Raw genomic sequence first — 57,671 nt, 5'->3', positions numbered from 1 at the left:
TTCCACTGATCCTGTGGCGGATTGGCGTACAACCCGACCGGCGGAGCTGGCATTTCAATCAAATCACGGCCTTCATCATTGCTGATTAAGAAACCACCTGGTGGCGGGCTGTTGAGGCTGTCAGCCGCACGACGGGTTTCCTGCATGAAGAACGACGACGTGGCGTTATTCACCAGCTCGCTCAGCGACTGCGCACTGACCGGTCGCAACAGCACGTTAATACCCTGCAATGAGCCCGCTTTCGCCCGTTTAACCAGTGAATTCCAGTTACTTGAGTTCCCCAGATTCACCAGCGCGTTTTTCAGCCGCACACAATCATTGCTGTTTCCGCATAACGCTTCTGTTTTCAGTACGATATCTGCAAAGTCATCCAGCAGGATCATGCCGGACTTCTCAATCGCGGTAGCCAGTTGCGGGTTGATGTTTTGCTCGGGGCTTTCGCCGGGATGCATCTGATTATTGACGGTAGTCTGCAACGCCGTCGCGGCTTCAATGATTTCTGACTGCGGGACAGGCAGCGGCGTCGCATTATTCCAGTAGATGGCAGAACAATCGAAAGGCATGTAACCGGAGGCGGTACGGGTAGCTGACGGTGGCACATAACACATGCCTGTCCCCTGAACTTTCAGGGTATCGCCAACGCGCAGCGTAGTTTTTTCCAGATCCTGAACGCTGTTAACCTGCGTACTTTGCGCGCCCTGTAGCCAGGCAATGCTGAGCTTCAGTGGCAGGCCAAGAGGGACATAAACCAGTAATGCCAGCAGCAGAAGAAATGCGCTGGTAGCCAGTACAAGATTTTTTCCCCAAAGCTGGAGCGGGAATTTTTTGACCTCATCATGCAATGACAAAATGCTGCCCTGACGGACAACCTGACTGTTCATATACACTTCGACATCCGTCGGCTGACCCAGGTCGCGGCCAATATAAGGTTGCCAGTGTGGCGGATATATCAGGTCGATAGCACCGAGTGAAATATTGCTGATATCACCTTGCTTGGACTCACCAAATAATCCCCAGCGTTTAGGTAAACCCCGCAGGCAGTGGATTTCTTTACGGTTTTTACCGAAGCGTTCAGACACCACCCGCCAGATAACCCAGCCCGCCAGCGCTGCGGCAACCATCAGGATCCAGGGGAGAAAGATCACCGGGCTTTGCAACGTGATGAACAGCAGCAGGAGAATGCCCGAAACGGCCAGCGCTTCTTTGACGCCGTTCGAACGGGTCAGGGCGCGTTCCTCGCGGGTTTCGCTGCGCACTTTCACCAGTTCAATATGTTCACTTTCTTCATGGCGGATTGATGCGTTCTGCGGCTGAGAAGGGATTACCGCTGAAACCGGCACCGGACCTTCGTAGACATGATCCGCCAGAGTGTGGCCGTTGAGTGAAATCACCAGCGGCAGGGTCTGCGTTTTGATCAGCTCGACTTCGTTTTCCTGAGCGATGTACTGCTCCCAGAAAGGCGGCAGGTGAATTTCAGTCGCATCCAGGAAATAACGCCATTTGTTGGGATCTTCGCTCGCCACGCCATAACGGGTGATTGCACGCTTAAGGCTGTAAACATTTTCGCTTTTAGTGGTCAGCGTCAGTTTATCTTGCAGGATAATCAGATTATTACGGTGGGTGATCGGCGTCTGTCCGAGGCCTTCATACTGGCGAAGATAACGCTCTACGGCATCGCGTTCTTTTTGTGAAAGTTTGCGCTGGCTTGGTGCGGAAAAACGCACGACAGATTCGTCGCGTTGGCGGCGGCGCAATACAAGCCAAAAATAAGACGCTGTGGCAATGATTGCGATACACAACAACACCAATGTCACGACTACTGTGCTCATCCGATCCCCGTTCAGACGTGGGTGACTTACGTCAACTCTGTGAAAGTATTATACATAAATGGAATGCACATTCTGCGCGCGAGTGCCTTTTAGGTAGGAATTTTATTATTCTTTGGGTGAATATTATGCACAAAAATACCACGTTAGAGGATACCTGCATTTAAGAACTGTCTGGTATCGGTATAATCCTATTTTGATGTCTCAATGTTTTTGTTACAGCAAAAATGTGACCAGCGTGAGTGTTCGGATGCTTTTTACGCTTTTTTTGCTGATTTTTTAGGGGCTTTCTGTGCAAAAAATGAGTGCGTTCTGAACCGGTTTGCAGTAAAGATTGCGATTCTGGCTCTCAATAACGCACAATGCTCATTGATAGCGGTCTTTAAACAGAAAAACGAACCCATTAGAACACCTCTGGTCAGGTGAATAATAAGTTGGGGATGAAATGACACAACACCTGCAAAAACCGAAAATCACTAAGGTGGAAACCGTAGCCCGTTCGCGTCTGTTCACCATTGAATCCGTTGATCTGACGTTCAGCAATGGCGCAGAGCGTGTTTACGAACGTATGCGGCCCTCAGATCGCGAAGCGGTGATGATTATTCCTGTCATTGATAATGAGCTGGTGTTAATCCACGAATATGCTGTCGGCATTGAAAGCTATGAACTGGGTTTTCCTAAAGGGCTGATTGATCCCGGCGAGAGTATTCTGGAAGCAGCTAACCGCGAACTCATGGAAGAAGTCGGCTTTGGTGCCCGGCATTTTGATGTGCTGGCCAAACTGACCATGGCACCTTCGTATTTTTCCAGCCGCATGAATATCGTCATTGCCAAAGATCTTTACCTGAAAAGTCTGGAAGGCGATGAGCCGGAACCGTTGCCGCAAACCCGCTGGCCGGTTTCACGGATGATGGAATTGCTGCAACACCCTGATTTTTGCGAAGCCCGTAACGTCAGCGCTCTGTTCCTTGCGCATGATTTTCTGACGCGCAACGCCCGCTGAATTCCCCGATAAAATCCCATTAAAAAAGCCGGTCATGCTTGATGCAGACCGGCTTTTTGCTTTACAGCTTACGCATCAGAACAGTTCATGTTCCTGACCGTTATCCATGATGGTGGTCCCGACTTCATGCACGGCATGTTCTGTCGGCTGAGTCCCGTCGATGAAGTATTCCGGACGACTGTTACCGCCGCCATCAGACAACTTACCGGAACTCTTATCGATAGTGACCGTCACCACACCTGGTGGTGGTGTTTGTGGCTGTTCCGGCACGCCGTCCAGCACGGCTTTCATGTAATCATCCCAGGCTGGCTGAGCACTCTTCGCGCCGCCTTCTGCACCGGAAATCTGATCAGGGATCACGCCTGAAGCCGTTGAACGACCCAGATCACGACGGTGATCGTCAAAACCAATCCAGACCGAGGTGACAACATTCGGGCCATAACCTGAGAACCACGCATCTTTCGAGCTGTTGGTTGTACCGGTTTTACCGCCAATGTCGTGGCGCTTAAGGTCACGCCCTGCACGCCAGCCAGTTCCCATCCAGCCTGGTTCACCGAAAATGTTGGAGTTCAGTGCATCGCTTATCAGGAATGAAAGCGGTGTGCTGATCACGTGCGGCGCGTATTGCTGCGCGGCGTCAACCTGCGGTGAGTTAGGCGGGACCTGCTCCAGTTGCGGAGTTGGTACGCTGGTATTATTGCCGGTGGTCGATGTTGCCACGTTTTCTACGTTGTCATCGGAAAGCACCGCAGATTTCTGCGTATCGCCATAAATCACCGGAATATTACAGGTGCGGCAGGCAATTTTGGGTTTCGCTTCAAACTGAACCTGACCGGATTCATCCACGATTTTGGTGATGAAATACGGGTCAACCAGATAGCCGCCGTTGGTCAGGGTGGCGTAACCGCGCACAACTTGTAACGGGGTGAAAGAAGCCGAGCCCAGCGCCAGCGATTCGGAATGCACAATGTTAGAAGCCGGGAAGCCGAAACGTTGCAGGTATTCTGCTGCGTAATCCACACCCATCGCACGCATCGCACGCACCATCACCACGTTTTTAGACTCACCCAGACCCCGGCGTAAGCGGATCGGACCGTAATACGTTGGCGGTGAATTCTTCGGACGCCAGTCTGTACCGGCACCGGCATCCCAGCGGGTAATCGGCATGTCATTCAGTATGGTCGCCAGCGTCAGGCCTTTGTCCATTGCTGCGGTATACAGGAACGGTTTGATGTTTGAACCGAGCTGACGCACCGCCTGATTGGCACGGTTGAATTTACTCTGGTTAAAGTCAAAGCCGCCGACCAGTGCTTCAATCGCGCCGTCGTTTGGATTGAGCGAAACGATAGCCGAGTTCACGTCAGGAACTTGCGCCAGCCACCAGACATCGCCCACTTTACGAACCCAAATTTGCTGGCCAGGGCGAACCACATCAGACACTTTTTTCGGCGTCGGCCCCTGAGCATTATCGTTACGGTAAGGACGCGCCCAGCGCATACCGCTAAACGGCAGACTGATTACCGCGCGGTTCGACATGGTCGCCGTCGCCTGTGCGTCATCCGTTGCGGTAATAACCGCAGGGAACAGCGGGCCATACACTGGCAGCGTTTTCAGTGACTGAACAATTTTGTCCTGATCCCACGCCGGTTCGCCGACTTTCCACAATTCATTAGACGGACCGCGATAACCGTGACGCATATCGTAGTTGAGAACGTTGGTACGCAAGGCTTCCTGCGCGGCAAGCTGCGTTTTCCTGGTAATCGTGGTGTAAACCATGTAGCCATCGTTATAAGCGTTATCGCCATAACGTTTCACCATCTCCTGACGCACCATTTCTGTCAGGTACGGCGCAGAGAACTCAATGTGCGGGGCATGATAATTCGCCACCAGCGGCTCAGCGCGAGCCTGATCGTACTGCGCCTGCGTGATGTATTTCTCATCCAGCATACGGGCCAGTACGGTGTTACGACGCGCCAGAGAACGGTCATGGGAATACAACGGGTTAAAGGTTGACGGTGCTTTAGGCAGACCGGCGATCACTGCCATTTCACTCAGTGTCAGCTGGCTGACATCTTTACCGAAATAAACCTGGGCAGCGGCACCCACGCCATAGGCACGGTAACCGAGATAAATCTTGTTGAGATACAGCTCGAGGATTTCATCTTTGGACATCATCTGCTCAATGCGGATGGCCAAAAACGCTTCCTTAATTTTACGGGTCAGCGTGCGTTCAGGACTTAAGAAGAAGTTACGCGCCAGCTGCTGAGTAATGGTACTCGCGCCCTGTGAGGCATGGCCGGACACCAGCGCAACGGAAGCCGCACGGAAAATACCGATAGGATCCACGCCGTGGTGTTCATAGAAACGACTGTCTTCGGTCGCGATAAACGCATGCACCATTTCCGGTGGGATTTGGTCGAGTTTCAGCGGGATACGACGTTTTTCGCCGTATTGGGCGATCAAATCGCCATCAGCACTGAAAACCTGCATGGGTGTTTGCAGGCGCACGTCTTTGAGCGTGGCGACATCGGGTAACTGAGGCTCGATATATTTATACAATCCGAAGATCGAGGCGGCTCCCAGCAAAATGCAACACACTGCAAGAATCAATAAATACTTTACGAACTTCACCTGAGATTTCCCATTAAGTGTCAATTGGGCAGTTTATAAACAACCGCGCGGTAGTATAAAGGCAAGCCAGCAACATGGATACGTTCTTTTATTTACCTGACAATATGGAGATTGGGCGAAAATGAGACTACAAGCATGGCAGGTAGGTCTGGATATTCAAGCCGGTTTTGCCCGTGCGATCGCCGTTCAGCGGCGGCGGAATGGCTGGCAATTACGTCACTGGTGGCAGCATCCGCTGCCTTCCTTCACATTGCGGGAGGGGATATTACATGAGACCGCGCCGCTGATCGCCATTTTATCGTGCTGGCGAAAAACCCTCCCGACGACATTTTCTCTGCGAATTACCCTTCCGGCACAACGGATTATGCAACAACGCATGGCGGCGCCGGATCCCCGTTTGCGCGATCCGGCCCGCAGTGCGTTTATCTTTGCGCATGCAGCGAAACAGTTTCCGCTGGGCATGGAACATCTGGTGATGGATTACCGCGCTGATCCGCACGGCGACAATCAGGTGGTGGTCACCGCAGCCAGACAACAGGAAATTCAGCAATGGATGGAATGTCTGTCGCAGGCGCAGCTTTATCCGGATGCCATCGAACTGACCCCCTGCGCACTTCAGGTGGCGGCGTTGGCTGCCGGCCTTCCCGGTGACGCATTGCTGGTTCATCGGCTTGATGACGGATTCCTCTGGGCCTCGCCCCACAGTTTGCCATTTCAGTTTGGTTTGTCTGATGACGCACCTGAAGATCTGCCGCTGTCAGAACGCATCCGCCAGCAATACCGCGCGGCGGCGTTGTGCCACAGCGAATGCTTTTTCAGCGGAGCGTCTCCACTTCCGGCAATGCAATGCTGGTCGCCCCTCAGTGCTATTGCGCAGTTATCCGCGCCGTTGCCCGTCAATCCGGGGGATTTTGCACCCGCAGTTGGGCTGGCATTGCGGCAGGGCGATCACTGATGCTGCAGGTAAATTTATTGCCCTGGCGGAAACTTCGCCTGCAGCGCCGGAGCCGTTACTGGCTGAAAATGTTTATCAGTTTTCCGGCGATTATCACGATGACTTTTCTGACACTGACCACCTTTCTCGTTCAGGAGCGGGCACTGCGGCAACTGCATTTATCTGCGCTGAATACCTCTGTTCAGGTGTTATCGCGCCAGCTGCTGGAGGTGAACGCGGCAACGGAACGGATAAAAACGCTGAATGCGCAGCGTCTGGCTGCTCTTCAGCAACTGAAGCGAAGTCAGGATTATCTTCAGTTACTGGAATTAGTGGCTGCGCAGATCCCGCAAGACGTGAGCCTGACTGAAATGACGGAGCATCAGCAAGCTCTGACGCTGAAGGGAGAGGGCCACTTTTATCACGATATTTTGTCTTTCCGGGACGTGCTGGCGGCCAGCGGGTTGTTTGGCAACGTCAGCCTTTCTGATGTTCAGCAACAACCTGACCGGATACTGAGCTTCGTGATAAAGACACAATTCCGTTCCGCCAGTCCCGCGCCTGAACAAGGAAAAGCGCCATGATGAGGCTTTTTTCAGAACGCCTCGAGCCGCTGATGGAAAAACCGGCCTGGCAGAGAGGCCTGACTCTGACCGCTGGCGTGCTGGTTCTGATGCTGTTGCTTTACGTCTTCGCATTTCGCGGATTGTGGCAGCAACAGGATGCACTGACACGGGATATTGCGGTCGCACAGCGCACCGTTTTTCAGTTTCAGAGGGATTTGTTGCGTTTACCTCCGCTGAGCACCCTGAAGCAGGAAATCCAAAATAACGCCGCTCTTGTGCAAGAGAGTTTGCCGCTAGCGCAACAATTTGCTCAGCCGCTGAAAGACGCCGGAGCAGAGTTGCTTCACTGGTCGCCAGCCCTGCAGCCGAAAGCAGAAGAACAGGGGACGCTGGATTTGCAGCTGACTTTTTCCGGCCTGACACATTTTCTTCATGCCTTGCTGCAACGTCCGGAACATCCCGCGTTCAGTGAGCCGGATATCAGGATGACTGCCTCCGGTTTAAAAGCATCGATTCTGCTAACGCAAACGACCGGTACCGGCGGTTTGGCTTTCAACTCACCCGGTGCTGTGGCCGCGCGCGACCCTTTTTCACGTCTGGCTTCCTCAACATGTCCGGACGATTCTGCGATATCGGGTTGGATCCTGAGCGGCATTTCACAGGCGGATGGCCGGAAATCGGGCTGGCTGTTATCGCCAGATGGCCGCTGGACAAAAGTCGAGGCCGGTAATCAGGTGGGAACGCCCGCATGGACGGTTGAAAAACTTAACGCCTCGCAGGCAGAGCTCAGTCTCAACGAGCCACGGTGCGGTTTGCTGCGCCTGACTCTGCGTTTGGGTAAGAACTCTGCGTTTAAGTAAGAAAAACGATTCTCCACGGAAAGGAAAATAATGAAATACATCAATCATAAACTGGCTCTTATTCTGCTTTGCCTGTGCCTCAGTCCGGTGAAAGCTGCCCCGGCGCTTATTTCTCTGGAGTTTCCGTCATCGCCTGTCGGCCTGGTCTTGCAGGCACTGGCGGATTCGCGACAACTTAACCTGGTCACTGCACCGGGTGTGGACGGCGAAATCAGCGTGAAGCTCAAAGAGGTGCCGTGGCAGCAGGCGCTCGACATCATCCTGAAAATGAGCCATCTCACCAGCGAGTTGCAGGGTAATGTTTTACTGGTGTCTCCGGTGGTTGACCCGCTGATTCAGCGACAGCAGCAGGAAGATGCCGCCGGGCAACGGGCGCTCAACAGCCCGATAATCAGCATGACCGTGCCGCTGCGGTATGCGGATGCCAAAGATACTGCGCAGAGTCTGAATACTCAAAAAGGGTCGTTGCTTTCGGTGAAAGGCAATGCGTCGGCCGATACCCGAACCAATACGCTTTTATTACGGGATACGCAGGAGGCGCTGGACGTTGTTGCGCCGTGGATAAAAGAAATGGATTTCCCGCTACAGCAGGTACAACTGGCGGCACATATCGTGACGATGAACAGTGAGAGCTTGCGGGAGTTAGGCGTGCAATGGGGTTTTACCGGTGATGAGCCGATCACGAAAGCCGTGCGTATGAACAATTTCAGTATGGGAATGCCGGTTGAGAATCCGATATTTACGGCGGGCTTCAATCTGGCGCACATCAGCGGGCGGATCCTGGAACTGGAACTGACCGCCCTTGAGCAGGAAGATAAGGTGGATATTATTGCCAGTCCGCGCCTGATGACGGCGCATATGCAAACCGCCAGTATCAAGCAGGGGACCGAAATTCCTTATCAGGTTTCGAGCGGTGCCAGTGGCAGCACATCCATTGAATTTAAAGAAGCCGTGCTCGGGATGGAAGTGACGCCGAAGATCTTACGCGACGGGCGCATTCAGATGGCCTTACAGATAAGCCAGAACATGCCGGGAAGAAGTATAAAACAGTCAGAAGGCGAGGCACTGGCTATCGACAAGCAGGAAATTAAAACTCAGGTGACGGTGAAGGATGGGGAAACCATTGTGCTTGGCGGGATATTTCAGCGTAAAAATCAGAAAACAGACACAAAAGTGCCGTTGCTGGGCGACATGCCGGTGGTCGGTTCCTTGTTTAAACATCAGTACACAAGTGAACAGCGGCGTGAGTTGGTGATTTTTATCACTCCGACCCTAATCCACACGCGATAAACGGGTATTCTGACTTAACGTAAATTGCACAATAACGTTGAGCACATGCAACTTTTTGTGTCGCAAGAGGCTTCTGCGTTTGACGCTGCCGTCGATTTAGCTTACAAGGGTTACCGAATTGAGCACCGTGATCTTTTTATTACGACAGACACGCCGATAAAAACGTACGGTTTCCCTCCTGCGGCGTGCAAAGTGATTTATTCGGTTGCCAAACTACCAAGAGTGTTGAGATAATTTTTTTCTGATCTCGCACTATATATCGCTCATGAGGTTTCAGTTTAGGTCCCGCCGCTAATTTGATTGGCGGGGCGGGTTATCATCAACGAATTGTCTTAGTAATACCGAAAAACATGGCAGAGAAACGCAATATCTTTCTGGTTGGGCCTATGGGTGCCGGCAAAAGCACTATTGGTCGACAGTTAGCTCAGCAACTCAATATGGAGTTTTTCGACTCCGATCACGAAATTGAGCGACGTACCGGAGCTGATGTGGGCTGGGTATTTGATTTAGAAGGCGAAGACGGATTCCGCGACCGCGAAGAAAAAGTGATCAACGAACTGACCGAAAAACAAGGCATTGTTCTGGCGACAGGTGGCGGTTCCGTGAAATCACGTGAAACCCGTAACCGTTTGTCAGCGCGTGGCGTTGTCGTCTATCTTGAAACTACCATCGAAAAACAACTGGCGCGTACACAACGCGACAAAAAACGTCCATTATTACAAGTGAGTGCTCCGCCACGTGAAGTGCTTGAAGCACTGGCGAGAGAGCGCAATCCTTTGTATGAAGAGATTGCCGACGTCACTATTCGTACCGATGATCAAAGTGCCAAAGTCGTTGCTAACCAGATTATTAACATGCTGGAAAGTAACTGATTATTGGTTTCCATCATTGCCTGAGGGTGTCAGTTAAAGAAGGTCACAGAGCACGACATGGAGAGGATTACCGTAACGTTAGGGGAGCGTAGCTACCCCATTACGATTGCTGCCGGATTGTTCCACGATCCGGCTTCTTTTATGCCGGTAAAGGCAGGCGATCAGGTCATGATAGTGACCAATGAAACCCTCGCCCCTCTCTATCTGGACGCAATCCGTTCAGTGCTGGAGCAGGCAGGCGTTCGTGTTGATCAGGTGATTTTGCCTGATGGTGAACAATACAAATCCCTGGCTGTTCTAAATGACGTGTTTTCCGCGCTGCTTGAAAAGCCGCACGGACGTGATACCACGCTTGTCGCCCTTGGCGGCGGCGTTGTCGGTGATTTAACCGGCTTCGCCGCAGCCAGTTATCAACGCGGTGTACGCTTTGTTCAGGTGCCAACCACGCTGCTATCTCAGGTCGATTCCTCTGTTGGCGGTAAAACAGCGGTAAACCATCCCCTCGGAAAAAACATGATCGGCGCGTTTTATCAGCCTGCGTCGGTGGTGGTTGATCTTGACTGTCTGAGAACTCTGCCTGCCCGTGAAATGTCATCGGGTCTCGCGGAAGTCATCAAATACGGCATTATTTTGGATGCCGACTTCTTTACCTGGCTTGAAGACAACATGGACGCTCTGCTGGCGCTGGATATGAACGCGCTGGCTTACTGCATCCGTCGTTGCTGCGAGCTGAAAGCCGAGGTGGTGGCAGCCGATGAACGTGAAAACGGACTGCGCGCCTTGCTGAATCTGGGCCATACTTACGGCCATGCTATTGAAGCAGAAATGGGTTATGGCAACTGGTTGCACGGCGAGGCTGTGGCGGCCGGGATGGTGATGGCCTGTTATACGGCTCATCGTCTTGGGCAATTCAGTCTGGGTGATATTGCCCGGGTGAAAGCGTTGCTGACTCGTGCGGGTTTACCGGTAACCGGTCCCGAAGTGATGGACGCCCCGTCTTATCTGCCGCACATGATGCGTGATAAGAAAGTGCTGGCTGGCGAGTTGCGTCTGGTTTTACCAAAAGCCATTGGTCAGTCTGAAGTACGCTCCGGCGTATCACATGAAATGGTGCTGGCTTCGATTGAAGATTGCCGTTAAGAATGTGGCCATAAATTTGGCCAGATAACGACCGATTTCACCCATGCCAGCAAAGCTTTATTTTTTAGTCAGGATAGTTGCTCCGCGTAAAGCCAGTTTAGGCTTTTAGCCGGGTTGGAGGTTTTAGATGGATGATTTAACACCGGAAGACGATCTCAAACCAGACACCAGCGATCGCCGCCCGCCGCGCGCCCGCAAACCGTCTCCTTCCATTCCCAAAGTTGCTGTTTCCCGTCAGTACGTGATGATCGGCATCGGTATTGTGGTGCTGGTATTGCTGATTGTCGGCATCGGCTCCGCCATGAAGTCGCCAACATCCAATCAGCCAGCCCAGCAGAACAACGGACCGAAAGACATTAGTCTTGCCGGTAACGATGCAGCAGCGCCTGCTCAGCCTTCTGCCCAGGCTCAGGCCAATACGGCGCAAGCCGTTAACGGTCAGCAACCTGCTGATGGCCAGCAACCGAAGAGTATCGGCTTACCGCCGGTTTCCTCCACACCAACGGAAGCCCAGCCCGTTCCGGATAATGGTCAGGCGAAAGAGCGGGTCGATTTGCCTGGCGATATGAGTGATGCGTTATCTTCTCAGCAAAATCAAGTGGATAATGCCGCGCAGGGTGGAATGAATCCTGCTGCACAGTCACTGACCTCTTTGCCAACCGCCCCGGCGACCGTGAACGGTTCTGCCCGCACTCAGGCAGCGGCCGGTGCTCAACCATCCGCCTCGCATATCCGCCCGGCTCCGGTTGTTCGTAATCCACAGACTTCACACACGGCGAAACCGGCAGAGCACAAACCTGCTGCGACCAGCCAGACTGCACATGCAGCGAAACCGCAGGCTTCCAAATCATCGGCAACAGCGGCTCCGTCAGCGTCATCTTCTGTCGCGTCGTCAGGTAGTTCAGCGGCCATCAAGTCAGCGCCGGGTACGCACTTTACCCTGCAATTAAGCGGTGCTTCTCAATCGAACTCGCTGAACGCCTTTGCTAAACAGCAAGGTCTGAAAAATTATCTGGTATATCAGACAGCCCGCGACGGGAAGCCGTGGTTTGTGCTGGTCAGTGGTAACTATGCTTCTTCTGCAGAAGCCAAACGTGCCATTTCCAGCTTGCCTGCGGAAGTTCAGGCGAAAAAACCGTGGGTCAAACCTGTACATCAGGTACAGCAAGACCTGAAAAAATGAAACTGATCTCAACGCGATTTGCTGTCTAAAAACAGGATACAATCCGCGGCTGTGAATTGTATAAGTAGCTAACTGACGGCATGAAGAAGAACCGCGCGTTTTTGAAGTGGGCTGGCGGCAAATACCCGCTGATTGATGACATCAAACGTCATCTTCCGGCGGGAGATTGTCTGATTGAGCCTTTTGTTGGCGCGGGCTCGGTATTTTTAAATACCGAGTATGACGCTTATATTCTGGCGGACATCAACAACGACCTGATCAACCTCTACAACATTGTGAAGACACGCACTGATGAATTTGTGCGTGATGCCCGTGTGCTTTTCACGCCAGAGTTTAATGAGTCAGAGCGTTTTTACGTCCTGAGGGCTGAGTTTAATGCCAGCAGCGACCCTTATCGTCGTTCAGTGCTTTTCCTCTATCTCAACCGCCATTGTTACAACGGTCTGTGCCGTTACAATCTCAGTGGGGCATTTAACGTGCCTTTCGGCCGTTATAAAAAGCCGTATTTCCCGGAAGAAGAACTCTACTGGTTTGCTGAAAAAGCAAAAAATGCAGTATTTGTGTGTGAGCATTATCAGGACACTTTGCTGAAAGCACAGGTTGGTTCGGTGGTGTATTGCGATCCTCCGTATGCCCCGCTTTCTGCGACTGCAAATTTTACGGCTTACCACACCAACAGTTTTAGTATGGATGATCAGCGTAATCTGGCGCGGCTGGCGTATCAGCTTTCCCATGAGAATGATGTGCCGGTGCTGATTTCCAACCACGAAACACCACAAACGCTGGAATGGTACGCACAGGCGGTTCTGCACCGTGTTTCGGCACGGCGTACCATCAGCAGTAAAGTTGCAAAACGCAACCTGGTGAATGAGCTTTTAGCGCTCTACCGGTGATTGCCGTTCAGCGGTAATCGACGGATAACCCTATCGTTTGGAGAAGCGGATGAAACAGTTTTTGATTGCACCGTCCATTCTGTCGGCTGACTTTGCCCGTCTGGGTGAAGACACTGCCAAAGCACTGGAAGCTGGCGGAGATGTTGTCCATTTTGATGTCATGGATAACCACTACGTACCTAATCTGACGATGGGGCCGGCGGTTTTGAAAGCGCTGCGCAACTACGGCATTACGGCGCCGATCGATGTTCACCTGATGGTTAAACCGGTTGATCGTATCATCCCGGATTTTGCCGAGGCTGGTGCGACTTACATCACCTTCCATCCGGAAGCCTCAGAACACGTTGACCGTTCGCTGCAACTGATTAAAAGCCATGGCTGTAAAGCGGGTCTGGTATTTAACCCTGCGACTTCGCTGAGTTATCTCGAATACGTGATGGATAAACTCGATGTGATCCTGCTGATGTCGGTGAACCCGGGCTTTGGCGGTCAGTCGTTTATTCCGGGCACGCTCGATAAACTGCGTCAGGTACGTAAAATCATTGATGCCAGCGGTTATGATATTCGTCTGGAAGTTGACGGCGGTGTGAAAGCTGAAAATATCGGTGAAATCGCTGCGGCGGGTGCGGATATGTTCGTGGCCGGTTCAGCCATCTTTAATCAGCCGGATTACCGAAGCGTTATCGACCACATGCGCAGCGAGCTGGCTAAGGCTACCCATGACTGAGCCACTGAAAGCCCTCGGTTTAGGTTTTGATCTCGACGGCACGCTGGTTGACAGCGCGCCCGGTCTTTCTGAAGCGCTGGACAGGGCGCTGCAAGATTTTAATTTGCCTGCCGCAGGCGTTGAACGCCTGAGCACCTGGATTGGTAACGGTGCGGATATCATGGTTGAGCGCGCCGTGCGCTGGGCCGAAGGCGATTTATCACCGCAGTTTCTGCAGAAAGTGCGCGATAAATTCGATCACTATTATGCCGATACCGCCGCGGGCGGCAGCCGTTTGTACCCCCAAGTCAAAGAGACGCTGGCCGCTCTGGCCGCAGCCGGAATTCCGATGGGGCTGGTGACTAACAAACCGACGCCTTTCATCGCGCCATTACTGCAATCTCTGGGTATCGACAGCTATTTCACCGTGGTGATTGGCGGTGACGATGTCGTGGCGAAAAAACCGCATCCGGCACCCGTCTACATGACGTTAGCCTTGCTCGGATTGCGCGCCAGTGAAATGGTATTCGTGGGCGATTCCCGCAATGATATCCATGCTGCACAGGCCGCAGGCTGCCCGTGTGTCGGCATGACTTATGGCTATAACTACGGTGAAACCATCGCGCTGACCAAACCCGATCGTGTGCTGGATAATTTTGCCGACCTTTTGCCCACATTAGGGCTGTCATCTTTAAAAGATCAGGAAGCATAAAATGAGTAAACCCATCGTATTTAGTGGCGCACAGCCCTCCGGCGAATTGACCATTGGCAACTACATGGGTGCGCTGCGTCAATGGGTCAAAATGCAGGACGATTACGAATGCATTTACTGCATCGTCGATTTGCACGCGATCACCGTGCGTCAGGATCCGGAAAAACTGCGCAAAGCGACACTCGACACGCTGGCGCTGTATCTGGCGGTCGGCATTGATCCGAAGAAAAGTACCATCTTCGTGCAGTCTCACGTTCCTGAACACAGTCAGCTGAGCTGGGCGCTGAACTGCTACACCTATTTCGGTGAGCTGGGCCGTATGACGCAGTTTAAAGACAAGTCTGCGCGCTACGAGACTTCTAACAGCGAAAGCATTACTGCCGGTCTGTTCGACTATCCGGTGCTGATGGCCGCCGATATTCTGCTGTACCAGACCAATCAGGTGCCGGTGGGTGAAGACCAGAAACAACATCTGGAACTGAGCCGCGATATCGCCGCCCGTTTCAACGCGCTGTATGGCGATGTGTTTACTGTGCCTGAGCCATTTATTCCGAAGTCTGGTGCCCGCGTGATGTCCCTGCAGGAACCGACCAAGAAGATGTCTAAGTCTGATGACAACCGTAAAAACGTTATCGGCCTGCTGGAAGATCCGAAAGCGGTGACCAAGAAAATCAAAAGCGCGATGACCGACTCTGAAGAGCCGCCAGTCATCCGTTACGACATTAAGAACAAGCCGGGCGTTTCTAACCTGCTGGATATTCTTTCCGGTGTCACCGGCAAAGCGATCCCTGAACTGGAAGCAGAATTCGAAGGCCAGATGTATGGTCATCTGAAAGGCGCAGTGGCCGAAGCTGTTTCAGGCATGCTGACCGAGGTGCAGGAGCGCTTTAACCGTTTCCGCAGCGACGAAGCTTATCTGCAACAGGTGATGAAAGAGGGCGCTGAAAAAGCCCGCGCCCGTGCCAGCGTGACGCTGAAAAAAGCTTACGAAGCCATTGGCTTTGTCAGCTACGAATAATTCTGGTCTGGCATCAAAGCAAAAAACCACGTCCCCGGACGTGGTTTTTTATTTTCAGCGCATCATGAACCGGAACTGAAGTTATAGGTAAATGTCGCGTTATAACGCCAGTCGCGGGATGTGCTGTCGAGCGGCGTGTCGCCAATCGGGCGGGCGGCTTCCACGGATAACGTGTAATGACGGTTATCGCCAAACATCACACCGATGGCGTAAGACGACAGATTTTGCTTCGGTAACCCCTGCTGATTGAAACCCGTATGCGCCGCATCCACCACGGCGTAAGGCTGAATGGTTTTCAGCCACACTCCCTGTTCCAGGCTATGGATATAGCGCATTTCCACCTGTCCGCCGACGCCATAATCCCCCTGCGCATCGCTGTCCGGATAGCCACGCCCGTAATGCAGGGCACCAAAATTCACCCGCTCAGGCTCCGGCAAATCATTGTCCGACCAGTCACCTTCAACCGACGCGCTGAGCCGCCACTTTTTATCAAACAGATACGCCGAGTCACCGTTAAATTTCCAGCGGGTAAAGGTCAGATCGGCGTTGGGTGTCGAATTGGTTGCGCCGAGTCCGTCAATTCCCTGACGAACGTTAAACGTCGTGTTCCAGTAAGCCTGATCGTATTCACGATATCCGGTCAGGGAAAGCTCGGCTGCCGGATAGCGTATCCGCTGGCTTACCTGCGGTAATTGCAATTTTTGATTGCCGAGTCTTGCCAGTAAATCGTACTCATATTTCTTGTCGAGATAATCCAGACCGCCGCTGACTGTCCACTGTTTTTTCCGCGTCAGTTGTAACGGGTAACTGAATACCACGCCACCGTTGTATTGCGTTTGCTTATCCTGTGAGTCCACAGTGATGCCGTTAGGCAGGAACAGGATGGTGTTGTAATCCTTGTCTTTCTGCTGGTAATAGCTGCCTTTAAGTTGCATCAGCAATCCATCATCACCGAGATATTGCTGATAGTTCAGACCGGCATAGGTTTTGCGGGTATCACTTTCCAGCGGGATGAGTGTCGCAATACCCAGTTGTTCGCCGTAGGTGCTCAGGCCGCTCAGCGTGGCGTTCACCACCGCAGAACTGTCACCTTTGCGGGTATCCACGGCGGTGGCGATATTCCAGTTTCGCTGCCGCACCGCATCTACATTCAGCGTGGTAGCACCGTAAATGTTGTTCGGATTATTGGCCGTCGCGCTGACTTTAGTGTCCGGTGTGCGTTGCATCAGAATCGTGTAGCGCTCGAAGGTGTCCTGCGTCAGCGGTTTCTCCGCCATGATGTGCTGCGATAATTTGCTCAGCCAGCGGCCAACCTGCTGACTGTCGCTGTGGATTTGGGTTCCGGAAATATATCCTTCAACCAGCCCGACGTTGAGGGTGCCGTCTTTAAAGTTATCGGCCGGAATATAGGCGTAAGAGAGAATAAAACCGTCGCGGTGATAGCGTTGCGTGATGGAATCAGTGGCGGACAGTAATGCCGACAGCGGCACCTTTTTGCCCACAAAGGACGCGAAGGGCGCAACCAGAGAATCCAGCGGATATCGAGTGCCGCCGATAAACTGAATGTGTTTTATCTCAATCAGTGTCTGAGGTGTCAGCTTGGGGGCGGAATCTTTTGCCGGTAAGGAGTGTGAAGGTAAGGCGATTTTTTGCGTTTTGGCCGGAGGCTGGGAAATGGGCTCAGCCAGTTTGGCCGGGTTATTCGGGTCGATCAAAGTGGGAAACATATCTGCCGAACTGTAACCAATGGCAGAACCCAATAAAGCCACCATGCAGGATTTTATTCTCATAAATATTCCTTTGAACGCACAGGCAAATGTTGGAACCCGGTGAATCAAGCCCGCTCTGCGCAGAAAACCAGAGAGCGGGCTTTTTTACAGCTGAAGATAACAACGACAGATTTACAGCTAAAGATTTACAACGACAGACTTATGGGGTTGTTTTGACTTTCAGACCCAGTCCTCCTGTGAGGCCGCCGACGGTGGTGCCCACGCCAGCAAGTAATCCTCCTGATTGTGAAGCCGATGCTCCTGCTCCGGCTGAGATGCTGCCGGAATTACTGGCCGTTGTCGTGGTGGTGGTGCTTGCCGGAACCAGGATCGTGCCGGTTTTAGAAACGGCCTGTCCGGTATCCGTCACCGTTGTCCCCAGACCGGCCAGTGCTGGCGTGCTGGTGGAAAGTTGTGTACCTGCGCCACTCACGGTGGTGCCGACCTGATTCAGCAAGCCGTTAACCGGTGCGCCCAGTCCGGTGGCGCCGCCCACGGTCTGGGTAGTGCCCTGAACCTTGGCGACAACGGGGGTGACGATGCCGGTGGCGGCAGTGGTTACATTGGAAAGTGAGCCGGTCTGCACATTCGCGGCTAATCCGTTGCCCGTGGTGGTGACCACTTTCCCGACATTATCTACCAGCCCGCCTGCGGCTGATGTCACGCCACTGGCAGGTGTTCCGGTGGTGTTTGCTGCCAGAGAAGTACCCAGTCCGGAAACGCCGGTGCCTAAATCAGCCACGGCAACAGGTACACCGGCGACAGTGGTGCCTATTGCATTCGGATTGGTGCCGAGTTGTCCGACACCGTTTTGCACGCCGCTGCCGACGGCAGTTACGGCTTTACCGGTGCTGTCGATGATGGTCACGACGCCGGTACCGGCGACAGGAATATTACTGACTGGCGTCTGAGTTGCGATGCTGCTGACTTGCGTCCCTACACCGCTCACCGCACCGCCCGCACTGCTCAGGATGGTGCCCGTCGCGAGGGTTGTTGATGGCGTTGTTCCGGTCCCTGTTCCGGTGCCAGTACCCGTTCCTGTGCCTGTTCCGGTACCCGTTCCGCTTCCATTCCCCGCAGTAGTGGTGCCATCACCTGTAGTGGTGGTTCCTGTCCCTGTACTGGTGCCGGTTCCTGCGGTAGTGGTTCCGTCACTGCCTGAAGTCGTTCCATCGCCGGTTGTTGCCGATCCGGTCGTGGATGTTTTTGCCGTATGAGAAGAACCGCCGCCGCCACTGCCGCTACAGGCAGCCAGTGACAGGGCGACTAAGATTGCCAGGGCAACCTTGTTAACATGACCAACATGAATGGTATGGCGCATGATTTGACCCTCCACGGGAGATTACGCCACAGTCGGCGTAATTAAAGTTTAAGGTGAAGATTCTGAATATTCCATTTGAGTGGGGTGATTATTTTGAATTTTGATCGTGAAGGGTGAGAGAACAGGAGTTATATTCTGTTATAAGATTTATCTTATAAGTGGGGGGCGAGAAGTGAATCTGAATTCACTTCTCTGAATTGATTAATAAAATAAATGGAGATTTTTTGAGCAGAAGGGCGTTACAGACGGGTTTCGCTGGCAAACCAGTTCAGTTTCTGACGCAAACTCACTACGGTACCTACAATGATCAAACTCGGGCTCTGTACCTGTGTCGCCAGATTACCGAGTTCAGTGAGAATGCCGGTGACCACGCGCTGCGTCTGGCTGGTGCCGTTTTCGACCAGTGCCACAGGCGTTTCTGCTGGCAACCCGTTTTCCAGCAGACGGCGCTGGATCTCAGAGGCCTGGGTCAGCCCCATATAAAACACCAGCGTTTGCTGACCCTGAGCCAGACAGGCCCAGTCTAAAACGCCATCCTGCTTTGCATGACCGGTGATGAGCCGCACGCTTTGCGCGTGATCGCGATGGGTCAGCGGAATGCCGCTATAGGCAGAGCACCCGGATGCCGCCGTGATACCCGGTACCACGGAAAAAGCGATACCCGCGGCTTTCAGTGCTTCCAGTTCTTCGCCGCCACGGCCAAAGATAAAGGGATCGCCGCCTTTTAGCCGGACAACGCGTTTGCCCATTTGCGCCTGTTCCAGCAGGATTTCGTTGATACGTTCCTGCGGCACACAATGATGTCCGGCGCGTTTGCCGACAAAAATACGCTCGGCGTCACGACGTATCAGATTCATCACACCGTCGGAAACCAGCCGGTCGTAAACCACCACATCGGCCAGTTGCATCTGCTGCAAACCTTTCAGTGTCAGCAATCCTGCATCGCCCGGCCCGGCGCCGACCAGAATGACTTCGCCGTGTTTATCGACCGGTTCGCTGAACAGTTCTTCGAGATATTGCCCGCTTTGCGCCTCGTCATTATTCGCCAGCGACTGCGCCAGACGATGATGATTGAACAGCTTTTCCCACCAGCGGCGGCGCTCAGAGGCATCGGTAAAGTGCGTTTTCACGCGAGCCCGCAATCCGCCCGCCACCTGTGCCAGTTTGCCCAGATGTTGCGGCAAAATGGATTCCAGGCGTTCACGCAGCAAACGCGCCAGCACCGGGGCATTGCCGCCGGAAGACACCGCGATCATCAGCGGTGAACGGTCGATGATCGACGGCATGATTACGCTGGCGCTTTCAGGGGCATCGACCACATTACAGAATACGCGGCGATGTTCAGCGGCCTCGCTGACTTCCTGATTCACTAAGTCTGAATCGGTGGCGGCGATCACCAGCCATTTTTCATCGACCAGCAACGGGGAAAATTCGCCTTTCAGCAGCCGGACTTTGCCTTTCTCAGCCCAGATCTGAAACTGCGACGTGAAGGTGAGGGCGTTAACCGTCAGTTTTGCACCGGCATCCAGCAGCAGGCGCGCTTTACGTTCAGCCACGTCACCGGCACCGACCAGCAAACAGGCTCTGTTTTTTAACTGACAAAAAAGGGGCAGGTAATCCATAGATAATCTTCTCTGAGATGGCGCGTTTTGATACGGCGTTCTTTTACCGACATTCTTTTAAATATGAACAACGCCGCCCGGAGGCGGCGTGGAAAGCGCGGAGTTTAGCTGGTTTGCGCCTGAAGACTGGCGGTATTCAGTTCAACATTGCCATCGCGGACACGCACGTCGTAGGCGGAAATTGAATACGCTTCATCTTCCATACAAAGGCCATCTATCAGGCGAAAATGTTGTTTTTTCAGCGGACTGGCGACCCAGAGTTCGCCCTGATGTTCGGCGATAATCCCGTGTGACAGCACGCTGGCCTGCGCGAACGGGTCGATATTCGACAGCGCAAAAATCTGCTCGTCGGCATACGGACGGAACAGCGCGATTTGCTGATCGTCCGCCAGTGCGCAAACGCCGCAACCTGGCAGGATCTGATCGACAGAACAAAGCGTTAACCACTGGCTCATAATACTTCCTCCCCGTCAGCGATTTGTGTCACCGGAATACGCTCGTCCGGACGCGCCGGACGATGCTGCTGACGTTCACCGACGAACTGCACATTCGGATCGCGCTGGCTGCTGTTGATAAAGTGGGTAAAGCGGGTTTGCGCCGCCGGGTCATTCAGCGTTTCCTGCCACTCGCAAACGGCGGATCCCCGCAGGCGCGACAGTTCGGCTTCCAGCTGATCGTTAAGCCCCAGTTTGTTATCGATGATGACTTTACGCAGGTAGTCGATGCCGCCTTCGAGGTTATCCATCCAGACTGACGTACGTTGCAACTTATCGGCGGTGCGGATGTAGAACATCATGAAGCGGTCGAGGTAACGCAACAGGGTATCGTTATCCAGATCGGCGGCCAGTAAATCGCCATGACGAGGTTTCATGCCGCCGTTACCGCAGACGTACAGGTTCCAGCCATTTTCCGTCGCGATAATACCGACATCCTTGCCCTGCGCTTCAGAACATTCGCGGGTACAGCCGGACACGCCGAACTTCATTTTGTGCGGCGTACGGATGCCTTTGTAGCGGTTTTCCAGGCTGATGCCGAAACCGAGGCTGTCGCCCACGCCGTAACGGCACCAGGTGCTGCCGACGCAGGTTTTCGCCATACGCAACGCTTTGGCGTAGGCCTGACCGGTTTCAAATCCTGCATTAATCAGTTTCTGCCAGATGGCCGGTAAATCATCTTTCTGCGCGCCGAACATGCCGATGCGCTGCGAGCCGGTGATCTTGGTGTAAAGATTATATTCAGCTGCGATTTCGCCAATCGCCTGCAACCCTTGCGGCGTGATTTCACCGCCCGGCGAGCGTGGGATCACGGAATAGGTGCCGTCTTTTTGCATGTTGGCGAGGAACACATCATTGGTGTCCTGCAACGGCGTGTGCTGTGGCTTGAGCACGTAATCGTTCCAGCACGACGCCAGCAGCGAGCCGACGGTCGGTTTACACACTTCGCAGCCGTAGCCTTTGCCGTACTTATTCAGCAAATCATCGTACGAACGGATGCCCTCAACGCGGATCAGGTGATAAAGCTCCTGACGTGAATAGGCGAAGTGCTCGCACAGATGATGATTAACTTCGATACCCTGCTTGCTCAGTTCGGCATTCAGCACCTGTGTCACCAGCGGAATACAGCCGCCGCAGCCGGTACCGGCTTTGGTCGCTGATTTCAGTGCCGCCACGGTATGACAACCGCCCTGAACGGCTTTGATGATGTCGCCTTTAGTGACGTCAAAGCAGGAGCAAATTTGCGCGCTTTCCGGCAAGGCATCGGTACCAATAACCGCGCCGCCGCCGCTGCCTGCGTGAGCAGGTAAGATCAGCGCGTCCGGGTTTTCCGGCAAAGGAATGCTGTTCAGCACCAGTTGCAGCAGATTGCCGTAATCGCTGGTATCGCCCACCAGCACCGCGCCGAGCAGTGTTTTATTGTCTTCGCTGACCACCAGACGTTTATAGAGCGCCTTGCTTTCATCGAGGTAAACGTAGCTGCGCGCGCCCGGTGTGCGTGCGTGCGCATCACCGATACCGGCCACATCTACGCCTAAGAGTTTCAGTTTGGCGCTCATGTCTGCGCCGGTGAAGGCGTTCTCGCGACCGAGTAAATGGTCGGCGGTGACCTGCGCCATTTTATAGCCCGGCGCCACCAGACCGAAGGTTCGCTGATTCCACGACGCACATTCGCCGATAGCGTACACGTCCGGATCGCTGGTCTGGCACTGATCGTTAATCACGATGCCGCCGCGCGGAGCGATCTCTAAATCACACTGGCGCGCCAGTTTATCCTGCGGGCGGATACCGGTAGAGAACACGATGAAATCGACTTCGAGGAAAGTGCCGTCGGCGAATTCCATCGTCTTACGGGCAGACGTGCCGCCCTGAACAATCTGTTTGGTGTTTTTGGCGGTATGAACCTGCACACCCATGCTTTCGATTTTCTGACGCAGCTGGCTGCCGCCCATGACATCGAGCTGTTCGGCCATCAGACCGGGTGCAAATTCAACTACATGCGTTTCAACGCCGAGGTTTTTCAACGCGCCGGCGGCTTCGAGGCCAAGCAAACCACCGCCGACCACTGCCCCGCGTTTACTGCGACGGGCGCAGGATTCAATCGCGTGTAAATCTTCAATGGTGCGGTAAACAAAGCAATCCTGACCGTCAGAGCCGGTGATCGGCGGAACCCACGGGTAGGAACCGGTCGCGATAATCAGTTTATCGTAATACACCGTCCGGCCGCTGCTGGAATGAATGACTTTTTCCTGGCGGTTGAGGGTAATGGCGCGTTCGCCAATCAGCACATTCACGTTGTGCTTTTCGTAAAACCCTTCACGAACCAGTGACAGTTCTTCGGCGGTATGATGTGAAAAATAGGAGGAAAGATGGACGCGGTCATAGGCCACGCGCGGCTCTTCACATAATACCGTGATGTCGAACTGACCCGGTTCTGCTTTATCCAGTAAGTCTTCGATAAAGCGATGGCCGACCATGCCGTTGCCAATAATCGCGAGTCTGACTTTGCTCATAATTGCCTCAATTTTGATTTTCTGAGGCTAAACATAACGCGCGCGTAACAGGGGGTATTGATGCAAATCAAGCCGCTCCCAATATACTCCTTAGGGGGTATTTGACTGATTTCATTGAGTTTTTATGTAACCTTTCGATTTATAAACACTTTCAGGCTATTGTTCTAAGATTAGCTTTAACATCACTGATGATGACGTCTTTCTAAAACGATGAGGTAACGCGTGACCAAAACTCCTTTGCGTACCATTAAAAATGTACGCCTGCCGGACCGGGAAGGGTTGTGGCAGATAGATATCGATGACGGTGTCATTCGCCATATCACTTCGCAGCTGGATAATGCCGATTACGGCGAACATATCCTGGACGCGGAAGGCGGGCTGGCAATACCTCCTTTTATCGAGCCGCATATTCATCTCGATACTACGCAGACCGCCGGTCAGCCAGCGTGGAATCAGTCCGGTACATTATTTGAAGGCATTGAACGCTGGGCGGAACGCAAGGCGTTGTTGTCGCATGAGGACGTCAAACAGCGCGCATGGCAGACGCTGAAATGGCAAATCGCCAACGGCATTCAGCATGTGCGTACACATGTTGATGTTTCCGACCCGACGCTCACCGCGCTGAAAGCCATGCTCGAAGTGAAAGCCGAAGTTGCGCCGTGGGTGACGCTGCAAATTGTGGCGTTCCCGCAGGAAGGCATTATGTCTTACCCGAACGGCGAAGCTTTGCTGGAAGAGGCGCTGAAGCTGGGTGCGGACGTGGTCGGCGCTATCCCGCATTTTGAATTCACCCGCGAATACGGCGTGGAATCTCTGCACAAAACTTTCGCGCTGGCGAAAAAATACCATACGCTTATCGACGTGCATTGCGATGAAATTGACGATGAACAATCGCGTTTTGTCGAAACCGTCGCGGCACTCGCGCTGCGGGAAAACATGGGCGCACGCGTCACCGCCAGCCACACGACGGCGATGCATTCCTACAACGGCGCTTACACCTCGCGCTTGTTCCGCCTGCTGAAGATGTCGGGTATTAACTTTGTCGCTAATCCGCTGGTGAATATTCATCTGCAGGGACGGTTTGATACCTATCCGAAACGCCGCGGCATTACGCGCGTCAAAGAGATGCTGGATGCCGGTATAAACGTCTGTTTTGGTCATGACGATGTGTTTGACCCGTGGTATCCGCTGGGCACTGCCAGTATGTTGCAGGTGCTGCATATGGGGCTGCATGTTTGCCAGCTGATGGGTTATCAGCAAATTGATGACGGGCTGAAGCTGATTACGACTTACAGTGCGCGCACCATGAATCTGGACGGTTATGGCCTGGAAAGTGGCAACGCCGCAAGTCTGGTGATCCTGCCAGCAGAAAGCGGATTTGATGCGCTACGCAGACAAGTCCCTGTGCGCTATTCCATCCGGCAGGGCTCGGTGATAGCCGAAACTCAGCCTGCGAAAACGACGATCCATCTTGATAAAGATTATCCCGTTAATTTCAACAGCTAACCGCTGAGAAAACGATAGTAACAATTTGAAATATCTGAAAAAGTTGCTATAAAGCGTAAATAACCGTAAAGGTCTGGCGCTGAGCGTAAAGGCTCTTTAGAATCAGTGGGATCTGTTGTTTGTACTTTCAAGAAAGGAATTGTCATGTTTAAACGTACTTTGGTGGCCTTAACTGCGCTGCTTTCCCTGACTGCAATAACGCCGGCTTTTGCTGCTGGTCAAACCCACGTCATGCTGACCACTTCAGCAGGGAATATCGAACTGGAACTCGACAGTGCTAAAGCACCGGTTTCTGTGAAGAATTTCGTTGATTACGCCCAGAGCGGATATTACAACAACACCATTTTCCACCGCGTGATCCCGGGCTTTATGGTTCAGGGCGGGGGTTTTACAGCTGATATGCAGCAGAAAGCGACGAAAGAGCCGATCAAGAACGAAGCCGACAACGGCCTGCGTAACCTGCGTGGTACTGTCGCGATGGCGCGTACTGCTGACAAAGACAGCGCAACCAGCCAGTTCTTCATCAACGTAGCGGATAACGCCTTCCTGGATCACGGTCAGCGTGATTTCGGCTATGCCGTATTCGGTAAAGTCATCAAAGGCATGGACGTGGTAGATAAAATGTCACAGGTGAAAACGGATAACGTCGGGCCTTACCAGAACGTGCCGACCACGCCGATTGTGATTTTGTCTGCGAAAGTGCTGCCTTAATTTCTCAGCCTTTCCGTTCCTTTCTGTAGTACAAGATCAAGCCTCCGCCAGCCGGGGGCTTTTTCTTGCCCATTTGACGCTCCCTTAAATTCTGGATTGCTCATGGGGTAAAGATCTTCACACCCCACTTCATATTCCCTCGGTCATCTTCAGATTTAACTTCCTCCATCGATTCTTGCATTATGCTTAGGCACTCTAGCGCGGGAGCACCAGCTCTTATCAATGACTCAGACGCTAATTTGTAATACAACAGCGTGGAGTTTCGCGTGTAATTCATATCGACTGGAAGAGCACACGCCGCACCAGTCCCAAAGCGCTGGACGAGTAAATCATCGTCCTTATCCATTGCGTCCGTAGCCCTTAGAGTGGGGACAGGATTTTTAAGCAAAGCAAACCCTATTGCCTCAATCAATTCGGCTGATTGCTCGTCATTTAGAGCGCTGGTGATGCGTTTTATTGTGGTTGGCAACTGCTGCAACGTTTGAGCATTTCCATTCTGGATATCAGCTATCAGCGCTTTACTCACGGCGTGAGCGCAGATTGGTAATGTTGCCAATGGAAGTAATAGCGCCAATAGCCGAAGTTTGTTCACTCTACAACCTCCAAATTGCTGTCGCCCGAATTCAATATCCGGTTGCGCGTGGATGGTCCCAAAATAATGCATCCTTCAGACGCGAATCCAGGCGTTGACGGTGGTCGTTTTTCACCGTGTATTCTGAAAAGAGAACGACCAAACGACTCGCCAGATCTTTGCTCAAGATTGATCGTCATCGGTCCCTTAGAGTTCGTATAGCCCGTTATCTGATATGTACCGCGGGGCAACGGCCCCATCCCTTTTACTTGCTGACGGGATGGGTTGTTTTTGTTTGTCAGTGACCCAGAATATCCTGTGTCGACGTGGACTCCATTATGGAAAATCTCACCTGTACTTTGATGATAGACCCAAGTCATTGTGTTTCCTTACGCGCTTTGGCGGACGTTCCAGCTATCTGAGTGAATGATGTTCCCATCAAGATACTTCCAGGTGATTTTTTCGTAATGCAACTGAACGCACTCAAGATGATTTCTGGCCTTGCCGTATACAGATTTGACGTCGTACATAATCGGGATCATAGCCGTAACTCTTGCCCCCTCAAGAAGTACGTTCATGTACTCCTCTTCTTGGCCGGCATCATTGATTCGGTAATATCTAAACTCAGCAGATTTGAATTTTTGACCGGTTGTGATCGCCTTGTAGAGGTATGGAGTCGAAGAATCAATTTCTTTATTGATTAGGAAGGGCTGGTGGATTCTGGTGCCTGTAATTTTTCCGGTGAGATTGTCGGTCGGCATTGATACATCGTGCAATAGAGAAACAACTTCGATGCTGCCTTCGCGATCTATCACATCAACAGACCCCCGGATATCTGAACCTCCGTCATCCTTGAGCCACAAGTAAATGGGTATTGCCATTTTCATACATTCCTTTTTAAAAGAGAGCCAACACGTTATGCCTGCATTGTTTGATAAACAATTAGCTGGGTTTGGAAAATGGAATTTTCAGAGGTTTAGTATTGATGATTGGGGGACTGTAAAAAGTAACTTTTCTGCTAACACGTTTAAGCTGAAACGGATCAGCTTTTGTGCGTTTAGTCCTGTCTGAGTTCTCATTTTCATCTGCAATTTTTTCCTTAACGCATGGCTTTTTGCGGAGTCCGGCACGTTACTGCTTGCGGTTCAGTATTAAAACCGCTCAACTTGAAGGCTGTCACGTTTTTAGCCTGCCCGGGTTTGTAGGCTGAATTGCTTTTGGGCTAAATCAATTCAGCAAAAAGGAGTCATTGTGAAAAAATTACTCGTTACCGGGATCGTCATGGGGCTTTTTTCGTGGCAAGCTGCGGCACAAACCATTGTGCTGACGGATGCTGAAGCCGGTACTGAACTGGGAAACTGGAAGACAGACAGTAAAAAGCTGAATATCGCAGGTCCGGATTTCAGCATCGAACAGAAAGTGTTGCACGGGGGTAAACAGGAAGGGTCAAAAGTCATCACCATTACCAGCAAGGGGCTGACAATTGCGCTCAGCCCGACGCGGGGGATGGATTTGCTGCACGTCACCGGCGATAACATCCGTTTGGGCTGGGATTCACCGGTTCAGGAAGTAGTGAATCCGGCCTACATCAACCTTGAAAGTCGTAACGGTGTGGGCTGGCTGGAAGGTTTCAATGAAATGATGGTGCGCTGCGGCTTCGAGTGGACCGGACATCCGGTGACCGCCGACGGCATGATTTATACGCTGCACGGACGGGCGGGCAATACGCCCGCCTCGAAAGTGGAGGTTGATATTGCCGACAAAGCCCCTTATGAAATCACCGTAAGAGGCTTACTGAAAGAAGACACCTTTAAGAAAGCCAGGCTGGAAACCTGGACCGAGCTGCGTTACGTGCCCGGCAGCCATTCCTGGACCATTCATGACACCCTGACAAACCTGTCGGATTATCCGCACGACTACCAGATTATTTATCACAGTAACTTCGGTCAGCCGATCCTCGAAGCGGGCGCCCGTTTCATCGCGCCTCTGAAATCAATTTCACCGTTCAATGATTACGCCAAAAAAGGGTTAGCTGACTGGCAGACTTACGCCGGACCGACCAAAGGATTTGATGAGATGGTCTTTAATATGGTGCCGCTGGCAGATGCGCAGGGCAAAACCATTGCCGGTGTGGTGAATAAAGCGGGGAACAAAGGGGCATCGATTGAATTCGACACGCATCAGTTGCCGTTACTGACGCTGTGGAAAAACACCGACACCCTGAAACAAGGTTACGTGACAGGCATCGAACCGGGCACCAACTATGCGTATCCGGTCACCATCGAGCGTAAACAGGGGCGCGTAAAACAGTTGCAGCCTGGCCAGAGCACGGTGTTTGAGCTGAAATATTCACTTCTGCCCGATGCGCAGGCAGTGAAGCAACTTGAGGAACGGGTGAAAACGCTGCAGGACACGCATAAAATCGATGTGAACGAGACGCCGATCGCTGTTGAATAATCCGAGTTTAGGGCGCTAAGGCTGGCGCCCTTTTTTCTCTGTCTATACTTAATCCCACAAGGTATGCGCCCGAATGGCGGTAACCAGGGAGGAAATATGGCGAAGAAACTGACACTCAGACAGCAGGAAAAACTCTTTCGCGAACGTCAGCGGCAGAATTTTCAGGCCAGCAGCGCGCTGGATGGCCTGGAGGTCGAAGTCGTGTCTCTGGATAACGAGAAAATCGCACAACGTCTGGCCGAACTGAGGGGGCACTATGAACGATAAACTCGTGGACGGTGCGGATCCTTATTATTATCCCGGCATCAATGTCCTGAAAAACTCTCTCGATATCCGTGAAGCTCACCGGCTGCAACAGGCTGAACTGGCCTTTACGGCGTTACGGGCGGCGGCTATGCCACTCGGCCCGGCGGTTATGGGCTTGCCACATCTGTGTGCCATTCACCTGTCGCTCTTTCAGGATATTTATCCGTGGGCAGGGGAGTTTCGTGAGATCGACATCTACAAGGACGATACCCAGTTCTGCCATTTCGGCTATATCGAAAATGAAGGCAACGCCCTGATGCAGGAGCTTGAGGAAGAGGAGTTTCTGGTCGGTTTACCGCTTGATAAGCTTGCCGAGCGGCTGGCTCACTATTATACCGGCCTGAATTTGTTGCATCCTTTTCGCGAGGGCAACGGGCGGGTGCTGAGGATTTTTGTCGAGCAGCTGGTTATCCACGCCGGGTATGACATCGACTGGTCCAGCATCAGCCGTGAACGCTGGCTGTCCGCCAATAAAACGGCGGTGTTTGGTGATGAAACCGATCTGGTCGTGATCTTCAATGAAGTGATCAGTGAAATCGATGACGAACATTGATGCGCAAGATCAGAGCGACAAAATACTGAAGCCTGTGCTGAAAAATGCGTAGAATTGCCCGGTAAATTTTCGACTTTTACCGGGAACGCTATGCTGCTGCTGATCGACAACTACGACTCCTTCACCTACAACCTTTATCAATATTTTTGCGAGCTGGGCGCTGAGGTGAAAGTGCTGCGTAACGATCAGCTGACGCTGACCGATATAGAGCAACTTGCTCCGTCGCATCTGGTGATTTCTCCCGGCCCTTGCACACCGGATCAGGCGGGTATTTCCCTGCAAGCCATCACGCATTTCTCCACCCGTTTGCCGATCCTTGGCGTATGCCTCGGGCATCAGGCCATGGCGCAGGCGTTCGGCGCGAAAATCGTGCGGGCGCGTCAGGCGATCCACGGTAAAACATCGCCGGTGCGACATACCGGTCAGAGCGTATTTACCGGGCTGAATAATCCGCTGACTGTCACCCGCTACCATTCGCTGGTGGTTGCGCCCGATACGCTGCCGGACTGTTTTGACATCACCGCCTGGACAGAGCGCGACGGCGAGCGCGACGAAATCATGGGCATCATGCACAAAACCTTGCCGCTGCACGGGGTGCAGTTTCACCCGGAAAGCATTCTGAGCGAGCAGGGGCATCAGCTTCTGGATAATTTCCTTAAAATCTAACCGTTTAATTCCTCGTTAACATCGCTGCAAAAATTACTTACCCATCAGGTGTGATTTCTGTTTGCCTGTGTCTGATTTTTTATGCATATTTTATGATTATATTTTCACATCACTATCAGTAAGGGCGAAGGGTTATGGCAGAAAAATCAGCGGTAGATCGGGGTACGTTCGACAAAGTGATTTTGCCGGTTTATTCACCTGCGAAATTTATTCCTGTTAAAGGTAAAGGCAGTCGTGTCTGGGATCAGCAGGGCACCGAATACGTTGATTTCGCCGGTGGTATCGCGGTGACGGCGCTCGGGCATTGCCATCCGGCACTGGTAAAAGCGTTACACGAACAGGGCGAAACCCTGTGGCATGTCAGCAACGTGTTTACCAACGAACCTGCACTGCGCCTGGCTCAGAAGCTGATCGACGCGACCTTTGCAGACCGCGTATTTTTTGCCAACTCCGGCGCTGAAGCCAATGAAGCTGCTTTTAAACTGGCGCGTTATTACGCTTCCCATCGCCACAGCCCGTACAAAAGTAAGATCATTGCTTTCCATAACGCTTTCCATGGCCGCACATTGTTTACCGTTTCTGTCGGCGGTCAGCCAAAATATTCCGACGGCTTCGGCCCGAAACCGGCCGACATTGTCCACGTGCCGTTTAACGATCTGGACGCGGTAAAAGCGGTCATCGACGATCACACCTGTGCGATCGTTGTCGAACCCGTTCAGGGTGAAGGTGGAGTCACACCGGCTACTAAAGAGTTCCTGCAAGGGCTGCGCGAGCTTTGCGATAAACATAATGCGCTGCTGGTGCTGGACGAAGTACAAAGCGGCATGGGGCGCAGCGGTAAGTTGTTCAGCTATATGCATTACGGCGTGACGCCGGATATCCTGACCACCGCCAAAGCGCTGGGCGGTGGCTTCCCGGTTTCCGCCATGCTGGCAACCGAAGAAGTGGCCTCGGTGATGGAACCGGGCAAACACGGCACCACTTACGGCGGTAACCCGCTGGCCTGCGCCGTCGCTGAAGCCGCACTGGATATCATCAATACGCCAGACGTGCTGGCCGGTATCAACGAGCGTCGCGAGAAATTTATCAGCGCGCTGGAGGCCATCAATCAGAAATATCACATCTTCAGCGAGTTCCGCGGTCAGGGTTTGTTGATTGGCGCTGAGCTTTCCGACGCCTTTAAAAATCGTGCAGGCGAATTCCATGCCGCCGCCGCCGAATTCGGCCTGATGATGCTGGTCGCCGGACCGAACGTCATGCGGTTTGCGCCCTCGCTTGTTATCGACTTCGCGGATATTGAAGAGGGGATGGAAAGGTTTGAGAAAGCGGTGGCAAAGGTCGCAGGCTGAATGCTTCCCTCCCCGCCGGTTAAAACCTAAACCGACTGAGTAAATTTCGGTTTCTCAGTAACGGTTATCACAAGGCCTTTTGCGCCGAAACCGAGCAGAGGGGAAAGGCTTTTCCCCTCTGCACTCCCCTCGCTTTTTTACTGCGCGCTGCCGCAGGCATGACGGACATGTTCTGACGCATCAGTGTGTGGCGCAAAATGTCATCGCTCCGCGATTCCCGAATTTCAGGATTCGAGCCTCAAGTCTCGAACCATTCATTCGGTGCCATTTTTGAGCACGCCAATCAACTTATCTAAAAGATAAAAACGGTCAGCCGTTGAATTTAAGATCTCACGGGCGAATCAGAAATCTTGCTGAACGGAGCGGCCTGAAGACCCAGGGCTTCAGGACCGAGAGAGGGAACCGCGCAGCGGCAAGATTTCCAGCCTGGCACCGCGGTTGCTGAAACATAGCCAGCGAGCGGAGCGCGTGTTGAAAAAGCGAGGAGGAATCCAAAGGAGGAAAAGCACTTTCCTCCTTTGGGCGGTTTCGGCGCAGCGCGTTACGTGATCCCCGTACTTGAGAAACCGAAATATTCGCAATTTCAAAAGCAGTCTGGCTATAAGCCAGTAAAAAGGGGATTTAAAAGGGGCAATCCCCTTCACGTTCACGCCTTCCGCGTCAGCCAGATCCCATGATGTGGTCTCTGCTTCCACGCCAGTGATGAAATAGTATGCATCACGCTGAGATGTGAAATTACACGCCGCAGATGGCGTTCCATCTCGGTCAGTGGCATATCAGGATGCAGTTCCGGTGCATTGATCAGCGTGTTCTCATTGCCCGGTCCGTCATAAAGCAGTCGCTGCTGACAACTCTGCAACGCAATTTCACAGGTCTGTAAATACTCCGTCGCCAGTTTCTCCGGCAGCATGTAATGCTCGCGGGCGAGGATGGTCATCGCGTTGATGTGCTCGACAATGAACTGGCTGTGCGTCACCCACAAGCGCATATCCGCCAGATAATGCGAGTTAAAGCCGGGCTCCTGCATGGCCTGATTCAGTGACGTGAAAAGCTTGTTGTGCGCCTGATTGACCTGCATGCGGGTGTAAGCAAGCTTCGACGTATCCGGGTTTTCTTCAAGCAGTAAGCGGATAGCATCCTGATAGGTTTCCAGCGCCTGGTGGGCGTTCTGGCGCAGTAATCCGCTTTGCCATTGCGGCCACAGCCAGATGGTGCCGCCGAACGCCAGCGCGCAGCCGATCAGTGTATCCACCAGCCGCGGTACCAGAAAATGCACGCCGTTCATCGCCAGCAGTTGCAGGGTATATACCGCCGTCACGGTCATGCCGACCATCGCCAGCCCGTAGTTTTTACGCAGCACCGTATACGACACCAGCGTGACGATCAGCATACACATCAGCGTGATGCCTTCGGGTAATTCCAGCTTCAGCAATCCGGCTGCAATCAGCAATCCGGCCAGCGTGCCCAGCGCACGGTGCTGGATACGCACGCGTGTGGCGTTATAACCGTTCTGACTCACCAGCATGATGGTCAGCAAAATCCAGTAAGGCTTGGGCAGATTAAAGAACAGGCCCAGGCTGCTGCCAATCGCCAGAATGATCCCCAGACGGGCGGCATTGCGCAGGGCGACAGATTTGAAGGAAAGATAGCTTTTCAGCGCAGGCCAGAAGGGTAAACGCGGCTGAGTGTTCATCAGGTCACGTTTGTACAACGGGCGCTGTGTCCGCAGCAGGCGCGCAATGCGGCTGAAGTGGTAGTAGCAAAACTGGCCGACCGGGTTCTCAGGATTGCGCGCGGCGATTTTCTCCAGCGCGGCCAGCTCGTTGGCCATCGTAAACCGTTCGGATAAACGGTGATAAAGAATGTCGTCGGCGATGACCCGCAGACGGGCGGAAATCACCTGCGCATTACGGCGGATAACCGCTTCGGCGTGGCTTTCTTCCACCAGCTTCTGCACTTCTTCCGGCTGATGCAGGCTCACCGTGATGTGCTCCTGCAAATCAAGCGCGACCTGAAAACGTTGAAACAGTCTTTTGTGGTGATGATGATGGCCGTGTTGCGGCAGCATGTGCAGTTGCTGATAGAGCAGGGCAATCAGGTCGATGACCTGCTGCTGTCGCGTCAGCAACGGGGGTAACGCGGTTTCAGGATCGGTGTGTTGCGTCAGCAGGCTGTATTTAGCTTCGAAGTAATCCGCGAGTTGCAGATAGAGCTGACTGAGCGTTTCGCGCATCGGCTGTTCTTCCGATATGCGAAACCACGCCCAGTTAAATAATCCGTACCAGGCCGTACCGGCGGCGAAAAGCACCGGCGCCTGCCATATAGGGCGTACGCCGACCATACTCAGTGTGAAAATGGTCGCCACCAGCGCGCCGGGCAACAGCCGCGCATGCAACGGGCTGATTTCGCCGGTCACGCCAAGCAGTAATGCCAGCGACAACATGATGAGCGGCAGGGGAATGTGCCAGCTTTCCAGCATCACTTGCAGCAGAATGCTGCTCACGGCAAACAGCGTTCCGCCAATTATCAGGCGTTTGAAAAAGCGTTTATGCGGAGTATCGAGGCCCGCGACGTTGCAGCAGGCAGGACAAAGAGAGAACAGCAGCCCCATTTGCAGATTGCCGAACAACCAGCAGATACCAACGGGCAGGCACAACACCAGCGTCTGGCGCAGCGCGTAGTTAACTTCCGGATGGTAAAACAGTCTTCGCCATAGCGTCATGGATAAAGCTTAGCCCATAAAAAAGGCGCGACAGTGTTCTGCCGCGCCGATTTTTAAGGGATTAACGTGTGCCGTAAACGACAATCGTTTTACCGTGTGCCGAGATCAAACTTTGATCTTCAAGCATTTTGAGAATACGTCCGACTGTTTCACGTGAACAACCGACGATTTGGCCGATTTCCTGACGGGTGATCTTGATTTGCATCCCGTCCGGATGGGTCATCGCATCAGGCTGTTTAGCCAGATTAAGCAGAGTTTGAGCGATACGCCCTGTTACGTCGAGGAAGGCCAGGTTGCCGACTTTCTCTGACGTCACTTGCAGACGGTTTGCCATCTGCGCGGAAAGACGCATCAGAATATCCGGGTTAACCTGAATCAGCTGGCGGAATTTTTTATAAGAAATTTCAGCCACTTCACAGGCAGTTTTTGCACGAACCCACGCACTACGTTCCTGACCTTCTTCGAAGAGTCCCAGCTCGCCGATGAAGTCACCTTGGTTAAGGTAGGACAGTATCATTTCTTTGCCTTCTTCATCCTTGATAAGGACAGCAACTGACCCTTTCACGATGTAGTAAAGCGTTTCGGCTTTTTCACCCTGGTGAATCAGCGTACTTTTAGAAGGATACTTATGTATATGACAGTGAGACAGGAACCATTCAAGAGTCGGGTCTGTTTGTGGCTTGCCGAGAACCATTTGCTATTATCCTCTGTTGTTATCGCTGCCCAAAATCACAGGGCTCAGAGTTCCCTGTATGGCACTTCAAAATCCAAAGCGCCCTTTCAGCATATAACTCCCCAGAAATGCTGCAAGCGGGTGTCGGAGTGAAACAGCCTGATTATTGCCGTTATCACCGTGGGTTCTGTTCTTAAACCGCGAAAACCGTCACCGCAATTCACTGGAAAGTATGTTTCGGCTTTGTTTGTAGCACAGGTTTGCAATGCTGTCTTCTGTTGTCTCGCTTCAGCATGATGGCGATCGGGTTACGTTGCCAGATTTTAGGTGAAAGGGTACTCTGGGAGCGGAATTCGACGAGTTTATTCACCGGGAGAATAGTTCATGCACGCACGCGTAAAATGGGTAGAAGGGCTGACGTTTTTAGGCGAGTCAGCGTCAGGCCACCAGATTTCTATGGATGGTAATGCGGGCGATAAAGCACCCAGCCCGATGGAAATGCTGCTGATGTCCGCAGGCGGTTGCAGCGCGATTGATGTGGTGTCTATTTTGCAAAAAGGCCGTAATGACGTGCGTGATTGTGAAGTCAAGCTGACCTCACAACGCCGCGAAGAAGCGCCGCGCCTGTTCACGCACATCAATCTGCATTTTATCGTCACCGGTAAAGATCTCACCGATAAGATTGTCGAACGTGCCGTCAGCCTGTCTGCGGAAAAGTACTGCTCTGTGTCCCTGATGCTCGGCAAAGCGGCTACCATCACGCACAGCTTTGAAGTGATCAGCGTCGAATAAGTTACGACCAGTCATACGCGTGGCACTGGCTGCGCAATAAATCCAAAAATCGCCGCGCGGCAAACGTCAGCGGCGATTTTTGCGAGTAAAGCACGCAATATTCCGCCTGCGGCAGGGTATCGATATTGAGCTCACACAATTTGTCCTGCAATCCAAACGGCGCTTTCATCGCCCGCGCCACAATGGTCAGATAATCAGACTGCAACACCATATTTAGCCCGCACACCACCGAATCTGTATGCACCGGCATTTCCGCTGCCGGCTGATGAAATCCTCCCATCGATACCCTGATTTGCTGGTAATACCCCATATCCGTTTCGGGCAACAGCCAGCGCGCATCCTGTAATTCCTTCAGAGTTGTGGAGCCTGCCAGCGGATGTCCACGCCGGGCGATAACGCAGAAAGGTGCGCTGAACAGTGGCTCACGTACCAGATCTTCCAGCGGAAATCCCGGCCCGGCGGTACCGACCGCGAAATCCAGTTTCCCTTCGCGCAGTGCAGGTAATAACGTGGAAAGTTGCCCTTCTTTGATCAGCAGTTTGGACTGCGGAAACTGCGTCTTAAATTCTCCTGCCAGTCCGGGAAAAACCGTCAGCGCCAGCAGCGATGAAAATCCAATGGCGACGGAGCCCTGCGAATATTGTTCGATCTGGCGAATTTCATCGGCGGCGCGCTCAAGCTCTTCGAGGATAAATTGCATGCGCTGTGCAAATGCCCGGCCCGTTTCGGTCAGCGTCATCCCCTGATTGCCACGCACGATCAGCTGCGTATCGAGCGTTTGTTCCAGTTCACGCAATGTTCTGCTGACCGCCGGTTGGGACTGATTCAACGCCCGCGCCGCGCCGCGAATACTGCCGCTGCGGATAACCTGCTGGAAAACCTTCAGTTGCTGCAATTTCGGCAAATAGCGCATCACGATCCCTATCAGTAAAAAGCATCACCCGCCCAAAAATTGCATCTTATGGTCACGCTGTAAAGCTGATAGCGTCAGGATCGCGAAAAATAATATGTTGTTATTCAGTTGATTACGTGATGCATGTCGCATTTTACGATTCATCCGGCAGTGAGAAAATCTGACGTGGTGATAACAAAAAGGGATATCCGCTATGAAAAGTCGTTCCCTGATGATCTTCCTGCTATTTGTCGGTTATGCCGTGGTGTATATCGATAAAACAGTGATGGGCTTTGCGCTGCTGCCCATCGAGCGCGAATTTAATCTGCAACCTGAACAGCTGGGGTATATCACCGGCATTTTCTTCCTGGCCTATTCGCTGTTTCAGATCCCCGCGGGCTGGCTGAATGACCGGTTCGGCTACAAAAAAGTGCTCGGCATGTCGCTGTTCTTGCTGGGCGGCTTCGCGCTGTGTTTCGGAACGCTGGGCCTCAGCCTGGGATTACTGGTCACGTTCCGGTTTCTCTCCGGCGTCGGCCATTCCGGCTATCCTGCGTCCTGCGCCAAAGCGGTAGTGTCTAATTTCGCAGTTGAGAAGCGAACCTTTGCGCAGTCGATTTTGCTGTCTTCCGCCGGACTGGCGATGACTGCCGGACCGCTGATTGCGGTTTACAGCCTGGATCATCTTGGCTGGCGCGGATCGTTCTCCATTCTCGGATTGCTGGCTTTTGCCATCGCCGTAGCGATTGTGATTTTTGTGCCCAATCCGCCGGAGGCGCAAGCCCGTACCGGCGCGAAAACCGGTTATCGGGAGTTGCTGAAAAATCCGATTGTCCTGCTGCTGTTTGTCTCAATTTTCTGCATCAACATTCCGTCTTACGGCCTGATGGCGTGGTTGCCGAAATATCTGGTCCAGCAGCGCGGTATGTCACTCGACGTATCCGGCATGGTGGTCGCCACCGGCGGGCTGGGTATCTGGATTTCTTCACTGGCAACCGGCTGGCTGGTCGGACGCTATATGCAGGGCAAAGAGCCGAAAGTGATTTTCTGCTGCGCACTGCTCAGTGCGTTGTGCATCTGGCTGGTCTTTACGTCGGCATCAGCCATAACGGCCGGGTTGTTCCTGTTCCTCGGCTACGTTTTCCTGATGGCGTCCTTTGTGACCGTCTTTACGCTGCCGATGAAACGCCTGCCTTCTGAGGTCATGGGCGCGGCGATGGGGATCATTAATACCGGCGGGACTCTCGGCGGATTTGTGGCACCGATTGCGATGGGATATCTCATCACCGCCAGCCACGGTTACCTTTCTACGTTTGTATTTCTGGCGCTGGCGATGGTGGTGGCCGGTCTGGCTATCCTGCCGCTGGCAATAAAACCTCGTGCGCCAATGCGCGATGTGGCTTAACTGAGGAGAAGAGTGATGACTTTTAATTTCGAAGCAATGCTGGCTGAAGTCAAAGCGGACGTGCTGCGCTGGCGCAGACATATTCATGCCCATCCTGAACTCTCTTTTCAGGAGCATAAAACGGCGGCGTACATTACTCAGCAGCTGGAAAGTTTCGGCGGTCTGACCCTGACACATCTGACGCCCAACAGCGTGATTGCCGATCTGAAAGGGGCGCATCCGGGGCCGGTATATGCGCTGCGGGCGGATATCGATGCCCTGCCGATTCAGGAAGAGAACGATGAACCTTTCTGCTCAACGGTCCCCGGCGTGATGCACGCCTGTGGTCATGATGCTCACACCGCAATGTTGCTGGGTGCGGCAAAAGTGCTGATCCAATGTCAGTCTGAGTTGCATGGTTCTGTGCGGTTTATCTTCCAGCATGCTGAAGAAGTGCCACCGGGCGGGGCACAGGAACTGGTGGATTTAGGCGTGCTGGATGGCGTTGAGAAAATCTTCGGCCTGCACGTGATGCCTAATTCTCCGACCGGTGAAGTGGGGCTGAAAGAGGGCGTGTTCTGCGCGTCCACAGATAACTTCGACATCACCATTACCGGCAAAGGCGGCCACGGTTCTATGCCGCATTTGTGTATCGATCCGGTGGTGATCGGCGCGGAAGTCGTCACCGCACTGCAAAACGTTGTGGCGCGCCGTATTGATCCGCTTCAGGTGCCGGTGCTGACTATCGCAACCTTCCAGACGGGCGAAAGTTATAACGTGATCCCGGAGCGGGTGAAGCTCGCCGGAACGCTGCGGACGCATCACAGCAACGTGCGCGAACAGGTGCCGCAGGTGATGGAGCAGATCATTTCCGGAATTACTGCAGCGCATGGCGCAACATACGAACTGCGCTGGACACGCGGCTATGTGAACGGTGACAACCATCCTGAGGCCTGTGCGATAGCGCGTCAGGTGATTGAAAAAACGCTGGGACCGCAGGCGCTGCGCGAAGTTACTCAGCCGCTGTTTGGCGGAGAGGATTTCTCTTCCTACCAGCAAAAAGTGCCGGGGTGTTTTCTGTTTATTGGCAGCGGGAATGAAAAAATTGGCGCGACTTACGGCGTACATAATCCGCGTTTTCGTCTCGATGAAGAGGCGTTACAGACTGGCGTCGCGCTGCATGTCGGGTTTATCCGTCAGTTGCTGATGAACGACGCCTGAGTCCGTTACTCGATCTTTTTCCCTTCCATCAGGCGCTGCACCAGCGGCGCCATAATCAGCTCCATCGCCAGCCCCATTTTTCCGCCCGGCACCACCAGCGTTTTGATGTGCGAGATAAACGAACCCTGCAACATCGCCAGCAGATACGGGAAATCAATGTCATCCAGCCCCTGGAAGTGGATCACCACAAAGCTTTCATCCAGTGAAGGAATGGCTTTAGCGGCAAACGGGTTGGAGGTATCGATAGTCGGTACGCGCTGGAAATTGATGTGCGTGCGCGAGAACTGCGGCGTGATGTAACTGATGTAGTCATCCATCGAACGCACCACGGAATCCATCACCGCTTCGCGGGAATGTCCGCGCTCGCCGGTATCGCGCACCAGTTTCTGGATCCATTCAAGGTTAACGATGGGCACCACGCCGACCAGTAAATCGACCTGCGCGGCAACGTCAATTTTGTCTGCGACAACGCCGCCGTGCAGCCCTTCGTAGAACAAAATGTCAGTCGGTTCCGGCAGCGCCTGCCACGGCGTAAAGGTGCCCGGCACCTGATTGTAGGGAACCGCTTCGTCATAAGTATGCAGATACTTGCGCGAACGACCGGTACCGGTTTTACCGTATTCGATAAAACTTTTTTCCAGCAGACCAAAGTCGTTGGCTTCCGGTCCGAAATAGCTGATGTGACGCCCGAGGTCACGGGCTTTGCGGATTGCCGCATCCATTTCAGGGCGGGTGAAATGGTGAAAGCTGTCGCCTTCCAGCTCAGCGGCACGCAGGCCAAGCTGCTGAAATATTTTACGAAATGCCAGGCTGGTGGTGGTGGTGCCTGCTCCGCTGGAGCCGGTAACTGCTATAACAGGATGTTTTGCTGACATAGTCGGGCTTACTCCTTAAACGTCACGCCATATTGCCCTTCTGGTCATTCAGGGCAGGCGGAAACAAAGCGCATAATTAATCCCATTGTTACCATAATTATTCGCTGAGGGACAGGCTGTCCAAATCCATTTTATGATCGTGTTTACCAGTCCTGCGGGTTTTCTTCCTGTCCGGCGCGGAACTGACCGCGCGGCATAATGTTCAGCGTTTCATGCAGTTCTGACCAGACCAGTACGATCTCGCCACTTTTCAGCTGACGTTTTACGTCGTCGACTTTCTGTTCCAGAGAACGCTCCTGCTCGCCGTAATCGGTGCCTTCGCGCAATACGAAGGATTCCACCACGCTGGTGAGCAGTTCGGCGTCCAGTTCCTGCCAGGGAATAATCACTTTGTTGGTTCCTTTGTCTTTGTTTCTGTCTTTGTTTCTAAAAACGGGGCGATCCAGGCCGGAATGCGCTGTTCCAGCCACATTTGCGGATGACGTAAGCTGCCGGAAACGAAACCGACATGCCCGCCATGTTCAGTTAACTGATATTCCACGCAAGCCGGCAAATCCTCTGCTTTCGGGATCACTTCCGGCGTCATAAACGGGTCGTCTTTGGCATGGATAATCAGCAGCGGCGTTCTGACCTGCGACAGCAACGGCAGACCGCTGCAACGGCGGTAATAATCCAGCGCGTCGGTAAACCCGTGCGCCTTTGAAGTGATGGCATCGTCAAATTCACGAATGCGGCGCATGGATTTCAGCTGCGCCAGCGTCACCGGCAACGTGCCCGGATATTTCGCCAGTTTGCGCGAAGCATTGCCTTTGAGCTGATCGAGAAGGTATCGCTGATAAATGCGCGATGAACCGCGCTCCAGCCGGTAAGCGCACGGCTCAAGCATCAGCGGTGCGGACACCACAACCGCCGCTTTAAGCGTACAGTTTTCGCCTTCCTGCCCGAGATAACAGGCCAGCATATTTCCACCGAGGGATACGCCCACCGCGCCGGTCGGCACTTCGCCATAGGTTTCATTGAGCCAGCGAATGAAAAAACGTGCATCTTCGGTTTCGCCGGAATGATAAATCCGCTGAAGTTTATTCGGTTCGCCGCTGCATCCGCGAAAATGCATCACGACGCCGAGCCAGCCTTTGTCTTTCCACGCCTGCAATAAGCCATGGGCGTAAGGGCTGTAGAAACTGCCTTCAAGTCCGTGAAACAAGATCAAGCGCGGTTTATGACGCGCCTGTTCCGGGTCTTCGCTCCAGGCTAAATCGAGAAAATCTCCGTCCGGCGTATCGAGTCTTTGCCAGTGAGGTTTGAGTTTTGCATGGCGGCGCACCAGCCGTGGTAACAACGTCTGGATGTGAGGATTACTGGCCCCGCGCAGGGGACGAAAGGATTCAACCATAAGATGAATAAATTTCTCTTAAGAGGCTCTTGTGCGATCAATATCACGCTGTTAGCTTCAATGCTATCGCACATCTTTCGGGTCGGAGTACCCAAATTAAATGGAACTTGGTTTATTTTTTTCGATGCTCGGATTTTTATGGGTCGCTGCAATCACCCCTGGCCCGAACAATATGTTGTTAACAACATCTGGCGCTAACTTTGGTTTCTTCCGCTCAATCTGGCTGATGATCGGCATTATGCTCGGCATGCAGAGTATTTTGCTGCTGGTGGCCTTCGGCGTTGGCGGCCTGATCACGGTTTATCCCGCGTTACACCTTTTCCTCAAAATTGCCGGTAGCCTGTATCTGCTGTGGCTGGCGTGGAAAATTGCGACGTCGGCCTATGAAAAACTGGAAACTGGCGCACCGCCACCGAAACCCATCCGCATGTATCAGGGCTGGTTGCTGCAATTCCTCAATCCGAAAGCGTGGCTGATGGGGCTGGGCGCAGTGGCGAGTTTCAGTCTGGCGGGTGCGGCTTACAACCATTCGATTGCCGGTATCAGCCTCGGCATGTTTCTGGTGAATCTGGTTTCCGGGATTATCTGGCTTGGGTTCGGTACCGTCATTGGCCGTCTGCTGCGCAGCAAGCGTGCGTGGTACACCTTCAATATCGCGATGGGGATTCTGACCGCCGCCTGTGTGTTGCTGATCTGGCACTAAGTCGATCCGGCACTGACAAAAAAGCCCGCCGGGTTTATTCCGGGCGGGCTTTTGACTTTCAGCGGCAGATCATTTGAAGCCGTCGGTTTTCATCAGATTATCCAGCACACCCATTTCGGTATCCAGCTCAAGCTGATCGTTTTCCAGCAGCCGCTGGTGCTGCTGATCAAACATGCTGCGGATGTCTTTCAGGGTTTGCAGCGTCCGGGCACTAGTTGGTGCATCCCCGGCCTGCTGGCGGCGTAAATTCAGATCTTTGTCGATGAAGGTATTCACGGCAGGTAAATACCGCTGGAAGAAGCGGGTGGCCGGTGTGACATCTTTCGGATCTTCCTGCATACATTTTTGTATACGGCGCGCTGACGAGACGATTTCGGCGATCTCGCTGCGGATTTCCTGCGGGAAGTCGCTCAGCTCAGATTTGTTTTCCAGCTGCGCAATGTCCTGATCAAACGGCCTGTCGGGAATATAGGATGTGGATTTTCTGACCGGTTTATCCTCCGTCCAGGCGTCTTCGCGCGGCGTGTCCACCGGTGTGCTTTCCGTTTTTACCGGTTCCCGGCGGCGTAACGGCACGGGCTGAATGTTGTCCACCGGCGCAGGGGAAGGCACGGCGTCGCGTTTTTCGATTTTGCGCAGATGGATCACGGAACCGATCATCACGATGACAAAGGCCACATAGAAAACAGCATAAGGCGCGAAGCTGTAAAATTCGGCATAGGAAATCAGGCCGATGAGCCAGGGCAGCAGCATCCCGGTCAGAGGGAAACGGTACTGCGTGATTAAGCTCAGCAGCAGTGCCGCAGTGGCCATCCAGAAAGGGATCGCCAGGGCATCGCCCGTGAAGGCCCAGATCGCGCCAATGATCACGCTGTAGTACAGGCTCAGGCGGTCATAGAGAAACGTATGAAATAACAGGATGAAGGACATCCACACCAGAACGGAAGAGGCGCCGCTCAGATCTTTCCTGACAACGCTGTCCGCCACGTTGAGATACCCGCTGGCGGTCGCTTTTCCATAGGCAATGGCAGCTATCAACAGCAGAAAATGGAGGAATATCTGCGCGCCCCGTGACTGATGATAGGTGGTGCTGAGTATGTCCGTGTTGTGATTGATTGCCCTCATGACTGCGCGGTCACTTTATTCTGTGAGCTATTTTCCGCTGCAATCGATGCCAGTTTGCTGCGCAGTTCCTGCTCCATTGCGCCCAGTTCTTTTTCCACTTCCGCGCGCGGGTGCGGGCATTGCTGGCGATCTGCATGGTGTCTTCCAGTGTGCTCAGCAAACGGCCCTGAACATCCCGTAATGTTTCCACGTCCACAATCGAACGTTCCACTTCGGTGGCGGTTTCGATGCTACCGGTCTGCAACAACTCAGCATTGCGGCGCAGCATGGCATTGGTGGTGTCGGCGACATCTTTTTGCAGTCTGGCCGCCTGACGCTGGGAATTGAGCGACAGCGCCAGCACGATCTGGCTTTTCCACACCGGAATGGTGGTCAGAATGCTGCTCTGAATCTTCTCAGCCAGCGACTGGCTGTTGCTTTGCATCAGACGAATTTGCGGTGCGGTCTGGATGGACAGCGTGCGCGTCAGCATCAGGTCGCTCAGGCGGCGTTCGAAACGCTGAACACCTTCGACCAGATCCCGCACATTCTGGGCTTCCATCGCATCGCCGGAAGCCTGCACCCGCGCCTGTGCCGCCGGGATCACGTCGGACTGAATTTGCGCGATCTTCTTTTTGCCCGCCAGAATGTGCAGGCTGATGTCTTTGAAGTAATCACGGTTGCGGATAAAAAGCTGTTCCAGCGTGGCGATATTGCGCAGCAGTTCGGTGATGGTGTTCTGCAATTTTTCGGAAAGCGTATCCACCTGTCCGGCCAGCGTCTGGTATTCCAGTAACGTCCGCTCGACCTTGTTAAACAGTTTGCCGAGTAGCGGGACAGAGGCCAGCAGGCTTTTTTTCTGGTCGAACACTGTCAGGTCAATGCCTTTTACCTTGCTCAGCAGGTCGGTCAGTTGGGCACCCACTTCGCCCGCGTCTTTGGCGCGCACTTCCTGCATCAGCGATTCGTTAAAGCGCGACATGGCATTCAGGGTTTTTGCACCATAGGCAATCGAGAGCACCGGATCAGTAATGTCGATCTGCGCCGCAATCTCTTCAATTTTTTGTTGTTCTTCTGCACTGATAGCGGGGGTAGATTCACTGGCGTCGGAGGTCAGGTCGGTGGCGAGCTGGGATGATAAAACAGGTTTGGGCAAAGGTTGCGAAGAAGAGATGTCCGTCACGTCATAATCCTTTTAACTTTGGGCGGTTATCGATTGCACAATCGAAAAGATGAAAGGATTTTAACGCGCAACACGCATGACTGCCAGTGAACCCAGCGGGGAGAGATAAACCGCCATGCCTGTTACGGACGATGGCGATTTCAGGGAGGATCTTCTAGTCGAGATCAAAGGCCTTCGACATGTCTTCCAGTTGTTCCTGTGCATCGAGCCAGGTCATTTCGGTTTCTTCCAGCGCGCCTTTGACTTTGGTCTGCTGTTGCAGACATTCCGTCAGTTCGGCTTTACGGCTGTTGTCGTAAATCGCGGAATCAGCCAGACGCTCTTCGATAGTCGCCAGCTCGGTACTCAGTTTTTCCATCTGGGTTTCGAGTTTGGTGATTTGCTTACGCAGCGGCTGAGTCTGATTACGGAAATCGGCTTCGCGACGTTTCTGGTCTTTACGCGACTGCGCGCTGTTAACGCCGCCGTCCTTAGCCGGTGCATCCTGCTGGCTTTCCTGACGCTGAATGTCCACCAGCCATTGTTGGTAATCTTCCAGATCGCCGTCGAACTGCTCCACTTTGCCGCCGTGAACCAGATACAAATCGTCGGTGGTAGAACGCAGTAAGTGACGGTCATGCGAGACGACAACCATCGCGCCTTCGAAGTCGATCAGGGCTTCGGTCAGCGCCTGACGCATATCGAGATCCAGGTGGTTGGTCGGTTCATCGAGAAGCAGCAGGTTAGGGCGTTGCCAGACAATCAGGGCCAGCACCAGACGCGCTTTTTCGCCGCCGGAGAAACGCCCGGTCGGATCTGTCACTTTATCGCCGTGGAAACCAAATCCGCCGAGATAATCGCGCAGTTGCTGTTCGGTTTCTTTGTTCGCCAGACGCACCAGATGTTGCAGCGGTGAATCTTCAGCACGCAAAAACTCCAGCTGATGCTGGGCGAAGTAACCAAGCTTAACGCCTTTCGCAAGGCCGATATCGCCCTGAAGCGGTGGCATAGTGCCTGCGAGCAGTTTGATCAGCGTCGATTTACCGGCACCGTTACGGCCCAGTAAGCCGATACGCGATCCCGGCACCAGATTCAGTTTGATCGACTCCAGAATGGTGGTGTCACCATAACCGGCGCTGACTTTTTCCATGCGCAGCAGCGGATCGGGCAAACTTTCCGGCGAACGGAAGCTAAAATGAAAAGGATTGTCGACGTGTGCCGGCGCAATCAGCTCCATACGCTCCAGCATTTTGATACGGCTTTGCGCCTGCTTGGCCTTAGTCGCCTGTGCACGGAACCGGTCGATGTAGCTTTGCAGATGCGCCACTTTTTCCTGCTGACTTTCAAACAATGCCTGCTGTTGCGACAGTTTGGTCGCACGCTGGCGCTCGAAGGACGAGTAGTTACCGGTGTATTCGTTCAGCGACTGCTGTTCGATGTGCATAATTTTATCGACGATCGGATCGAGGAAATCCCGGTCATGGGAAATCAGCACCAGCGTGCCGGTGTAGCCTTTCAGCCATTTTTCCAGCCAGATGACCGCGTCCAAATCCAGGTGGTTGGTCGGTTCGTCGAGCAGCAGTAAATCAGAACGGCAAATCAGCGCCTGCGCCAGGTTCAGGCGCATACGCCAGCCACCGGAGAAGGATTTCACCGGCTGCTGTAACTGATTCTGGGTAAAGCCCAACCCGCTGAGCAGGCTGGCCGCGCGCGCAGGAATAGTCCAGGCGTTAATGGCGTCGAGCTTACCGTGCAGCGTGGCGATGGCATGGCCGTCATCCCGCTCGTTGGCTTGTTGTAATTGTGCTTCCAGCTGGCGGAACTCGCGGTCGCCGTCGATAACATACTCTATCGCCGGTTCGTCCAGCGCAGGCGTTTCCTGATTCACCCAGGCCAGTGCCCAGTTAGACGGAAACGTCAGGTTGCCAGCATCGGCGCTCATTTCACCTTTTAACAGGGAAATCAGGGTGGATTTACCGCAGCCATTTTTGCCCACCAGCCCGACTTTCTGGCCGGGATTGATGGTCGCAGACGCGTTGTCCAGCAGCACATTGGTGCCGCGTCGGATTTGTAAGGAGGAGAAAACAATCATAAAGCGCCGTGTTGAGAGTATGTTAAATTGTCATGATAATGATCTAAACAAGACGTATCGCGTCCCATTTTGTCTTTGCGAAGCATGGTAACGGAAAAACCGCACCCTGACGACGCTTTGGAGGTATTGATGTCGCAGCCACCAAAGGTTTTGCTGCTGTATGCCCATCCGGAATCGCCCGATTCGGTCGCCAACCGCGTTTTACTGCAACAAGCTCAACAGCTTGAACATGTCACCGTGCATGATTTGTACGCCCACTATCCTGATTTTTTTATTGATATTCATCGTGAGCAGCAATTGCTGCGCGATCATAAGGTGATTGTTTTTCAGCATCCTCTTTATACCTACAGTTGTCCGGCGTTGTTGAAAGAGTGGATGGATCGCGTGCTGGCGCGTGGTTTTGCCAGCGGGGCAGGCGGTAATGCGCTTAACGGCAAGTACTGGCGTTCGGTGGTCACCACGGGTGAACCGGAAGGTGCGTACAGGGCGGGCGGTTATAACCGTTATCCGATGTCCGACATTATGCGTCCGTTTGAGCTGACGTCTGCTATGTGCCATATGCACTGGATGACGCCCATTATCATTTACTGGGCGCGCCGTCAGAAACCGGATGTGCTGCAAAGCCATGCCGAAGCTTACGGCGAATGGCTGAAATCGCCGTTACCGCAGGGGGGAATTGCCTGATGGACGTTTCCAATATTCCCATGGCGATCCTGCTGTTTTTGTTCGCTGCCGTAGTGGCGGTGCCGGTGGCACAGCGTTTAGGCATTGGCGCAGTGCTGGGTTATTTGCTGGCCGGTATTGCCATCGGTCCGTGGGGCTTAGGCTTTATCCGCGACGTGGATGAAATTCTGCACTTCTCCGAACTGGGCGTGGTTTTCCTGATGTTTATCATCGGGCTGGAACTGAACCCCGGAAAACTGTGGGCGCTGCGGCGGCAAATCTTTGGTGTCGGCGCCGGGCAGGTGATCCTGACTGCACTGGTGCTCGGCGGTTTGTTGTATCTGACGAAGTTTTCCTGGCAAGCCGCGGTGATTGGCGGTATCGGGCTGGCGATGTCATCCACGGCGATGGCATTACAACTGATGCGCGACAAAGGCATGACGCGTAACGAAGGCGGTCAGCTGGGTTTCGCCGTGTTGCTGTTCCAGGATATCGCGGTGATCCCGGCGCTGGCGCTGATCCCGATTCTGGCGGGCGGTTCGGAAGGCAGCAATAACTGGGAGATGATCGGCCTGAAAGTGCTGGCCTTTGGCGGCATGCTGATTGGCGGACGCTATCTGCTGCGGCCGATTTTCCGGCTGATTGTGGCTTCCGGCGTGCGTGAAGTGTTTACCGCCGCCGCGCTGCTGGTGGTGCTTGGTTCGGCGCTGTTTATGGATACGCTGGGCTTTTCGATGGCGCTCGGAACGTTTATCGCCGGGATTTTACTGGCTGAAAGCGAATATCAGCACGAACTGGAAATCGCTATCGAGCCATTTAAGGGTTTACTGCTCGGGCTGTTCTTTATTTCTGTCGGCATGGCGCTGAATCTGGGCGTGCTGTATACGCATATTTTGCTGGTGCTGGCAGGCGTGATGATTCTGGTGACGGTCAAAGGCGCGGTGCTGTACGGGCTTTCCCGCATATTTGGTCTGCGCACATCGGTACGCTTACAGTTTTCTGCCGTGCTCAGTCAGGGCGGCGAATTTGCTTTCGTGCTGTTTTCGGCGGCTGGCGCGCAGAAAGTGATTTCCTCGTCGCAGCTTTCGCTGTTGCTGGTCGTGGTGACGATATCAATGATGACCACGCCGTTGCTGATGCAGTGGGTCGACCGCATCCTGGTACGACGTTACAACGACGGCGAAGAAAGTGATGAAAAGCATTTTGTGCAGGATGACGAACCGCAGGTGATTATTGTCGGGTTCGGACGTTTCGGACAGGTGATCGGACGTTTGCTGATGGCCAATAAAATGCGTATCACAGTGCTTGAGCGTGATATCAGCGCCGTCGGGCTGATGCGGACTTACGGTTATAAAGTGTATTACGGCGATGCGACCGAACTGGAACTGCTCAGGGCTTCGGGTGCTGAAAAGGCCAAATCGATTGTGATTACGTGTGATGAGCCTGCGGACACCATGACCATCGTGCATTTGTGTCAGCAGCATTTTCCTCATCTGAATATTCTGGCGCGCGCCCGTGGACGTGTTGAAGCGCATGAGTTGTTGCAGGCCGGTGTGGCGAATTTTTCCCGCGAGACGTTTTCCAGTGCGCTGGAATTAGGCAAAAAGGCGCTGGTCACGCTGGGCATGCATCCGCACAGTGCGTACCGCGCTCAACAACATTTCCGTCGTCTTGATATGCGGATGCTACGTGAACTGGTGCCGCAAAACCGCGGCGATGTGGCGCAGATTTCCCGTGTGAAAGAAGCGCGGCGCGAACTGGAGGATATCTTCCAGAGCGAAATGCACAACGAACGTCGTCAGCTTGATGGCTGGGACGATGACGAATAGTCCGGCTGGCGAAAAAATAATGTTGCCGTCTGAATGAAAAATGACCGGACGCAATGTCGCAGATTTCAGGAGAAGTAACATGGCTACAACCCGTAAACGGTTTATCGCTGGTGCGGTATGTCCGAAATGTAAGGCGATGGATACGCTGGCTTTATGGCAGGAAGATCAGGTCGAAGTGGTCGAGTGTATGAAATGCGGGCACCATCAGCGTCAGACGGATGCACAGGTCAGCAAGAAGCTACGGCCGGAAGAGCAGGTGATTGGTATTTTCGATCCGAAGTAGCGTTCTTGCTCGTGTTTTTTTATGCTGGTAGTACAGAGACGCGGATTTCCGCTACACTCTTCGCCAAATTTATCCGGTCGCACTTTTCAGGATGATCTCATCGAAAAGTGGCCGTCACTGAATTAGCCTTAAGCGAAGTTGCGTGCGTTATGAAACGCCCGCAGACAACAAATTGAGTTTCCAACGGTAGGAGTTATCATGAAAGTAGCAAAAGACCTGGTCATCAGCGTGGCATATCAGGTACGTACAGAAGACGGTGTGTTGGTTGATGAATCTCCGGTGAGCGCGCCGTTGGATTACCTACATGGCCATGGTTCCCTCATCTCCGGTCTGGAAACTGCGCTGGATGGTCATGCCATTGGTGACGTTTTTGATGTGCATGTTGGCGCGAACGACGCTTACGGCAACTACGACGAAAACCTGGTTCAGCGCGTGCCTAAAGACGTGTTCATGGGTGTTGATGAGCTGGAAGTCGGTATGCGTTTCCTGGCTGACACCGATCAGGGTCCGGTTCCTGTAGAAATCACTGAAGTTGACGGCGACCACGTTGTTGTCGACGGCAACCACATGCTGGCAGGTCAGGATCTGAACTTCCACGTCGAAGTGGTGGCAATCCGTGAAGCAACTGAAGAAGAACTGGCTCACGGCCACGTTCACGGCGAACACGGCCACGATCATGGTCACGACCATGAACACGGCGAAGGCTGCTGCGGTGGTCACGGCCACGACCATGATCACGACCACGGTCATGATCACGGTAAAAAAGGCGGCTGTGGCGGTAACGGCGGCTGCGGTTGCCACTGATCACTTTGCAAGCAAAGCGATAAAAACGAAAGGCGCCGGAAAGGCGCCTTTTTGTTGCGTCAGAAACAGTATCAATAATGCGGCGGAGGCGTTTCTTCCGACTGATCGGCAATCATTGATGGCTGGCTGGCGCGGAGTTTGTCTGTCAGCAGGCGCAGGTGATCGTGCAATCTGCTCATTTCCAGCTGATGCTGAGTGACGATCAAATTCAGTTCTTCAATCGTGATTTCCTGAAAAGCCAGTTTGTTTTCCAGCATCTCCAGACGTTGTTCAACGGTGTTTGAGTCCATAATCATTACCTCATTGTGCGGCTCAAGTTGATCAGGTTGAGCACTGACCGGAACCCCATACTCTATTGTAGACCGGCGATTCTACCCGTAAACCTGCTTAATTACCTGACCTCTGCGGCGCTTTATCTTTGACTCTTCATGAGCAGACGAAACTAATTGATGTAAAAAAGGTCTGAATATGACGCTAATGGCGTGTATAGAGATTGTTTTGTCGTGAGACGGACAGTTATAGTAACCGCCGAACTTTCGTAATTATTACCAGAGGTCATACGCTTCTGGTCCTGGAGAAATGGATGAAATCACTGTTTAAAGTAACTCTGCTGGCAACTACCATGGCGATCGCCCTGAATGCCACCCAGGTTATGGCTGCTGAAGCCACAGCACCGGCCGCTGCTGCACCCGCGCCAGCCGCTGCCCCTGCTGCAGCTGCTCCGGCAGCAACAGACACGACCAAGTTCAAAAGTGATGACGAGCAGGCCGCTTATGCTCTCGGCGCATCACTGGGTCGCTACATGGACAACTCCCTGAAAGAACAAGAAAAACTGGGCATCAAACTGGATAAAGACCAGCTGATCGCCGGTGTTCAGGATGCGTTTGCTAACAAAAGCAAACTGTCTGATCAGGAAATCGAGAAGACTCTGCAAACCTTCGAAGGCCGTGTGAAAGCATCTGCGCAGGCTAAGATGGAGCAGGACGCTAAAGCTAACGCTGACAAAGGCGACAAATTCCGTGCTGATTTCGCCAAAGAAAAAGGCGTGAAGAAGACTGAATCAGGCCTGCTGTATCAGGTTGAAAAACCAGGTGCTGGCGCAGCGCCAAAAGACAGCGACACCGTTGTAGTGAACTACAAAGGGACTCTGACCGACGGTACTGAGTTTGATAACTCTTATACCCGTGGCGAGCCGCTGTCTTTCCGTCTTGATGGTGTTATCCCGGGCTGGACCGAAGGCCTGAAACACATTAAGAAAGGCGGCAAAATCAAGCTGGTCATTCCACCGGCACTGGCTTACGGCAAAACTGGCGTCCCGGGGATCCCGGCTAATTCTACTCTGGTGTTCGATGTTGAACTGCTGGATGTGAAAGCGGCACCTAAGGCTGACCCGAAAGCAGCTGAGAAACCTGCTGAAGCTGAAGCGGCACCAAAAGCAAACTAAGTTGCTGTTGAGCTGTTGCAGAAAACCGTCGCTAAATGCGGCGGTTTTTTTTCGCCTGAAACTTTTCTTACAGGCCGCCCTTCATTTTATTGAGGTTACTCTATGATGATAACTTGACGCTTTTGTTTCCCCGGCATAACGTCACAGATCCATATAATCGCAAGGCCGTTTTTTCTGTGTCTTTGATACAGTAACGACCGTGGAATGATGAATAATGCGTCCTGACTCCCGTTGGAAGGCGCGATAGAGAGGGTGGTAGCTTCAATGTCTAATTCGCTTATAACTGGCGAAACCGGTGAACTGGATTTGCTGGACCAACGTCCGTTCAGCCAGGTCGATCATGAGATTTTGTCTTCATACGAGGCCGTGGTGGACGGGCTTGCGATGCTGATCGGTGAGCATTGCGAAATTGTTCTGCATTCACTGGAAGACCTGAAATGTTCAGCGGTCCGTATTGCAAATGGTGAGCATACCGGCCGTAAGATCGGCTCACCGATTACCGATTTAGCTCTGCGCATGTTGCATGACATGACCGGTGCGGACAGCAATGTGTCCAAAGCCTACTTCACCCGTGCGAAAAGTGGTGTGCTGATGAAGTCAGTCACCATCGCTATTCGCAACCGTGAGCAACGCGTCATTGGTCTGCTGTGCATCAACATGAATCTCGACGTACCTTTCTCGCAAATTATTCAGACCTTTATGCCACCTGAAACTCAGGAAGTGGCCTCTTCCGTAAACTTCGCCTCATCTGTGGATGACCTGGTAGCGCAAACGCTGGAATTCACCATCGAAGAAGTGAACGCTGACCGCAGTGTTTCTAATAACGCGAAGAACCGACAGGTTGTGCTGAATCTTTATGAAAAGGGTATTTTTGATATCAAAGATGCCATCAATCAGGTGGCTGACCGCCTGAATATTTCAAAGCATACCGTTTACCTGTATATCCGCCAGTTTAAAAGCGGGGATCTGGTGGGGAACGAGCGTTGAAACTGCGTTATTGCCTCCTGGTAACCGGTCCTGCTTACGGAACACAACAAGCCAGTGCGGCGTATCAGTTCGCACTGGCATTGATTGGCAGTGGCCATCAGCTGGATAGCGTGTTTTTTTATCGTGAGGGCGTTCTCAACGGTAATATGCTTTCGGCACCTGCGTCGGATGAATTTGATCTGGTCAGATCCTGGCAACGTATGGCGGCAGACCATCAGGTTGCTCTCAATGTTTGTGTGGCTGCTGCTTTACGTCGTGGTGTCATCGATGAAACAGAAGCCCACAATCAGGGACACGGCCAGACGAATTTACAAGCCGGCTTTGCCCTGACAGGGTTGGGCAGCCTCGCTGAAGCGTCGCTGACCTGTGATCGCATGGTGCAGTTCTGATGGGTTATAGCAGGGACAGGCAATGAAAAAGATAGCGTTCGTGTTCACTCAGGGACCGCACGGCACGTCAGCGGGAAGAGAAGGCCTTGATGCGCTGCTGGCTACGTCAGCTCTGACCGAGGATATCGGCGTGTTTTTTGTGGCTGACGGTGTTTTTCAGCTCATGCCGGCACAACAACCCGAAAAAATTCTCGCCCGTAATTATATTGCCACATTCGGTGTGTTATCACTTTACGACGTCGATCAGTGCTTTGTCTGTGAAGACTCGCTGAAGTCACGTGGTTTATCTGCGGGACATGAATGGGTGCTGGATGTCGAGCCGTTGTCTTCGAGTGAAATTCGCGGACGACTGGCCAGTTTTGATGTGGTGATGACGTTTTAAATCAGGAAATTCCATGCTTTTTACTCTTGCCCGTTCCCCGCAACAATGTGATTTCTCATTGATTGTTAAGCTGGTCGCTCAGGAAGATGCACTTTTGCTGATGCAGGATGGCGTACTGGCTGCGCTTGATGGCAGCGAGGCGTGTAACCTGCTCAGCCAGCATGTTCAGTCGATTTATGTCCTCAGCGAGGATCTGGCGGCCAGAGGATTGGTTGGTCAAATTTCACACAAAATTACATTGATCGACTATACTGGATTCGTCGCGCTGACTGAGAAACACACCCAGCAAACAGCATGGTGATTTACTGATCTGCTGTATATTTCTTGACACCCTCTTAGGTCAGCCCTAAAATTCTGCGTCCCCATATTAGCTAATGCTTTTTATGGGGCGATTTATCACGCGTTTACAAAGTAGTTTATGAACCAAAATCCAGGAGCTTTTTAATGGCAACAATTAATCAGCTGGTACGCAAACCACGCTCTACGAAGGTTGTTAAAAGCAACGTTCCAGCGCTGGAAGCTTGCCCGCAGAAACGTGGCGTATGTACTCGTGTATATACTACCACTCCTAAAAAACCAAACTCCGCACTGCGTAAAGTATGCCGTGTGCGTTTGACTAACGGTTTTGAAGTTACCTCCTACATCGGCGGTGAAGGTCATAACCTGCAGGAACACTCCGTGATCCTGATCCGTGGCGGTCGTGTAAAAGACTTGCCAGGTGTGCGTTATCACACCGTCCGTGGCGCACTGGACTGTTCAGGCGTTAAGGATCGTAAGCAATCTCGTTCTAAATACGGCGTTAAAAAGCCGAAGTCTTAATGGTTCTCCGTTAAGTAAGGCCAAACATTTTCACTTTACTGTCAAAATAAACTCTTAGAGTTTTGGACAATCCTGAATTAACAACGGAGTATTTCCATGCCACGTCGTCGCGTCATTGGTCAACGTAAAATCCTGCCAGATCCTAAGTTCGGATCCGAACTGCTGGCAAAATTCGTCAACATTCTGATGGTAGATGGTAAAAAATCTACTGCAGAAGCAATCGTCTACACTGCTCTTGAGACCCTGGCTCAACGTAGCGGTAAAGGCCACCTGGAAGCTTTCGAAGTCGCTCTGGACAACGTTCGTCCGACTGTCGAAGTTAAGTCCCGCCGCGTAGGTGGTTCTACTTATCAGGTTCCAGTTGAAGTCCGTCCGGTTCGTCGTAATGCTCTGGCAATGCGTTGGATCGTTGAAGCTGCTCGTAAACGCGGTGATAAATCCATGGCTCTCCGCCTGGCGAACGAACTTTCTGATGCTGCAGAGAACAAAGGTACTGCAGTTAAGAAACGTGAAGACGTTCACCGTATGGCTGAAGCCAACAAGGCGTTCGCGCACTACCGCTGGTAATCACTTCGCAGTAGTTATGCTAACCAAGCGGGCGCTTCAAGAAGCCAACCCGCTTGGGTTAACTGAACTTGAACGTCCTAGTTATAGAGGAATCAAATGGCTCGTAAAACACCCATTGAGCGCTACCGTAACATTGGTATCAGTGCTCACATCGACGCCGGTAAGACAACCACTACCGAACGTGTTCTGTTCTACACCGGTGTAAACCACAAAATCGGTGAAGTGCATGATGGCGCAGCCACCATGGACTGGATGGAGCAGGAGCAGGAACGTGGTATTACCATCACGTCCGCTGCGACCACCTGTTTCTGGTCAGGTATGGCTAAGCAGTTCGAACCACACCACATCAACATCATCGACACCCCAGGGCACGTTGACTTCACCATCGAAGTTGAACGTTCCATGCGTGTTCTTGATGGCGCGGTAATGGTTTACTGTGCTGTTGGTGGTGTTCAGCCACAGTCTGAGACCGTATGGCGTCAGGCAAACAAATATAAAGTTCCTCGTATCGCGTTCGTTAACAAAATGGACCGTATGGGTGCTAACTTCCTGAAAGTTGTTGATCAGATTGAAAAACGTCTGGGCGCAACTCCGGTGCCACTGCAACTGGCAATCGGCGCGGAAGAGAAATTCACCGGTGTTGTTGACCTGGTGAAGATGAAAGCTATCAACTGGAACGAAGCTGATCAGGGCGTTACCTTCGAATACGAAGAAATCCCTGCAAACATGCAAGAACTGGCTGAAGAATGGCGTCAGAAACTGGTTGAGGCCGCTGCTGAAGGCTCTGATGAGCTGATGGAGAAATTCTTTGGTGGCGAAGAGCTGACTGAAGAAGAGATCAAAACTTCTCTGCGTAAGCGCGTTCTGAACAACGAAATCATCCTGGTTACCTGTGGTTCTGCGTTTAAAAACAAAGGCGTACAGGCAATGCTGGATGCTGTTGTTGAGTATCTGCCTGCACCAACTGACGTTGAAGCTATCAACGGTCTGTTGGATGACGGTAAAGACACTCCGGCAGTTCGCCATTCTGACGATTCAGAGCCGTTCTCTGCTCTGGCGTTCAAAATCGCTACTGACCCATTCGTGGGTAACTTGACGTTCTTCCGTGTTTATTCCGGTCTCGTCAATTCAGGTGACACTGTATTTAACCCAGTGAAATCTCAGCGTGAACGTCTGGGTCGTATCGTTCAGATGCACGCTAACAAGCGTGAAGAAATTAAAGAAGTTCGTGCAGGCGATATCGCTGCAGCGATCGGTCTGAAAGACGTGACTACAGGTGATACCCTGTGTGATCCAGATAACGTGATTATCCTGGAACGCATGGAATTCCCTGAGCCGGTAATCTCCGTTGCGGTAGAACCAAAAACCAAAGCTGACCAGGAAAAAATGGGTCTGGCTCTGGGCCGTCTGGCGAAAGAAGACCCATCATTCCGCGTTTGGACTGATGAAGAGTCTGGTCAGACAATCATCGCAGGTATGGGTGAGCTTCACCTGGATATCCTGGTTGACCGTATGCGTCGTGAATTTAACGTTGAAGCTAACGTCGGTAAGCCGCAGGTTGCATACCGTGAAGCTATCCGCGCTAAAGTTACCGATGTTGAAGGTAAACACGCTAAGCAGTCTGGTGGTCGCGGTCAGTATGGTCACGTTGTGATCGACATGTACCCATTAGAACCTGGCACAAATCCGAAAGGATATGAGTTTGTCAACGAAATCAAAGGCGGTGTAATTCCTGGTGAATTCATCGGCGCGATTGACAAAGGCATCCAGGAACAGCTGAAGTCTGGTCCACTGGCCGGTTACCCGGTAGTAGATCTGGGCGTGCGTCTGCACTTCGGTTCTTACCATGACGTCGACTCCTCCGAGCTGGCGTTTAAACTGGCCGCTTCTATCGCCTTCAAAGATGGCTTTAAGAAAGCGAAACCAGTTCTGCTTGAGCCGATCATGAAGGTTGAAGTAGAGACTCCGGAAGAGAACACTGGTGACGTCATCGGTGACCTTAGCCGTCGTCGTGGTATGCTGAAAGGCCAAGAATCTAACGCTACTGGCGTTGTGATTCATGCTGAAGTTCCGCTTTCCGAAATGTTCGGTTATGCGACTCAGCTGCGTTCACTGACCAAAGGCCGTGCATCTTACTCCATGGAATTCCTGAAGTATGATGATGCGCCAAATAACGTGGCCCTGGCCGTTATTGAAGCTCGTGGCAAATAAGCCACAGTTTTAAACACAATGATCCCGTGCTCTCTCTATGAAGGGAGAGCACAAGAGTAAGGAATATAGCCGTGTCTAAAGAAAAATTTGAACGTAACAAACCGCACGTCAACGTTGGTACTATCGGCCACGTCGACCACGGTAAAACTACCCTGACTGCAGCAATCACTACCGTTCTGGCTAAAACCTACGGCGGTTCTGCACGCGCATTCGACCAGATCGATAACGCACCAGAAGAAAAAGCTCGTGGTATCACCATCAACACTTCCCACGTTGAATATGACACCCCGACTCGTCACTACGCGCACGTTGACTGCCCAGGGCACGCCGACTACGTGAAAAACATGATCACCGGTGCTGCTCAGATGGACGGCGCTATCCTGGTTGTTGCTGCAACTGATGGCCCTATGCCTCAGACTCGTGAGCACATCCTGCTGGGTCGCCAGGTTGGCGTTCCATACATGATCGTGTTCATGAACAAATGCGACATGGTTGATGATGAAGAGCTGCTGGAACTGGTAGAAATGGAAGTTCGTGAACTTCTGTCTGCTTACGAATTCCCAGGCGACGACATCCCGGTCATCAAAGGTTCAGCGCTGAAAGCACTGGAAGGCGATGCAACTTGGGAAGCGAAAATCATCGAACTGGCAGAAGCACTGGACAGCTACATTCCATTGCCAGAGCGTGCTATCGATAAGCCATTCCTGCTGCCAATCGAAGACGTATTCTCCATCTCCGGTCGTGGTACCGTTGTTACCGGTCGTGTAGAGCGCGGTATCGTTAAAGTCGGCGAAGAAGTTGAAATCGT

The 57,671-nt window shown here is 52.8% G+C and carries 55 protein-coding genes and 1 pseudogene (1 of these 56 running past the window's edge); 36 read left to right on the top strand and 20 right to left on the bottom strand.

What is annotated here, in order from left to right; all coding sequences use genetic code 11:
- Window positions 1-1,829 carry the 5' portion of an intracellular growth attenuator family protein gene (locus UC15_RS11905; RefSeq protein ID WP_198659701.1) on the bottom strand. It extends 313 nt beyond the left edge of the window, so only the first 1,829 of its 2,142 coding nucleotides appear in the window; its start codon is at window positions 1,827-1,829; its stop codon lies off the left edge, out of view.
- Window positions 1,830-2,271: 442 nt separating this feature from the next.
- Between UC15_RS11905 and nudE the strand changes: the two genes are divergently transcribed.
- Window positions 2,272-2,829 carry an ADP compounds hydrolase NudE gene (nudE, locus tag UC15_RS11895; RefSeq protein ID WP_112288641.1) on the top strand — a complete coding sequence of 186 codons (558 nt, stop codon included), beginning with the start codon at window positions 2,272-2,274 and terminating at the stop codon, window positions 2,827-2,829.
- 75 nt (window positions 2,830-2,904) lie between these two features.
- Here the strand turns inward: nudE and mrcA are convergent, their stop codons facing one another.
- On the bottom strand, window positions 2,905-5,460 hold the full coding sequence (gene mrcA, locus UC15_RS11890; RefSeq protein WP_112288640.1) for a peptidoglycan glycosyltransferase/peptidoglycan DD-transpeptidase MrcA: 2,556 nt from the start codon (window positions 5,458-5,460) through the stop codon (window positions 2,905-2,907).
- A gap of 121 nt (window positions 5,461-5,581) precedes the next feature.
- Here mrcA and pilM point away from each other — a divergent pair, with 121 nt between their 5' ends.
- From pilM to trpS, 11 genes are all read left to right on the top strand, one after another.
- On the top strand, window positions 5,582-6,415 hold the full coding sequence (pilM, locus tag UC15_RS11885; RefSeq protein ID WP_112288639.1) for a pilus assembly protein PilM: 834 nt from the start codon (window positions 5,582-5,584) through the stop codon (window positions 6,413-6,415).
- Entirely contained in the window at window positions 6,415-6,978 is a 564-nt protein-coding gene (locus UC15_RS11880; protein ID WP_112288638.1) for a PilN domain-containing protein, read from the top strand. Before pilM ends, UC15_RS11880 begins: the two co-directional genes overlap by 1 nt.
- Window positions 6,975-7,820 (top strand): pilus assembly protein PilO, encoded by an 846-nt coding sequence (locus UC15_RS11875; RefSeq protein WP_112288637.1) that lies wholly within the window; start codon window positions 6,975-6,977, stop codon window positions 7,818-7,820. The genes UC15_RS11880 and UC15_RS11875 overlap by 4 nt, the downstream gene beginning before the upstream one ends.
- A 30-nt stretch (window positions 7,821-7,850) precedes the next feature.
- A complete protein-coding gene (gene hofQ / locus UC15_RS11870) occupies window positions 7,851-9,110 on the top strand; it encodes a DNA uptake porin HofQ (protein ID WP_112288636.1) in 1,260 nt (419 codons plus the stop codon).
- Between the two features lie 350 nt (window positions 9,111-9,460).
- Window positions 9,461-9,982: a shikimate kinase AroK gene (gene aroK, locus UC15_RS11865; RefSeq protein WP_014333540.1), complete on the top strand. Its 522-nt coding sequence runs from the start codon at window positions 9,461-9,463 to the stop codon at window positions 9,980-9,982.
- A 57-nt stretch (window positions 9,983-10,039) separates the two neighbouring features.
- Window positions 10,040-11,122, top strand: coding sequence for a 3-dehydroquinate synthase (aroB, locus tag UC15_RS11860; RefSeq protein WP_112288635.1), 1,083 nt, complete (start codon window positions 10,040-10,042; stop codon window positions 11,120-11,122).
- Window positions 11,123-11,249: 127 nt separating this feature from the next.
- Window positions 11,250-12,305: an SPOR domain-containing protein gene (locus tag UC15_RS11855; RefSeq protein WP_112288634.1), complete on the top strand. Its 1,056-nt coding sequence runs from the start codon at window positions 11,250-11,252 to the stop codon at window positions 12,303-12,305.
- A gap of 80 nt (window positions 12,306-12,385) precedes the next feature.
- The gene (gene dam / locus UC15_RS11850; protein ID WP_112288633.1) at window positions 12,386-13,198 is read left to right on the top strand and encodes an adenine-specific DNA-methyltransferase; all 813 of its coding nucleotides are present in this window, start codon (window positions 12,386-12,388) and stop codon (window positions 13,196-13,198) included.
- Window positions 13,199-13,247: 49 nt separating this feature from the next.
- Window positions 13,248-13,925 (top strand): ribulose-phosphate 3-epimerase, encoded by a 678-nt coding sequence (gene rpe, locus UC15_RS11845; protein ID WP_112288632.1) that lies wholly within the window; start codon window positions 13,248-13,250, stop codon window positions 13,923-13,925.
- Entirely contained in the window at window positions 13,918-14,616 is a 699-nt protein-coding gene (locus UC15_RS11840; RefSeq protein WP_112288631.1) for a phosphoglycolate phosphatase, read from the top strand. The genes rpe and UC15_RS11840 overlap by 8 nt, the downstream gene beginning before the upstream one ends.
- A gap of 1 nt (window position 14,617) precedes the next feature.
- Window positions 14,618-15,634 carry a tryptophan--tRNA ligase gene (gene trpS / locus UC15_RS11835; protein ID WP_112288630.1) on the top strand — a complete coding sequence of 339 codons (1,017 nt, stop codon included), beginning with the start codon at window positions 14,618-14,620 and terminating at the stop codon, window positions 15,632-15,634.
- Window positions 15,635-15,696: 62 nt separating this feature from the next.
- On the opposite strand, the gene UC15_RS11830 is transcribed toward trpS, so the two are convergent.
- The 5 genes from UC15_RS11830 to nirB all read right to left on the bottom strand — a co-directional run bounded on the left by UC15_RS11830 (window position 15,697) and on the right by nirB (window position 23,353).
- Window positions 15,697-17,424: a ShlB/FhaC/HecB family hemolysin secretion/activation protein gene (locus UC15_RS11830; protein WP_112288629.1), complete on the bottom strand. Its 1,728-nt coding sequence runs from the start codon at window positions 17,422-17,424 to the stop codon at window positions 15,697-15,699.
- 139 nt (window positions 17,425-17,563) lie between these two features.
- Window positions 17,564-18,724 carry a collagen-like triple helix repeat-containing protein gene (locus UC15_RS11825; protein WP_112288628.1) on the bottom strand — a complete coding sequence of 387 codons (1,161 nt, stop codon included), beginning with the start codon at window positions 18,722-18,724 and terminating at the stop codon, window positions 17,564-17,566.
- A gap of 239 nt (window positions 18,725-18,963) precedes the next feature.
- Window positions 18,964-20,346, bottom strand: coding sequence for a siroheme synthase CysG (gene cysG, locus UC15_RS11820; protein WP_112288627.1), 1,383 nt, complete (start codon window positions 20,344-20,346; stop codon window positions 18,964-18,966).
- Between the two features lie 104 nt (window positions 20,347-20,450).
- The gene (nirD, locus tag UC15_RS11815; protein WP_112288626.1) at window positions 20,451-20,801 is read right to left on the bottom strand and encodes a nitrite reductase small subunit NirD; all 351 of its coding nucleotides are present in this window, start codon (window positions 20,799-20,801) and stop codon (window positions 20,451-20,453) included.
- Window positions 20,798-23,353, bottom strand: coding sequence for a nitrite reductase large subunit NirB (nirB, locus tag UC15_RS11810; protein WP_112288625.1), 2,556 nt, complete (start codon window positions 23,351-23,353; stop codon window positions 20,798-20,800). The genes nirD and nirB overlap by 4 nt, the downstream gene beginning before the upstream one ends.
- Before the next feature lie 222 nt (window positions 23,354-23,575).
- Between nirB and UC15_RS11805 the strand changes: the two genes are divergently transcribed.
- Window positions 23,576-24,859 carry a cytosine deaminase gene (locus tag UC15_RS11805; RefSeq protein WP_112288624.1) on the top strand — a complete coding sequence of 428 codons (1,284 nt, stop codon included), beginning with the start codon at window positions 23,576-23,578 and terminating at the stop codon, window positions 24,857-24,859.
- Window positions 24,860-25,003: 144 nt separating this feature from the next.
- Window positions 25,004-25,570, top strand: coding sequence for a peptidylprolyl isomerase A (gene ppiA / locus UC15_RS11800; protein ID WP_112288623.1), 567 nt, complete (start codon window positions 25,004-25,006; stop codon window positions 25,568-25,570).
- 100 nt (window positions 25,571-25,670) lie between these two features.
- Here ppiA and UC15_RS11795 read toward each other — a convergent pair whose 3' ends face one another.
- Genes UC15_RS11795 through tssD form a run of 3 tightly spaced genes read right to left on the bottom strand, consistent with a single transcriptional unit; the run spans window position 25,671 to window position 27,022 of the window.
- Window positions 25,671-26,162, bottom strand: coding sequence for a hypothetical protein (locus UC15_RS11795; RefSeq protein WP_112288622.1), 492 nt, complete (start codon window positions 26,160-26,162; stop codon window positions 25,671-25,673).
- Window positions 26,159-26,521 carry a tlde1 domain-containing protein gene (locus UC15_RS11790; protein ID WP_112288621.1) on the bottom strand — a complete coding sequence of 121 codons (363 nt, stop codon included), beginning with the start codon at window positions 26,519-26,521 and terminating at the stop codon, window positions 26,159-26,161. Before UC15_RS11790 ends, UC15_RS11795 begins: the two co-directional genes overlap by 4 nt.
- A 9-nt stretch (window positions 26,522-26,530) precedes the next feature.
- Window positions 26,531-27,022, bottom strand: coding sequence for a type VI secretion system tube protein TssD (gene tssD, locus UC15_RS11785; RefSeq protein WP_112288620.1), 492 nt, complete (start codon window positions 27,020-27,022; stop codon window positions 26,531-26,533).
- A gap of 370 nt (window positions 27,023-27,392) precedes the next feature.
- On the opposite strand from tssD, the gene UC15_RS11775 reads away from it, so the two are divergent.
- From UC15_RS11775 to UC15_RS11755, 5 genes are all read left to right on the top strand, one after another.
- The gene (locus tag UC15_RS11775) at window positions 27,393-28,598 is read left to right on the top strand and encodes an aldose 1-epimerase family protein (protein ID WP_112288618.1); all 1,206 of its coding nucleotides are present in this window, start codon (window positions 27,393-27,395) and stop codon (window positions 28,596-28,598) included.
- 96 nt (window positions 28,599-28,694) lie between these two features.
- On the top strand, window positions 28,695-28,865 hold the full coding sequence (locus tag UC15_RS11770; RefSeq protein ID WP_112288617.1) for a YhfG family protein: 171 nt from the start codon (window positions 28,695-28,697) through the stop codon (window positions 28,863-28,865).
- Window positions 28,855-29,457, top strand: coding sequence for a putative adenosine monophosphate-protein transferase Fic (locus tag UC15_RS11765; RefSeq protein WP_112288616.1), 603 nt, complete (start codon window positions 28,855-28,857; stop codon window positions 29,455-29,457). Before UC15_RS11770 ends, UC15_RS11765 begins: the two co-directional genes overlap by 11 nt.
- 90 nt (window positions 29,458-29,547) lie before the next feature.
- On the top strand, window positions 29,548-30,123 hold the full coding sequence (locus UC15_RS11760; protein ID WP_112288615.1) for an aminodeoxychorismate synthase component II: 576 nt from the start codon (window positions 29,548-29,550) through the stop codon (window positions 30,121-30,123).
- 134 nt (window positions 30,124-30,257) lie between these two features.
- Window positions 30,258-31,472, top strand: a complete 1,215-nt coding sequence (locus tag UC15_RS11755; RefSeq protein WP_112288614.1) for an aspartate aminotransferase family protein — start codon at window positions 30,258-30,260, stop codon at window positions 31,470-31,472.
- A gap of 646 nt (window positions 31,473-32,118) precedes the next feature.
- Here the strand turns inward: UC15_RS11755 and UC15_RS11750 are convergent.
- On the bottom strand, window positions 32,119-34,194 hold the full coding sequence (locus tag UC15_RS11750) for a YccS/YhfK family putative transporter (protein WP_112288613.1): 2,076 nt from the start codon (window positions 34,192-34,194) through the stop codon (window positions 32,119-32,121).
- A gap of 61 nt (window positions 34,195-34,255) precedes the next feature.
- A complete protein-coding gene (crp, locus tag UC15_RS11745; protein ID WP_013573634.1) occupies window positions 34,256-34,888 on the bottom strand; it encodes a cAMP-activated global transcriptional regulator CRP in 633 nt (210 codons plus the stop codon).
- Window positions 34,889-35,251: 363 nt separating this feature from the next.
- Here crp and UC15_RS11740 point away from each other — a divergent pair, with 363 nt between their 5' ends.
- A complete protein-coding gene (locus UC15_RS11740) occupies window positions 35,252-35,659 on the top strand; it encodes an OsmC family protein (protein WP_112288612.1) in 408 nt (135 codons plus the stop codon).
- A gap of 1 nt (window position 35,660) precedes the next feature.
- Here the strand turns inward: UC15_RS11740 and UC15_RS11735 are convergent, their stop codons facing one another.
- Window positions 35,661-36,572, bottom strand: a complete 912-nt coding sequence (locus tag UC15_RS11735) for a LysR substrate-binding domain-containing protein (protein WP_112288611.1) — start codon at window positions 36,570-36,572, stop codon at window positions 35,661-35,663.
- A 193-nt stretch (window positions 36,573-36,765) separates the two neighbouring features.
- Here UC15_RS11735 and UC15_RS11730 point away from each other — a divergent pair, with 193 nt between their 5' ends.
- Complete coding sequence (locus UC15_RS11730) at window positions 36,766-37,956, top strand: MFS transporter (protein ID WP_112288610.1); 1,191 nt, start codon at window positions 36,766-36,768, stop codon at window positions 37,954-37,956.
- Window positions 37,957-37,971: 15 nt separating this feature from the next.
- The gene (locus tag UC15_RS11725) at window positions 37,972-39,156 is read left to right on the top strand and encodes an amidohydrolase (protein WP_112288609.1); all 1,185 of its coding nucleotides are present in this window, start codon (window positions 37,972-37,974) and stop codon (window positions 39,154-39,156) included.
- A gap of 5 nt (window positions 39,157-39,161) precedes the next feature.
- Here the strand turns inward: UC15_RS11725 and UC15_RS11720 are convergent, their stop codons facing one another.
- The 3 genes from UC15_RS11720 to UC15_RS11710 all read right to left on the bottom strand — a co-directional run bounded on the left by UC15_RS11720 (window position 39,162) and on the right by UC15_RS11710 (window position 41,424).
- Window positions 39,162-40,031, bottom strand: a complete 870-nt coding sequence (locus tag UC15_RS11720; protein ID WP_112288608.1) for a phosphoribulokinase — start codon at window positions 40,029-40,031, stop codon at window positions 39,162-39,164.
- Between the two features lie 143 nt (window positions 40,032-40,174).
- The gene (locus UC15_RS11715; RefSeq protein ID WP_112288607.1) at window positions 40,175-40,420 is read right to left on the bottom strand and encodes a YheU family protein; all 246 of its coding nucleotides are present in this window, start codon (window positions 40,418-40,420) and stop codon (window positions 40,175-40,177) included.
- Window positions 40,417-41,424, bottom strand: a complete 1,008-nt coding sequence (locus tag UC15_RS11710; protein WP_112288606.1) for a hydrolase — start codon at window positions 41,422-41,424, stop codon at window positions 40,417-40,419. The genes UC15_RS11715 and UC15_RS11710 overlap by 4 nt, the downstream gene beginning before the upstream one ends.
- Before the next feature lie 100 nt (window positions 41,425-41,524).
- Here UC15_RS11710 and UC15_RS11705 point away from each other — a divergent pair, with 100 nt between their 5' ends.
- The gene (locus tag UC15_RS11705; RefSeq protein WP_112288605.1) at window positions 41,525-42,127 is read left to right on the top strand and encodes a LysE family translocator; all 603 of its coding nucleotides are present in this window, start codon (window positions 41,525-41,527) and stop codon (window positions 42,125-42,127) included.
- A 69-nt stretch (window positions 42,128-42,196) separates the two neighbouring features.
- Here the strand turns inward: UC15_RS11705 and UC15_RS11700 are convergent, their stop codons facing one another.
- From UC15_RS11700 to UC15_RS11690, 3 genes and pseudogenes are all read right to left on the bottom strand, one after another.
- Window positions 42,197-43,252 (bottom strand): 5-bromo-4-chloroindolyl phosphate hydrolysis family protein, encoded by a 1,056-nt coding sequence (locus UC15_RS11700; protein ID WP_112288604.1) that lies wholly within the window; start codon window positions 43,250-43,252, stop codon window positions 42,197-42,199.
- Window positions 43,249-44,414 (bottom strand): annotated as a pseudogene (locus tag UC15_RS11695) (toxic anion resistance protein). The gene UC15_RS11700 and the pseudogene UC15_RS11695 overlap by 4 nt, the downstream one beginning before the upstream one ends.
- A 154-nt stretch (window positions 44,415-44,568) precedes the next feature.
- Complete coding sequence (locus tag UC15_RS11690) at window positions 44,569-46,485, bottom strand: ABC transporter ATP-binding protein (RefSeq protein WP_112288603.1); 1,917 nt, start codon at window positions 46,483-46,485, stop codon at window positions 44,569-44,571.
- Window positions 46,486-46,614: 129 nt separating this feature from the next.
- On the opposite strand from UC15_RS11690, the gene kefG reads away from it, so the two are divergent.
- From kefG to slyD, 4 genes are all read left to right on the top strand, one after another.
- Window positions 46,615-47,169: a glutathione-regulated potassium-efflux system ancillary protein KefG gene (kefG, locus tag UC15_RS11685; protein ID WP_112288602.1), complete on the top strand. Its 555-nt coding sequence runs from the start codon at window positions 46,615-46,617 to the stop codon at window positions 47,167-47,169.
- Window positions 47,169-48,977, top strand: a complete 1,809-nt coding sequence (gene kefB, locus UC15_RS11680) for a glutathione-regulated potassium-efflux system protein KefB (RefSeq protein WP_112288601.1) — start codon at window positions 47,169-47,171, stop codon at window positions 48,975-48,977. The genes kefG and kefB overlap by 1 nt, the downstream gene beginning before the upstream one ends.
- Before the next feature lie 79 nt (window positions 48,978-49,056).
- Window positions 49,057-49,260: a YheV family putative zinc ribbon protein gene (locus UC15_RS11675; protein WP_112288600.1), complete on the top strand. Its 204-nt coding sequence runs from the start codon at window positions 49,057-49,059 to the stop codon at window positions 49,258-49,260.
- Between the two features lie 198 nt (window positions 49,261-49,458).
- Window positions 49,459-50,064, top strand: coding sequence for a peptidylprolyl isomerase (gene slyD / locus UC15_RS11670; RefSeq protein WP_112288599.1), 606 nt, complete (start codon window positions 49,459-49,461; stop codon window positions 50,062-50,064).
- A gap of 71 nt (window positions 50,065-50,135) precedes the next feature.
- On the opposite strand, the gene UC15_RS11665 is transcribed toward slyD, so the two are convergent.
- Window positions 50,136-50,354, bottom strand: coding sequence for a protein SlyX (locus UC15_RS11665; RefSeq protein ID WP_112288598.1), 219 nt, complete (start codon window positions 50,352-50,354; stop codon window positions 50,136-50,138).
- Between the two features lie 293 nt (window positions 50,355-50,647).
- On the opposite strand from UC15_RS11665, the gene fkpA reads away from it, so the two are divergent.
- The 9 genes from fkpA to UC15_RS11615 form a co-directional block, all read left to right on the top strand.
- Window positions 50,648-51,508, top strand: a complete 861-nt coding sequence (fkpA, locus tag UC15_RS11660; RefSeq protein ID WP_112288597.1) for an FKBP-type peptidyl-prolyl cis-trans isomerase — start codon at window positions 50,648-50,650, stop codon at window positions 51,506-51,508.
- A 264-nt stretch (window positions 51,509-51,772) separates the two neighbouring features.
- Complete coding sequence (locus UC15_RS11655) at window positions 51,773-52,495, top strand: transcriptional regulator (RefSeq protein WP_165353118.1); 723 nt, start codon at window positions 51,773-51,775, stop codon at window positions 52,493-52,495.
- Window positions 52,492-52,884 (top strand): sulfurtransferase complex subunit TusD, encoded by a 393-nt coding sequence (gene tusD, locus UC15_RS11650; protein WP_112288595.1) that lies wholly within the window; start codon window positions 52,492-52,494, stop codon window positions 52,882-52,884. Before UC15_RS11655 ends, tusD begins: the two co-directional genes overlap by 4 nt.
- A gap of 22 nt (window positions 52,885-52,906) precedes the next feature.
- The gene (gene tusC / locus UC15_RS11645; protein ID WP_112288594.1) at window positions 52,907-53,266 is read left to right on the top strand and encodes a sulfurtransferase complex subunit TusC; all 360 of its coding nucleotides are present in this window, start codon (window positions 52,907-52,909) and stop codon (window positions 53,264-53,266) included.
- Window positions 53,267-53,279: 13 nt separating this feature from the next.
- Complete coding sequence (gene tusB, locus UC15_RS11640) at window positions 53,280-53,567, top strand: sulfurtransferase complex subunit TusB (RefSeq protein ID WP_112288593.1); 288 nt, start codon at window positions 53,280-53,282, stop codon at window positions 53,565-53,567.
- A 143-nt stretch (window positions 53,568-53,710) separates the two neighbouring features.
- Window positions 53,711-54,085, top strand: coding sequence for a 30S ribosomal protein S12 (rpsL, locus tag UC15_RS11635; RefSeq protein ID WP_009638963.1), 375 nt, complete (start codon window positions 53,711-53,713; stop codon window positions 54,083-54,085).
- A gap of 96 nt (window positions 54,086-54,181) precedes the next feature.
- Window positions 54,182-54,652 carry a 30S ribosomal protein S7 gene (gene rpsG, locus UC15_RS11630; RefSeq protein ID WP_005969574.1) on the top strand — a complete coding sequence of 157 codons (471 nt, stop codon included), beginning with the start codon at window positions 54,182-54,184 and terminating at the stop codon, window positions 54,650-54,652.
- Between the two features lie 96 nt (window positions 54,653-54,748).
- The gene (gene fusA / locus UC15_RS11625) at window positions 54,749-56,863 is read left to right on the top strand and encodes an elongation factor G (protein ID WP_013573669.1); all 2,115 of its coding nucleotides are present in this window, start codon (window positions 54,749-54,751) and stop codon (window positions 56,861-56,863) included.
- A gap of 71 nt (window positions 56,864-56,934) precedes the next feature.
- Window positions 56,935-57,671, top strand: a 737-nt coding sequence (locus UC15_RS11615) for an elongation factor Tu (protein WP_157960981.1), incomplete at its 3' end; no start/stop codon positions are given.

Source organism: Rahnella sp. AN3-3W3 (assembly GCF_003263545.1).
Taxonomy (GTDB): Bacteria; Pseudomonadota; Gammaproteobacteria; order Enterobacterales; family Enterobacteriaceae; genus Rahnella; species Rahnella variigena.
Note: the sequence above shows the minus strand (reverse complement) of the source record. Positions and strands in the feature narration are given on the sequence as shown.

Coding starts and splice junctions, on each gene's coding strand:
- UC15_RS11700 (WP_112288604.1), bottom strand. CDS start 43,252: ATGAGGGCAATCAATCACAACACGGACATACTCAGCACCACCTATCAT.
- fusA (WP_013573669.1), top strand. CDS start 54,749: ATGGCTCGTAAAACACCCATTGAGCGCTACCGTAACATTGGTATCAGT.
- UC15_RS11840 (WP_112288631.1), top strand. CDS start 13,918: ATGACTGAGCCACTGAAAGCCCTCGGTTTAGGTTTTGATCTCGACGGC.
- rpe (WP_112288632.1), top strand. CDS start 13,248: ATGAAACAGTTTTTGATTGCACCGTCCATTCTGTCGGCTGACTTTGCC.
- nirD (WP_112288626.1), bottom strand. CDS start 20,801: ATGAGCCAGTGGTTAACGCTTTGTTCTGTCGATCAGATCCTGCCAGGT.
- trpS (WP_112288630.1), top strand. CDS start 14,618: ATGAGTAAACCCATCGTATTTAGTGGCGCACAGCCCTCCGGCGAATTG.
- hofQ (WP_112288636.1), top strand. CDS start 7,851: ATGAAATACATCAATCATAAACTGGCTCTTATTCTGCTTTGCCTGTGC.
- aroB (WP_112288635.1), top strand. CDS start 10,040: ATGGAGAGGATTACCGTAACGTTAGGGGAGCGTAGCTACCCCATTACG.
- UC15_RS11720 (WP_112288608.1), bottom strand. CDS start 40,031: ATGTCAGCAAAACATCCTGTTATAGCAGTTACCGGCTCCAGCGGAGCA.
- UC15_RS11830 (WP_112288629.1), bottom strand. CDS start 17,424: ATGAGAATAAAATCCTGCATGGTGGCTTTATTGGGTTCTGCCATTGGT.
- nudE (WP_112288641.1), top strand. CDS start 2,272: ATGACACAACACCTGCAAAAACCGAAAATCACTAAGGTGGAAACCGTA.
- ppiA (WP_112288623.1), top strand. CDS start 25,004: ATGTTTAAACGTACTTTGGTGGCCTTAACTGCGCTGCTTTCCCTGACT.
- dam (WP_112288633.1), top strand. CDS start 12,386: ATGAAGAAGAACCGCGCGTTTTTGAAGTGGGCTGGCGGCAAATACCCG.
- cysG (WP_112288627.1), bottom strand. CDS start 20,346: ATGGATTACCTGCCCCTTTTTTGTCAGTTAAAAAACAGAGCCTGTTTG.
- tssD (WP_112288620.1), bottom strand. CDS start 27,022: ATGGCAATACCCATTTACTTGTGGCTCAAGGATGACGGAGGTTCAGAT.
- kefG (WP_112288602.1), top strand. CDS start 46,615: ATGTCGCAGCCACCAAAGGTTTTGCTGCTGTATGCCCATCCGGAATCG.
- UC15_RS11765 (WP_112288616.1), top strand. CDS start 28,855: ATGAACGATAAACTCGTGGACGGTGCGGATCCTTATTATTATCCCGGC.
- crp (WP_013573634.1), bottom strand. CDS start 34,888: ATGGTTCTCGGCAAGCCACAAACAGACCCGACTCTTGAATGGTTCCTG.
- UC15_RS11760 (WP_112288615.1), top strand. CDS start 29,548: ATGCTGCTGCTGATCGACAACTACGACTCCTTCACCTACAACCTTTAT.
- pilM (WP_112288639.1), top strand. CDS start 5,582: ATGAGACTACAAGCATGGCAGGTAGGTCTGGATATTCAAGCCGGTTTT.
- kefB (WP_112288601.1), top strand. CDS start 47,169: ATGGACGTTTCCAATATTCCCATGGCGATCCTGCTGTTTTTGTTCGCT.
- UC15_RS11665 (WP_112288598.1), bottom strand. CDS start 50,354: ATGGACTCAAACACCGTTGAACAACGTCTGGAGATGCTGGAAAACAAA.
- UC15_RS11880 (WP_112288638.1), top strand. CDS start 6,415: ATGCTGCAGGTAAATTTATTGCCCTGGCGGAAACTTCGCCTGCAGCGC.
- UC15_RS11675 (WP_112288600.1), top strand. CDS start 49,057: ATGGCTACAACCCGTAAACGGTTTATCGCTGGTGCGGTATGTCCGAAA.
- UC15_RS11755 (WP_112288614.1), top strand. CDS start 30,258: ATGGCAGAAAAATCAGCGGTAGATCGGGGTACGTTCGACAAAGTGATT.
- UC15_RS11730 (WP_112288610.1), top strand. CDS start 36,766: ATGAAAAGTCGTTCCCTGATGATCTTCCTGCTATTTGTCGGTTATGCC.
- UC15_RS11710 (WP_112288606.1), bottom strand. CDS start 41,424: ATGGTTGAATCCTTTCGTCCCCTGCGCGGGGCCAGTAATCCTCACATC.
- UC15_RS11770 (WP_112288617.1), top strand. CDS start 28,695: ATGGCGAAGAAACTGACACTCAGACAGCAGGAAAAACTCTTTCGCGAA.
- UC15_RS11735 (WP_112288611.1), bottom strand. CDS start 36,572: ATGCGCTATTTGCCGAAATTGCAGCAACTGAAGGTTTTCCAGCAGGTT.
- UC15_RS11705 (WP_112288605.1), top strand. CDS start 41,525: ATGGAACTTGGTTTATTTTTTTCGATGCTCGGATTTTTATGGGTCGCT.
- UC15_RS11855 (WP_112288634.1), top strand. CDS start 11,250: ATGGATGATTTAACACCGGAAGACGATCTCAAACCAGACACCAGCGAT.
- tusC (WP_112288594.1), top strand. CDS start 52,907: ATGAAAAAGATAGCGTTCGTGTTCACTCAGGGACCGCACGGCACGTCA.
- rpsL (WP_009638963.1), top strand. CDS start 53,711: ATGGCAACAATTAATCAGCTGGTACGCAAACCACGCTCTACGAAGGTT.
- aroK (WP_014333540.1), top strand. CDS start 9,461: ATGGCAGAGAAACGCAATATCTTTCTGGTTGGGCCTATGGGTGCCGGC.
- UC15_RS11725 (WP_112288609.1), top strand. CDS start 37,972: ATGACTTTTAATTTCGAAGCAATGCTGGCTGAAGTCAAAGCGGACGTG.
- UC15_RS11740 (WP_112288612.1), top strand. CDS start 35,252: ATGCACGCACGCGTAAAATGGGTAGAAGGGCTGACGTTTTTAGGCGAG.
- UC15_RS11750 (WP_112288613.1), bottom strand. CDS start 34,194: ATGACGCTATGGCGAAGACTGTTTTACCATCCGGAAGTTAACTACGCG.
- UC15_RS11875 (WP_112288637.1), top strand. CDS start 6,975: ATGATGAGGCTTTTTTCAGAACGCCTCGAGCCGCTGATGGAAAAACCG.
- slyD (WP_112288599.1), top strand. CDS start 49,459: ATGAAAGTAGCAAAAGACCTGGTCATCAGCGTGGCATATCAGGTACGT.
- UC15_RS11790 (WP_112288621.1), bottom strand. CDS start 26,521: ATGACTTGGGTCTATCATCAAAGTACAGGTGAGATTTTCCATAATGGA.
- UC15_RS11655 (WP_165353118.1), top strand. CDS start 51,773: ATGTCTAATTCGCTTATAACTGGCGAAACCGGTGAACTGGATTTGCTG.
- rpsG (WP_005969574.1), top strand. CDS start 54,182: ATGCCACGTCGTCGCGTCATTGGTCAACGTAAAATCCTGCCAGATCCT.
- UC15_RS11825 (WP_112288628.1), bottom strand. CDS start 18,724: ATGCGCCATACCATTCATGTTGGTCATGTTAACAAGGTTGCCCTGGCA.
- fkpA (WP_112288597.1), top strand. CDS start 50,648: ATGAAATCACTGTTTAAAGTAACTCTGCTGGCAACTACCATGGCGATC.
- nirB (WP_112288625.1), bottom strand. CDS start 23,353: ATGAGCAAAGTCAGACTCGCGATTATTGGCAACGGCATGGTCGGCCAT.
- tusB (WP_112288593.1), top strand. CDS start 53,280: ATGCTTTTTACTCTTGCCCGTTCCCCGCAACAATGTGATTTCTCATTG.
- UC15_RS11690 (WP_112288603.1), bottom strand. CDS start 46,485: ATGATTGTTTTCTCCTCCTTACAAATCCGACGCGGCACCAATGTGCTG.